This window comes from Mesorhizobium sp. M0159 (assembly GCF_040322295.1).
GTDB lineage: Bacteria > Pseudomonadota > Alphaproteobacteria > Rhizobiales > Rhizobiaceae > Mesorhizobium.
This window is the reverse complement of record NZ_JAMYTF010000030.1, coordinates 1-57,671: the sequence shown is the minus strand read 5'-3', so window position 1 is coordinate 57,671 and position 57,671 is coordinate 1. Positions and strand designations below refer to the sequence as shown.

The following is a 57,671-nucleotide window of genomic DNA, read 5'->3' as shown; positions in this document are numbered from 1 at the left end:
CGCGAACTCGTTTCCCGCGTTCCGGCCGCAATCGGGGCGATTGTTCCTGGCGCCGGACATATGGGACCGCTGACCCACGCAGACGTGGTGGCGGATCGTTTGGTCCGGCAGATATCGTTCCATGACACCGCGGGGTCGCGAGCTGCGTGACCGCGGCTTGCTTGCCCTACAGGCAGCGCAAACCTTCGAAGCAGATCCCTGGATGCGGAGGGATCAAGCCGTAACCGCCATGCGAACGCGATCGGGCAGGACACTTCCGGCCGGCTCTTCCGTGCCGGAGAAATCCTCCCGCATCTGCATTTCTCTGTAGAGCTTGGCCGCTTCCGCGAGAGTGGCATCCACGCCAGCGATTTTGCCGCGCCGCTTCGCGAGCCCGAGAGCTAGCAAGGAGCGGGCAAGCTCTGGCCGTAGCTCAACGCGCCTGGCAAGGCTGCAGGCCTGTTCGAGCCAACTAATGGCCGATCTGGAAGATTTCAGCTCCGCAAGGCCGCGCAGTACGATGATCTCGCTCCACGGGTCGCCGCGTCCCCGCGCAAGCTCGAGCGCATGGCCGAGATTGGCCGCAGCTTCCGGCTCATACAGGCGCGCACGCACGCATGCGAGCACCGCGCGCGCGTGACATTCGAACTGGGCAAGATCGAGCCGCTCAGCCTCGGTCACCGCCATTTCCAAGGTGGCGCCCGCGTCGTGGTTGCGGCCGAGCAGGAATTCCGCATGCCCGAGCACGGTCAACAGCCATGGCCGGAGTAGGATAGATGCGCTGGTAGCGGCTTCGGAGGACCACAATTGCAGCGCCTCGACAAGCGCCGGCTCGGGCCCGCGCAGGACGCCCACCACACCGGTGAAATAGGCGGCCGCGCAGCTATCGATCGGGCGCGCCACTTCGGCGGCGACCTTCTGCAGTTCGGCAAGCGAACGTTCCGCATCATCGAACCGGCCAAGCCGCGCTTCCGCCTGCGCGCGGTGCCCAAGGTACCAAACCGCACGCGCACCGAGCTGTCCGAAACGCTCCAGACGCCAAGCTTTGGTGAACCTCTCCTCATGCGGAACAAGCCGCTCCAGCACCTGCCGCGCCTCGCTGCGGATCAGAAGCGCCTGTGAGGCGGCCAGGTCCGACTCGCTTATGCAGCGCTGCACGCCATTTGCCGTCGCGCCGCGCTTGAGTGTGTTGGCCGGTTCCAGCGCCTCCTCGTAGTGGCCGTGGGAGCTGTTGAGATAGCTCAAGTGGAGCAACACGTCGGAGATGAGTTGCGGATCGCCCAGTTCCATGGCCAGTTCGCGCGCTTCCAATAGCTGCGGCAGCGCCTTCCGATAGGCACCCAGGGCGCCGTAGGCGGGCCGCATCCGCACCCGCAGGTTGATCGCCTGGGCGAGGGTTTTCGGATTTCGGGGCAGCGCGGCGACTGCTTTGCGGGCGTTTTCGAGGAACTGGACCGCGGCGGAATAGGCCGAGCGTTCCTCAGCCCGACCCGCCGCTTGCAGCAGATAATCCGCGGCCGGTTCCCATGCCTCGGCAAGAAGCGCGTGTTCGGCCAGTTCCTCGATGTGGTGGTTCAGCGATCCGGCATAGAGTCTGTCCATCGCAACCAATGCAGCCCGATGCAGCCTTTTTCGGTCCTCCCCCAGCAGGGATTCGTAGGTCACCTTGAGCGTCAACGCGTGCTTGAACGTATACTCCACGTGAGGATAGCTCTGGACCTCGAACAGGAATTCCAAACTCTGCAGTTTGGCCAGGCATACCCCCAGCTCCGCATCCGAGAGCGGCGAGAGTGCCCTCAGCAGGGGATACGGAACATTCTTACCGATAACCGAAGCGAGTTGGAGTGCCTGCCTTTCCGAGTCACCCAGCTGCTGGATACGTGCGGCGATGAGCGATTGAACCGTCGACGGGATGGTGATGGAATCCACTGGCCTCTTGAGCTCGTAGCGGCCGGACTGGCCGGCAAGTGCACCGTCCGCAACCAGTCCGCGCACCATTTCTTCCAGGAATAGCGGCGTGCCCTCGGCCCGCTCGGCAAGCGATTGCCGCAGTTCCCCCAAGCTGGGATCGGATCCCAGCAATTCGGTGAGGAACTGCTCCATTTCGTCCCGCGCGAACCGCTCCAGCCTTATCTGCTGGAAATAGCCGCGGCGGTTCCATTCGTGCCGGTACTGCGGCCTGTAGGTGGCGAGCAGCATGATACGGTTGGCGCCCATGACCTCGACCAGCCTGTTCATTACGGCCTCGCTCTCGGCATCGATCCAGTGCAGATCCTCGATAAGCACGGCTACGGGCGCGGCCCGGCTCAAGGCAACGAGAAATGCGCTCATCGCCTCGGATACCCGTGAGGTCCGCTCCCGCGCATCGAGATGCCACCAGCAAGAATCGTCGACCGGCAGGTCCGCGAGGAAGGAAAGCGGCGCCGTATGACTTGGATCCAGGTCCAGTTCAGCCCGTTTGAAGGCAAACAGACGCTGGGCTTCCGCCAAGCCGTCTTCGCCACGAATGCCACAAGCCGAGAGCAGCAGCTTCTTTACAGCACCCAGAGTAACTGATGAATCAAACTCCAGACCGCCACATTCAAGCACAGTAAAACCGGCCACCTCGTCGAGGGAAAGAAATTCATGGGCAAGCCTCGACTTGCCCATGCCGGCGTCGGCGACGATCCCGGCGACCTGGCCGTGGCCCTCCCTGACCCGGCGCCAGGTTGCAAGAAGGATTTTCAGCTCGAGCTCGCGCGCCACCAGTCCGGTGAGGCCGCGGTTGGCCCTTAGGTGCCAGCGCGACAAAGCGTGATTTTCGCCCAACAGCTCGTAAATGCGTTCCTCGTGGCCAAGTTGCGGATGCTCCGAATGCGCTAAGCGGTGCATCTGCACATAGCCGCCGGCGGCTGCGCGCGCCCGGCCTGTCGCGGCGATCGTCGCACGGTGCAAGGCACGCATCAGCCGGTTGGCCGCACGCGGCGCGGCTCCGGCCAGTTCAACCTTGCTGGCTTTGGTCGTCCATTGCTGCCGTACGATCACCTCGCCGGTGTCTATTCCGGCCCTCAACTGGATCCCGCCCTGGGAAAGCTCCTCCACTGCCAGCTTGGCCGCAAGCGCGGCGCGGCATGCAAGATAAGCGTGATCCTCGGTGGCGCGAGCGAGGCCGAATGCTGCGGTGATTGTCCCGTCAGCAGCCGACGTGACGACGCCGCCATGGCTCTCCACGACGTCTATCACCCGATCCTCGACGGGCTGGAATTCGCGGATCGCCACTTCCGGATCCTCCGTTTCGAGGAGATGCATGGGACTGACCACTTCCGCGGCCAGCACTGTTATGTATTGCCGAGAGCGGTTGATTCCCAAGGACGCCGGAGGGCCTGCCAGTTGCTGCGTCTGTTCGGGGTCGGCAAGGAAACGACGCGTTTCGTCGACGAAGGTCGCGAATGCCGGTTCGTGGCCAAGCAGCACGTGGTTGACGCTGTCTAGCGCAACGAAACGCGCGCCGGGGATTTTCCCAGCCATCGCCTGGCCATGATCGAACGGAATGACCGCGTCCCCCGTAGCATGCATCACCAGGGTCGGGACGCGGACCCGCGGTAACAGCTCGTCAACGTCAATGACGGCGCCTTCCTCGAAGATGCGATGGGCAATCTCCGGCGAGACGGTATTGCGTTGCAACTCGTTATACCAATTCCTCTGTTCCGGCGTTGCTTCCGGAATGAAGAGGGAGGTGAACATTTGCCGGAACACCGGGTCGTCTTGGCCCCAGCCTTCCTGAATCAGCGCTCCCATCGCTTCGCGGCGCGCTATTTCGCGCTGATTGCCCCGTTTGCGCCAACCTTTGGTGAATCCGCCATACAGCACCATCCCCGCCACACGCTCTGGATGCCGGACGGCATAGGCTATCGAAACGGCGCACCCCTGGGAAATGCCAAGCAGGGAAACGCGGCGCAGACCAGCCGCATCGATGATGCTCTCCAGGTCGGCAACCATGGCCTCGAAGGACAGGTCGGCGGGATACCGGTCCGACAGGCCGTTGCCGCGCTGGTCGTAACGTATCAGCTGGTAGTGCGCGGAGAGGCCCTCGATCCAATGCTTCCACACCGGACTGTCCCATTCGAGCTCGAGATGGGACATCCAGTGGGCGGCCCTTACCAAAGGGGGGCCTTGACCACTCAAGGAATAGGCCAAGCGCGCGCCGTCGGGCGTCGTGCACCGGCGAATCTCCTGCGCAAGGATTCGCTCCGGCGGAGAGGCAAGCTGTATCTCCGACGCAGGCAAAACACGCGTCGGAGGGACGTTCTCATCGGCGGGAGCGACCCCGATGTCGCTACTCGAAGCGCGGCTCTGGACCATGGCGGATTGCCGTGCTGCCTCGCTCAGCCGGCGGATGTCCGCTCGAAGAGCCTCGTCCCCAGGCTCCAACCCGTCCAGGACATGCGCGTACGGAAGTGCCCGCGCCGGCTCAAGCCGGTCGACGAGCACCCGAAGGATGCGCAGATGCGTCACGTGCAGTTCGTCGGCGGTCGCAATGCGCCAGGCTTCGAATTCCGGACAGCGCGGCAGTGAAAGATCATCCAGGAAACGGCCGCGGAACGCTCCGGCGAGGGCCTCCAGTTTCTCCGGTCCGAGAGCCTCTATGTCACGACCGCCGAGGCCCCGGAGCGGCGCGATGTCCAGCACGACTTCGCTGGTGTTCAGGCGAACTGCGTTGCGGTCGGCTTGCAGGATCTCGCCGTTCCCGATGTCGACGACCTGTCGGATCTTCGAGAGACTCCAGCGCAGGGCGCCGCGAGGATCGTCCGGTACCTCCCAGAACATCTCGCAAAGGCGCTCGCGCCGCTGCGGGCGCTCTACGAGCGCAAGATAGGCCAGTAGCGCCCGCGTCTTTTTCGAAGGCGGCAAGGAAACGACCTCGCCAAGGCGAAGGACGGTCAGATCTCCGAGAACGCGAATTTCGAGCGACACTTTGCCAATCCCAGTCGCTGCTAAATTAGCCATGGATTGTATCAAGTCCGTGCCGCTGCCGAAAGCGTTCGTTTCCGGAAGCGTGAGGTTTCCGCCTGCGCTCTGATTTGCCTTCGCTTTGTGGGAAGGCCGACACGGACAAGTCCACATGAATGCCGAGCCGGAACGGGATCACGCCCGTTCCGGCTCGCTTTGATGGTGGCGACGGCACTCTGAAAGGCCCGGAGGCGGGGTCTCACGCTGCCGCGCGCACCCATCGGGGCAGCAGGCTCTCGGGATTTGCGCATGCGCCGGGCGTGTAGTTTGCGCCAACGAACTCCAGCCGGGCGGCGAGCGTGCCGTCCCGCCAGGCCGCAAGCGTATCCATGCAGCCACCGATATACTTGCCGCCGACAAAGACCTGCGGAATTGTAGGCGAACCGATCCGGGCCCTCAGAGCCTTGCGGATTTCCCCGTCCCGGCCGTTCTTCTGGAATTCCGGAGCATCGATTTCGATGGACCTGTAGACGATTCCGGCACGGTCGAAGAGCTTTCTCACCGTCCAGCAGAATTCGCACCATGTCAGGGCGAACATGACCACCGAATGCTCCGGATCATAGATCGCCTCATCGACAAACGCATGCGCCGACTGATCGATTTGGATTTCGTTCACGGGCGCCGATGAAAGGGCGAAGGACGGCGGCCGGTCGAAGCGGTAGCCGGGTGTGGAGCGAGAGATCGCCTCTTCGGCCGGCGACATTTCCTCGCTGATGTGATCGAACAGGATCGTGCTGAGATACCGCTCGCCCGTGTCAGGCAACATACAGAGCACGTTCCGCTCCGGTCCGACGCGTCCAGCGATTTCCAGTGCCCCGCTCAAGGTAGCCCCGCCGGAGATCCCCGCCAGTATTCCTTCTTCCGTCGCAAGCCGGCGCGCAGCTTCCAAAGCGCTGGCGCCTGAAACCGGCAAGATTTCGTCCACAAGATCGTCAGCCATCGCGTTGCCGACGATCTGCGGAATGAAATCAGGGCTCCAGCCCTGCATCGGGTGTGGCCGGAAGCGAGTGTGCGCACGAGTGGGCAGTCCGTGTTCGTCGAAAGTTTGGGGAATGCCACTCGACAGCAGCGCCGAATTGTCGGGCTCGCAGACGATGATCCGCGTTTCCGGGCGCTCGCGCTTGAGTACTCGCGCCACACCGGCCAGCGTTCCGCCGGTCCCGGTGCCGGTGACCCAGTAATCGAGTGGACGGTCCTGGAACGCCGCGAGGATTTCGAGTGCTGTCGTGCGGGCATGGACATCGGCGTTGACGGGCGTCTCGAATTGCCGGCAGAGGAACCAGCCGTGCGCTCCGGCCAGCTCGACCGCCTTGGCGAGCATGCCGCTGCCGCGCTCGACGGCAGGGCTCAACACGACCTTGGCACCGAAGAAACGCATCAGCTTGCGGCGTTCGAGGCTGGCGTTCTCCGGCATTACGATGACGAGAGGATAGCCTTTCCGCGCGCAAACCATGGCAAGTCCGATGCCCGTGTTGCCGCTCGTCGCCTCGATCACCGTCTGGCCGGGCCGAAGTGCACCGGAACTCTCCGCTTCTTCGATGATCGCGGCGGCAAGACGGTCCTTGATCGAGCCACCAGGATTGAACGCCTCGATCTTGGCATAGAGCGAAGCGGCACCATTGTTGATGCGGGAAAGGCGGACGACCGGCGTGTCGCCGATCGTGTCGAGAATGCTGTCGTAGATACTGCTCATCTCAGCTGTCCTTGCCTGGTGATGACGGTGCTCCGCCCTCTTCGATCTCTGAGATTGGCAGGAAGGCCGTGGTTTGCAGCGTTCGAACCAACGTGGAATTAAGCCGAATTTCAACGTTTGAATCAGCGGCTCATCGCAGGATCCGCAAGGCGGCCGCATAATGGGACCTGCGCTCTTGCGCCGGATGATGCCGCCAACAGGCCCAGAACCACGAGATTGGCCGCGCCTGCGACAGATGCCACCAGGAAAGCGGGTCCATAGCTGCCGAAGGTGTCATAGACGAAACCGCCGAAATAACCGGCCACCCCCATGCCCAGCCAGGCGATCAGCATGACGATGCCGAGTGACTGGCCAAAGCATTCGGCTGGCGCAAACTGGCGCACGCAAAGGATCAGGCACGTCATGTTTCCGGCGAAGCCGAAGCCGAAAACCGCCGACAGCGCCAGCAGGCTCAGCTGCTGGTCCAGCGCGGGAAAAATCGCAACGCATGCCGTCTGAATAAACGACGCCAGGGCATAGGCGGCAAGATTGCTTGCCCGGTCGGCGAGGAGCCCGAACGCGATCCGCCCGACGGCGCCGAACAGCATGGCGGTCAGCAGGCTGAGCGATCCGACATCCGAAGACCCGCACACAGCCGTGACGAAGCTCGTGAGGTGCATCAGCGGGACGCCCATGCAGGCGCAGCAGAGGAAGGCTGCGGCAGATAGCAGCGTCACCGGGGAAAGGCGGCCACCTTGGAAACTTGGTTTCGCTGAAAAATGCACCGGTGCGATAACGGTCCGATCGACGGGCGGCGTCTGAACCGCTGGCATGGAGATCGCCAGCGCAGCCATCGTCGCCACAGCCATAATCGCGTATGCGAGGCGCCAGCCGACGCCGTCGATCAAGGCATTTGCGGCGTAGGGCATTATGCCTTGGCCTAGGGCTCCGCCTGCTGTGACGATCCCTATCGCCAAGCCGCGGCGGCGGTCGAACCAGAGTCCGGTCACTGCAAGTACCGGCGCGTACAGACAGGCAAAGCCTAGCCCGCCCAAAGCGAAGTTGGCCGCATAGATCTGCCGGAGCGAAGTGGCGGAGGAAAGCGCGGCGAGCGCGATCACCATGCCAGCTGAGCCGATGAATAGCAGGCTTTTGACATTCAGGCGGTCCGACAGCCGGCCCCAGAACAGCCCGCCCAACGCCATGCCGACGCTTGATAGCGTGTAGGCAAGGCTGATGTCGGCTCGCGACCAGCCAAACTCCGCCTCAAGCGGTCTGATGAAGACGGATGTGAGCGCCAGGCTGCCAAATCCGAACGCCATAGCGGTTGTGGCACCGGCCGCAGCCAACAGGCCGCGCAGCCGTATCGCGCTGTCCCGAACCTCCCTGCCTCCAGTTGGTGATACCTGACGATTCGACATGTTTCTGCCCTCGAAGGACCTCTTCGAAGCTGTCATCGGCCAGCGGTATGGAAGCAGGCGTGTGCGTCAGCGTGGAAACTCCAACGCGGGCCGTGGAAACGCCCCGCCTAAACTTGCAGCCTCCTCTCGGTGAACGGCGGATCAGGGAGATCTTATGATCATCGCCAGCGCCACCATGACGGACTGGTTGACGCCGAGCATGATCTCGGGACCGGCCAGCGGCAGTTGAACGCGAAAGAAGACAGGGTCTGTATATGGCCAGTCGGCAACTATCCGTCGGAGCAGCTGACCCTTTAGCTAACCTCCCGTGCCGGGTCGGCTGCCAGCGCCAGGGAATCCGCGACGTGCTCGAGGTGCTCCTCGCTCAAGATGCTGGTCGCGACGCGCACGGCGCTGGTCTTTCCGGTCGAAAACTTCGCCCCGGCATGGACCGCGATACCATGTGCAGCCAGCGTGACCATCGCGTAAGGTTCCGAGGCAACGGGAATGAGGACGCTGAGCCCATGTCCGGCGTCGATCGCGACGTTGCGTTTCGCCAGTTCGCCGGCGAGCCGTTCGCGACGGCCGCGGTATACCTCCTTCGCCTGCTCCACCAGGGCGGCCGTGGCCGGGTTTTGCAGCAGCCAGGCGGTGGCCGCCTGCAGGATGCGGCTGGTCCATCCCGAGCTGAAGCTGCGGTAGGACTGGATCTGCTCGACGATCGTCGCCGATCCGGACAGCACGGCGAGCCGCAGGTCCGGGCCATGGGTCTTGGAATAGGATAGGATATGGACGACGCGATCGGGAAAACGCCGGCCAAGCGAAATGCGCGGCGCCGAGGCAATATCGCCGACGCCGTCATCTTCGACAATCAGCACGTCGGTGCCGGCGAGCAGGTCGCCGATGACTTCCAGCCGCGCCGACGACATGCAGGCGCCGGTAACCGAATGGACGCGCGGCTGGAACAGGAACGCGACGGGCCGCTGCCGCAGAGCGTTGGCAAGTGCATCCGGCAAGGGACCGTCGCTGTCGCAGTCTACCGGGATGATCGGCACGTCGAGATCCTCGAGGATGTCGAGCAGGCGAAGCGCCGTTGGGTTCTCGATGGCCACCGGCGCCCCCGGCGGGACCAGCGCATGCAGCAAGGTGTAGATGGCGTTGTAACCGCCATTGGTGGCCAGGAACGCGCCGGGATCGTACGGCCATGACGGGCGCACTGCGGCCTCCAGCTCGGGCAGGATGCGCACCCGCTCGTAGCTGTTGAGCTTTTCGGCGCGCGCACCATGCGCCAGCGCGATGTCGAGCGGCGGCAAGAGCCTCACATCGGGCTCCGCGATCGCCAGGTTCAGAACATCCTGTCCGTAATTGCCGCCGCTCATGTGGCGCTCGGGCCGGGCGGCAAAGCGGTTGCCCATGATCCAGGTGCCGTTGCGTCCGCGGCCGCCGATGATCTTGTAGCGCCGCAACTCGCTCCACGCCTGCGAGACCGTCGCCGGGCTGACGCCAAGCACATAGGCCAGATCGCGCACCGGCGGAAGCTTTGCGCCGACAGGCAGCGCGCCGCTTCTGATCAGCGCACTGGTCTCGCGCGCGATGCCGCGCATCGTGCGGTCGCCAAGGCGATCAGCGAACCATCCTGCATCGAAATCCATCGGCACCCGCGACCATTAAAGCTAATGTTCAATAACATAATAACATTTGATCGGCCAAAAATAAACATTTACCAATCGCCGGTCAAACATAGCGTTGAAGTTCATGCCGATGCCCGTTTCCATCACTGTAGCCACCCGCGATTGGGACTATCTCACCCCTTTGGTGCTGGGTGACGTCACTTCGAGCCGCTTGTCGGTGAAGGTTGATCGCGTCGCCACGCTCATTCCGGACCTCGGTACCGATCCGAACTACGATGCGGCGGAGGTCTCATTCAGCCGTTATGTGTCGGCCATGGCTTCGGGCGTCGATACGGTGGTTGGATTACCGTGCTTCATCATGCGCGGCTTTCGCCATCGCTGCATCATAACGGTCGAGACCAGCCCGCTGGAACGGCTTTCCGACCTTGCCGGCAAACGCATCGGCGTGACCGGCTGGCGCGATTCCGGTAACACATGGACGCGCGCAGCACTTCGCCGGGAAGGCGTCGGCGTCGAGGATGCCTATTGGTTCGCCGGCAGGCTGACATCGGGGCACCCGATCGCCGACCGCCTCGACGGATTCGGCAGGCCGGGGCGCATCGAAGCAGCACCAGGCGAGCGCCCGATGATGGAGCTGCTGTCGCAAGGCGAGCTCGACGCCGTTTTCACGCCCTTCATGCCGGACGGCTTTTTCGGCCCGGCTTCCGGCTTCCGGCAAGTGCTGCGCGATTTTCGCGCGGCCGAACGCGCCTATTTCGCCGACGTCGGTTATGTCCCGGGCATGCATCTGGTCGCCGTCAAGGCCGCCCTGGTCAGGGAGCACCCCTGGCTGCCGCAGGAACTCGCCAGGCTGATCGACGAAAGCCAGCGCGTCTGGACGGGCAAGCGCCGAAAATATGCCGACACCTCGCCCTGGATCCTCGAGGAGCTGCTCCACACGGGACGCGACCTGCCTGCCTCCTGGAACGCTAGCGGCCTGCCCGCCAACCAGCGCATGATCGAGGATTTCGTCACCGAGCTCCATGCCCAGGGCATTCTGGCGGAACCGATTTCCGCCGAAGCCTTGTTTCCTTTCGAGGCCAGATCGCGGGCCACCGCAGCCTGACAACGCACAACGAAGAACACGAAGGAGAATGCCATGAGGACAATCAGCTTCATATTCGCCTCGCTCGTCACCATGCTGGCGCAGGCCAGCTTTGCCCAGGATATCCAGAAGCAATCGGTGAACGAGGATTTGCGGGCCCGGCTGCCGGAAGAGATCCGCGCGGCGGGAAAGATCACAGCCGTCAACAACGGCTCATTCCCGCCCTATGAGATCGTCACCGGCACCGAACTGTCGGGGGCGACCAGGGACATTTCCGACGCCATCGGCCAGCTGCTCGGCGTCGAGATCGATCATGCCTCGGTCGCCGGCCTGCCGGCTTTGCTGAGCGGCATCAATGCCGGCCGTTATCAGTTCGCGATGGGGCCTGTCGGCGACTATCCCGACCGCCAGAAATCCACGACTTCATCGATTGGGTGCGCGAATACGTCGTCTTCGCCGTCGAGAAGGGCAACCCGCAAGGCATCACCTCGCTCGACACCGCGTGCGGCAAGCGCATCGCCGTCATGTCGGGTGGCTCGGCCGAAAAGGTCATCAAGCAGCAGGCGCAGAAATGCACCGAGGGCGACAAGCCGGCCGTCGAGGTGCAATCCTTCACCGACCAGCCGAGCTCGATACTGGCCGTCCGGTCGAAACGCTCCGACGCATTCTTCTCCTCGCAGGCGCCGCTGACCTATTTCGTCGAGCAGGCGAAGGGCCAGCTGGAACTCGCCGGTGTCGGCCAGGCCAACGGCTTTAAGGACATCTACCAAGGCGCCGTCGTAAAGAAGGGTTCGCCGCTGGGCGGCGTGCTGCTCGACGCCTTCAAGATCCTGATGAAGAACGGCACCTACGCCGCGGTCATGAAGAAGTGGGGCCTCGAGAAGAACATGATCGACGCGCCAGGCATCAACCAGGGCCAGTAGAGGCTGCCATGACCGACGCCACCGCTGCCTACGCGGCCGGGCTGCCGCGACGTCCCGACGACGCGCTGCGCGACGTCAAACGAGCCCACAGGCCGTTTCCGCTCGTCCGGCTGGCGCTCTGGGCGTTCACCGTCGCCGTGGCGGCCGGCTTCGCCTATATCGTTGCGGTCAACCCGAATTTCGGCTGGCCGGTGGTCGCCCAGTATTTCTTCGATCCGACGGTCATGCAGGGGCTTTCCGTAACGCTCGGCCTGACGGTCGTGGCGATGATCCTGGGTATCGTGCTCGGCCTGCTGCTCGCCATCGCGCGCATGTCGAACGACAGGCTGGCATCCCTTCTCTCCGGCCTGTTCATCTGGTTCTTCCGGGGAACGCCGCTGCTGGTGCAATTGATCCTGTGGTACAACCTTTCGACGCTGTTTCCGCGCATTTCCATTGGCTTCGCCAGTTGGAACACCAACGACCTGATCACGCCTTTGACGGCCGCCGTTCTTGGTCTGGCGCTGAACGAGGCCGCCTACATGGCCGAGATCATCCGTGGCGGGCTGCTGTCGGTGGACAAGGGACAGGCCGAAACGGCTGAAGCCTTCGGCATGACCCGCGCCCGGTCCTTGCGGCGCATCATCATCCCGCAGGCGATGCGGTCGATCGTGCCGCCGACCGGCAATCAGCTGATCAGCATGATCAAGGCGACGTCGCTTGTCAGCGTCATCGCCATGGCCGACCTGCTCTACTCGGTACAGTCGATCTACAACCGCACCTTCGAAATCGTTCCGCTGCTGATGGTTGCAGTGCTGTGGTACCTGCTGATCACCTCGGTCCTCAATGTCGCGCAAGGCGCGATCGAACGCCACTACAGCCGCGGCGACCGCGGCGCGCGCGACAAGACCGCGACCGCCACCCTGGAGGCCGCCAATGAGCGCGCATGACACGCCCCTGGTCCGGGCGCGCAACGTTCACAAGGCGTTCGGCCCGCTCGAGGTGCTGAAGGGCATTGATCTGGACGTCGCGCCTGGCGAGGTGGTGGTCATTCTCGGACCGTCCGGCTCCGGAAAGTCGACCTTCCTGCGATGCATCAATCATCTCGAGGCGATCGACCAAGGGTCGATCGAGGTGGACGGCGAGCAGATCGGTTACCGGTTGCACGACGGCCGCCTCGACAAGCTTTCCGACCGCGCGATCGCCGCGCAGCGGCGCAAGATCGGCATGGTGTTCCAGCAGTTCAATCTCTATCCGCACATGACGACGCTGCAGAACGTCATCGAGGCTCCGGTCGGCGTTCACCGGGAGAACCGCAAGGAGGCGATCGGCTACGCCCGCGAACTGCTGACCCGTGTCGGTCTTGCCGACAAGATCGACGCTTATCCGCGCCAGCTTTCAGGCGGCCAGCAGCAGCGCGTCGCCATCGCCCGTGCGCTCGCCATCCGCCCGAAATTGATGCTCTTCGACGAGCCGACGTCGGCGCTCGATCCGGAGCTGGTCGGCGAGGTGCTCGCCACCATGCGCGATCTCGCCAGGCAGGGCTTGACCATGATCGTGGTCACGCATGAGATCGGGTTCGCCCGCGAAGCAGCGGATCGGGTGGTGTTCATGGACGACGGTAATGTGATCGAGGCCGGGCCTCCGGACGAGGTTCTCGCTAAACCCAGGCACCCGCGCACGCGGGCTTTCCTGAGTCGTTTCATCTAAAAGCAAAACCGGCGCGGCACCTGCTCGGCCGGCAAAGGACCTCCCATGCCAAAGACCTCCAACCAGTTCGCCGACATTTCCGACTTCGCCGACAAGGCCGCCGAGCTTGCAGCGGCCCGCCAGCACCTGCACGCGCATCCCGAGCTTTCATTCCAGGAGCAAGAAACGGCTGCATACGTTGCCGAACGGCTCGAAAGCTGGGGCTATGAGGTGACGCGCAATGTCGGCGGGCTCGGGGTCGTCGGCCGTCTGCGCCAGGGCAGCGGCCGCAGCATCGCCATCCGTGCCGACATGGACGCCCTGCCGATCACCGAAGCGACCAATCTCCCTTATGCCAGCCAGGCCAGCGGCAAGATGCACGCCTGCGGTCATGACGGCCACACCACGATGCTGCTCGGCGCCGCCGAATACCTGGCGCGCACACGGCATTTCAACGGCACGGTGAACCTTATCTTCCAGCCGGCCGAGGAAGCCGGCAAGGGAAGCGGGGCGCAGGCGATGATCGCCGACGGCCTGTTCGAGCGCTTTCCCTGCGATGCGATATTCGGGCTGCACAACCACCCGGGCGCGCCGACGGGTTCGTTCCTGATGCGCGCCGGGCCGCTGATGGCGGCGAGCGATACCGTCACCATCAGGATCGCCGGGCGTGGCGGCCACGCCTCGCGTCCGCACCTGACGGTCGACCCGATCGTCGCTGCCGCCAACATCGTCATGACCCTGCAGACGGTTGTGTCGCGCAACGTCAACCCGATCGAGACAGCTGTCGTCACCGTCGGCACGATTCACGGAGGCACGGCCTCCAACGTCATCCCGGAACACGCCGAAATCACGCTGAGCGTCCGCTCCTTCTCGGCCGAGATCCGCGACACGCTCGAGCAGCGTATTCGCAATATCGCAGCACTTGTGGCGCAGGCGCATGGCGCAACAGTCGAGATCGATTACGAGCGCGGCTACCCGGTGGTGGTCAATTCCGAGCGCGAGACGTCCTTTGCGACAGACATCGCTGTCGAACTCGTCGGTCAGGACAAGGTGTCCGTCTGCCCGTTGATCCCCGGCAGCGAAGATTTTTCTTATTTCCTCGAACACAAACCCGGTTGCTTCCTGCGCCTCGGAAACGGCGAGGATTCAGCCATCCTGCACAGCTCGAAATATGATTTCAACGACGGCAATCTGACCGTCGGCGCAGCGCTCTGGGCTCGATTGACCGAGAGATTCCTGGCCGCTTGACCCATACCTGCGGCTGGGATTGTCGATCGGCCGGTCGAGCATTATTGGGGCGACCGGCCGCGCGACGATGCTCAACGAATTCTCACGCATTCCCCCTCTTCGAATGCGATAAGAGCTTCGCTTTCAGACAAACAAAAAGTCACTCGTCGTCAGCGGGCTTGTAAAGTTTGCGAGAGTAACTTGATCGACTCCTGCGGTAATGATGGTGTCGGTTCCACTTTGCGCAATTGTGAGATCATCGAACGATTGCACGCCCTCCACGCCACTAAACACGATGGTGTCGCCTTGGGTCTGGCTGAAGTCGTAGATGGTGTTTTGGGTTCCGACCGTCATTGAACCATCGTCCTTGAATATGAATTGATCTCTGCCGCCCTGAGCCAGTTCGCTCAGTTGCCCGTCACCCCACATGTCGTTGATGACGGTGCAGCCGGGTGCCGCGCTCCCGGCGTACAGGGTATCGTTTCCGCCCAGAGCCGAACCGGACATCTGCAGAGCGTCGCCGCACAAGAAGTTACGGACTTGGCCGCTTTCGCTGTTCTGGCCGCCGGTAAGAATATCGTTGCCGCCCGTGGCGGACTCCGACATAGCGAATGCGTCGCCGTACAACTCGTTTAGAACATCAGGAAAGGCGCTTTTGTCCCCGCCGGTCAGGGTGTCATTGCCGCCCACAGCGCTGCCGAGCATCGTGACAGCGTCGCCATACCCCAAATTATGGGTGCCGTGCAGCACGGCCACATCATCGCCCCCAAGCGCATGGTCGAACATACTGCCGCCCGCGTCGCCGTAGAAAGTTATCTCCGAGCCACCCGCGCTCGTGAAGTTGTCGTTGCCGCCCGCGGCAAAACCGGAAAGATCGCCGCCCGCATCGCCATAAAGAGTTTTGCTCGGGATCGCCCCACCCAGGTCTGTGTAACGGTCGTCGCCGCCCTGAGCATGGCCCGACATGTTGCCGCCGGCATCACCGAAGAAAGTGTTGGTGGAAAAGAAGGCGCCCGTGAAGGTGTCGTTGCCACCCTTACTGTAGTCCGACATATCGCCGCCGGCATCACCGTAGAAAGTGTTGTTGGAGTCGGTCCTGCTCGTGAAACTGTCGTCGCCGCCCTGCGCATTGCCGGACATGTTGCTGCCGGCGTCACCGAAGAAAGTGTTGGTGGCCTGCCTGGAGCCCTGGAAGGTGTCGTTGCCGCCCCTGCTGTGATCCGACATTTCGCCGCCCGCATCACCGTAGAAGGTGTGGTCAGCTCCTTGTTTAGTTTGGGTCAGGAAAGTGTCGTCACCGCCTTGAGCAAAGCCGAACATGTTGCCGCCGGCGTCACCGTAGAACGTGTTGTCTACCCGTCGACCCACTTCACTGCTGAAGGTATCGTTGCCGCCCTTGCTGTGGTCAGACATGTCGCCGCCGGCGTCGCCGTAAAAAGTGTTGAAGGAGTCGCCCTCGGCCCTAAAACTGTCGCCGCCGCCCTGGGCGTGACCGAACATGTTGCCGCCGGCATCACCGTAGAAAGTGTAGGTGCCTAGCGAGGCGCCCGTGAAAGTGTCGTTGCCGCCCTTGCTGTGGTCCGACATATCGTCGCCAGCATCACCGTAGGCAGTAGTGGTTGTGGAGATTGGCAGCGCCGTGAAGGTGTCGTTGCCGCCCTTAGAAAAATCGAACATGCTGCCGCCAGCATCGCCGATTAAGATAGCTGTAGCCAGGTCGCTAGTGAGGATGTCATCGGTACCCCATTGATGATCCACCAGATCGCCGGGAGTAAAAGGAACGCGTGTAGACATTATCCGCTCTCCTGTTGAGCCTACCCGTCCCATGACAGCCGTACGATGTGAGGCAAAAACGAGCAATAATCCCGAATGGCTATGTCTTTAGGCGTAGGGATCGGTGCCTCGTTAACGGCGCGCTTGGCGGCAGCTTCCTGAGGCCGTCCTATTCCGGACTATCCCAGCCTTGCCCGAGCCTTCGCCGTCCAGGCGTTGAACAGCCGGTCTGCGACGATGCCGATGAAGGCGATGGCGAGGCCGGCGACGATGCCGCGACCGGAATCGGCCTTGGACAGGGCGATGAACACCTCCTGGCCGAGATCGCGCGTGCCGACCATGGCGCAGATGATGATCATCGCCAGCGCCATCAGGATGGTCTGGTTGACGCCGAGCATAATCTCGGGCAACGCCAGCGGCAGCTGCACGCGAAAGAAGGTCTGGCGCCTGGTGCAGCCCGAAACCTTCGCCGCCTCGATCAGCGCCGGCGGCACCTGTCGAATGCCGTGATTGGTATAGCGGATCGCCGGCACCACGGCGAACGCGACGGTGGCGATCATCGCGGTGACGTCGCCGACCCTGAACAGCATGACCACCGGAATGATGAAGCAGAACGACGGCAGCACCTGCAGCGTGTCGATGACCGGCGTGACGATCTTTTCGAAGCGGTCGCTGCGCGATGCCATCAGCCCGATCGGGATGCCGATCAGGCAGGCGATAAAGGCCGAGATGCCGCACAAATAGACCGTCGCCATGGTCTTTTCCCAAAGTCCGGTGGCGGCGCAGAACGCTGTCAATGCCGCGACCAGGGCGGCGAGGCGCAAGCCGCCGAGCTGGTAGCCGGCAAGGCCGAGGAGACACACCGCGCCCAGCCACGGAAAGCCCTCGCAGAAGGCGCGCACCGGGTTGAGCACATTGAGGATAAGCGCCACGCGGAACGCTTCGATCGTGTCGAAGAAGTTGATGGTGATCCAGTTCACCGCCGCCTTCCACAAAGGCGCGGTGGTGAAGGTGATCGCTTTCGGCACCGCGGCGAACGCCGGCACGAACAGGCCGAGCAGCGTGGCGACGGCGAGGATGGCAACGGCCAGCGTCAGATTGGGATAGCGCCGCCAGAAACTCGTGCTGGCCTGATGGCGGACATTGCCCTTGGCGTGATTGTGCGCGATCGCCTGGCTCAGCCGGTCGAGTGCAATTGCCAGTGCGACGATGGCGAGGCCAGCTTCCATCGCCTCGCCGACCTTGAGCGCGCGCAACGCCAAAAGCACGTCATAGCCGAGCCCACCGGCACCGATCATCGAGGCGATGATCACCATATTGAGCGCCAGCATGATGACCTGGTTGACGCCGACCATCAATGTCGGCCGCGCCGACGGCAACAGCACCCGCCACAGCTTTTGCCGTGCCGTGCAGCCGGCCATCTCGCTGAAATCGTCGATCTCCGACGGCACCCGCGACAGGCCGAGCATCGTCGCCCGCACCATTGGCGGCGTCGCGAAAATTGCCGTCGCGATCATTGCCGAGACCGGGCTGTTGCCGAACAGAAGCAGCATCGGGATCAGATAGGCGAAGGTCGGGATCGTCTGCATCAGATCGAGGGCAGGGGAGATCAACAACCTCTCCGCCCAAGGCTTGCGCCATGCCCAGATGCCGGCGAACAGCCCGGTGACAATGCAAAACGGCACGGCGATCGAGATCAAGCCCAGCGTCAACATGGCGCTGGTCCACTGCCCGAACAGCGCGATGTAGAGAAAACAGCCGCCGGCCAGCGCACCCAGCTTCCAGCCGCCGGCGGCGCGTCCGGCAAGGTAGGCGGCAGCGCAGACGCCGACCCAGGACAGGCGCGGCAAGACGATCATATCCGCGCCATGGCCGATCTTGAAATTCTTGGCCAGAAGACCGAGCGCGAAATCGAGCGGCACGCCGAGCACCGCGGTGATCGAGCGGGTCAGCCAGGAGAAGTTCGACTTCACCCAGTTCATCAGCGCACCGACCCAGTCTGCGACAGGAACGATCGCGCCGGCCGGGTAATTGACCGCCCAGGGCAGGCTTTCCTGCAGCAGGAAGACGATAAGCACGGCGGCGAGCGCGCAGGCCCAGATCGCCAGCCAGGTTTGAACCGGCCGGGGCCTCGCTGCGCTGCCGCTTGCCGTGACCGTCATGCGCCAGCCCCACGACGTTCTATGCCGGCGAGAAGATCGATCACTGCCTGCGGCGTGACTAAGCCGATCGGCTTGCCGGTGCCGTTGACCACCGCGAAGGGCTTGCCGGCAGAGACGATATCAGCCGAAAAACTTGATATCTTGGCATCCGGCGCGACCGTGCCGCCGTACTCGGCGCCGTCGCAGGCGCGCATCAGGCTGCGCGCCGATATCACCTTGGCGCGATCGACATCGCGGGTGAATTCGGCGACATAGTCGGTCGCCGGATTGACCACCAGCTCTTCCGGCGTGCCGATCTGGATGACCTCGCCGTCCTTCATGATGGCGATCCGGTCGGCCAGCCGGATGGCCTCGTCGAAATCATGGGTAATGAAGACGATGGTCTTGTGCAGCATGGTCTGCAGCCGCATCAGCTCGTCCTGCATCTCACGGCGGATCAGCGGATCGAGGGCCGAGAACGGCTCGTCGAGGAACCAGATTTCCGGCTTTGTGGCGAGGCTGCGGGCGATGCCGACGCGCTGCTGCTGGCCGCCGGAAAGCTCGCGCGGATAGAAATGCTCGCGACCGCGCAAGCCGACCAGCTCGATCACTTCCCGCGCGCGCGCCTCGCGCGTCGGCCGGTCCTGCCCCTGGATGCCGAGGGGGAAGGCAATGTTCTCCAGTACGTTGAGATGCGGCAGCAAGGCAAAATTCTGGAACACCATGCCCATGCGGTGGCGTCGCAGCTCGATCAGCGCGGCATCGGAAATCTTGAGCAGGTCCTTGCCTTCAAACTCGACCTTGCCGTGGGTCGGCTCGATCAGCCGCGACATGCAGCGCACCAGCGTCGACTTGCCTGACCCCGAAAGTCCCATGATGATGAAGATCTCGCCCTGGCGGATTTCGAGATCGACGGCGCGCACCGCGCCAACCAGTCCGGCAGCGGCGATGTCCGCCAGGCTGGCCTTGCCGTCGCGCCGGCGGATGAAATCGGCCGCGTCCGCCCCGAACAGCTTCCAGACATTGCGACAGGCAAGCTTTATCGGGCGGGCGTCGTTGCCCGCTTTCGCCGCCTGTTCAATCGTATCGGTCATGCGATCGTCCTTCTGGAACACGGGATCGAGACCCGGCCACGGATGGCCGGGTCGTCGGATTTCCAGTCAGACGGTCACTCGGCCCAGGCTTTCCAGTCGGCTTCGTGGGCGGCGATCCAGGCGGCGGCGACGTCTTCCGGCGTCTTGCCTTCGAGATCGATCTCGCCGCTCATCTTGTTGAGCTCGTCGGTGTCGACCGTGTAGTTTTTCGCGACCTTGTAGGCGACAGGCCATTTGTCCTTCATGCCGGCCCAGGAATATTTCCAGATCTCGCCATGCGGCTTGCCGCAGTCATATTTCGCGTCGGGGTTCACACCCCATTTCGGGTCGGTGTAGCACTCTGTCGTATAGTCAGGGAATTCGACCCATTCGCCCTTGTATTTGGCCGGCGCCCAATGCGGCGAATAGATCCACAGCATGATCGGCGCCTTGCGCTGATAGGCCGAGTCCAGTTCGGCGAACATCGCCGCATCGGTTCCGGCATGGATGACGGTGAAGGGCAGTTTCAGCGCCTCGACGCGTTCGTCGTCAAAACCTTCCCATGTCACCGGGCCGCCGAGATAGCGCCCCTTCGGTGTGGTTTCGGCCGTCGAAAAGGCCTCGGCGCATTTCGGATCTTTCAGCGCTTCCCAGTTCGGCAGGCCGGGGCATTTCTCTTTCATATATTCGGGAAACCACCATTCTTCCTTGGCCTTGGGTCCGAGCTTGCCGAGGCGTTCGGTCTGGCCCGTCGCGTCCGAGGCCTTCATCGCCTCGCCGGCCGTCGTGTCCCAGAATTCCAAGCCGACATCGATGTCGCCATTGGTCAGGCCGGTGGTCAGGCTGGAGAGATAGTCGGCGGTCGGATACTCGACGGTATAGCCGAGCTTTTCGAGGATGCCGCCGAGGATCTTGGCGTTCAGATTGACGCTGGTCCAATCGAACAGTGCGATCTTGATCGGGTCGTTGGATTCCGGCGCTGCCGCATAGGCCGAAGATGTCAGTGCGGCTGCGGCAAGTGTTAAGGCTCCCATTGAGAAATTCGAAATCATGCTCCGAAGTGACATGCTTGTTCTCCTGTCAAGCTCTGGTGGACGTTATCGTTAGTTCCCTTCTTGCGTCTTTTTGATTGTGTTGGAAAAGCTGGTCGTTGCGCAAGGCCGTAGGCGCCACAATGCTGCCGAAGCGGATGCCGGCGCAAAAACGGGGGTGGTGCCCAAATTGGTGAAGATGTGGCGGGACCGGCCGCGTCATGACTGCCGAAGGATTGCTGCCAAGGCAGTCATCCACGGATCGATCGCCGGTCTTGAGGGGCAAACCATCAAAGTCCCATGATCTCGGCTGTTGGCTCAGCAACTCGCCCAGAGCCACTTTCATGGGATGAAATTATATATACCAACGTTCACGTCGCGCAACGATTAACGCCGGTGCCAATTTCACGGCCCGTCTTTTGGATGGACCCGTAGATGAGTTTGAAAAAAGCCAAGGTTGCCGGTCATCCCGTATGCGAGCCGCGAGGACAGGGTACCGATACAATGCAGCAGACCAAAATGCCTTACTTCTTCGCCAACCGCGGGATCGCCGCCGGCTTGTGACCTTTCAACACCAGATCATATCCGAGGCTTTCATGACCTCTTCCTTGAACAGACTGCGAATTGCCGTGCTCTTTGGCGGACGTTCCGCCGAACATGACGTTTCGGTGCTTTCAGCAACCAATGTCATGCGTGCGCTGCTGTCCGCCAAATACGATGCCCTCCCAATCTTCGTCACGAGCGAAGGACAGTGGCTGCTGAGCAGCTTCCAGGATGGTACGCTCGCAAAACCTGCGGCCGGCATGGAAGTTTGCCTGGTTCCGGGCGGGCGCGGACGGATGATGGCGATCCCGGCCGACGGCACGCCCTATGATCTGCCGAAGATCGACATCCTGTTTCCTGTCCTGCACGGCCCTCATGGCGAAGACGGCTCGGTACAGGGGGTGGCCGAGGTGGCTCGGGTGCCGCTCGCCGGCTGCGGCATCCTGGGTTCGGCAACCGCGCTGGACAAGGACATCGCCAAACGGCTCCTGGAAGCGGCGGGGCTGCCAATCGCGCGCTCAGTGACGATCCATGAAGGTGCGGCGCCCGCCCTCGCTGCACTGGAAAGCGAACTCGGCCTGCCGTTCTTCATCAAACCGGCGCGTCAGGGATCGTCTGTCGGCGTCGGAAAAGTCCATGCCAGCCAGGAATTCGATGGAGCGCTTGCTGAAGCCTTCCGGCACGATTGCAAGCTGTTGGCCGAGGAATTCATTCGTGGGCGCGAGATCGAATATAGCGTGTTGGAGGACCCGGCAGGCGACCTGTTCGTCTCGCGGCCAGGCGAGATCGTGCCGGCCGAAAGCCACGATTTCTACAGCTACGATGCCAAATACATCGACGAGAACGGCGCGGCACTTAAAGTGCCGGCCGAACTGCCGCCGGAGGTCGAGGCAGCCATGCGGGACGTGGCCGCAAGGGCTTTCAGAGCCGTCGGCTGTGACGGGATGGCGCGCGTCGACTTTTTCCTGACACCGGACATGCAATTCCTGGTCAATGAAATCAACACCATCCCCGGCTTCACCGATATCAGCATGTATTCCAAGGCAATGGCGGCGAGCGGCGTCAGCTATTCCGAAATCATCGACCGGCTCGTGGAGCATGGATTGGCACGGGCCGGCCGACCAGGCTGAACGCAGCGAAGCGGCTTTCATATCCGGTGGATGGTACGTTGGCCCGCGCCGCCGCTCACGACATGATCAGGCCGCCATCGACATTGATGGTCTGGCCGGTGATGTAGGCTGCATCGTCGCTGGCCAGAAAGCTGACCAGGCCGGAGACATCTTCGCCGCTGCCGGCGCGGCCCATCGGGATGTTCTTCACCCATTCGGCCATCAGCTCGCCGGGCTTGTAGTCGCCCATCAACTTGCCCCATGCGGCGTCGTTATAGGCCCACATATCGGTGTCGATGATGCCGGGGCAGATCGCGTTGACGGTGATCTTCTCCTTGGCCACTTCCTTGGCCAGGCTCTGGGTGACGCCGACGACGCCGAATTTCGAGGCCGCATAATGCGGCGTGTAGATAAAGCCCTGCCGCGCCTGGCCGGATGCGGTGTTGATCAGCCGGCCGCCATCGCCATGCTTGCGGATGCGCGCGATCGCCTCCTGGCAGCACAGGAACACGCCCTTGGTGTTGACCGCCATCACCTTGTCCCATTCGGCCTCGGTTATCGCCTCGATCCTGGCGATGGTGATGACACCGGCATTCTGCACGGAGATGTCGATGCGGCCGAATTGTTGCTCGGCCAGGTCATAAAGGGCGACGACCTCGTCCTTTTTGGTCACGTCCATGCGCAGCGATGCGACCCTGGCGCCCGCAGCCTTGAGATCGGCGGCGACCTCGTCGACGCGCGCGTCGATGGCGCTGACGACGACCGCGGCACCTTCCGCCGCGAAGCGCCTGGCCATTGCCGCACCAATGCCGCCGCTGGCGCCGGTGATGACCGCCGTTTTTCCCTGGAATCGCATCTGCATTTTTTCTCCTACCAGCAGACGAAGCCGCCATCGACGATCAGGTCGATGCCGGTGACGAAACTCGAGGCGCGGCTGGCCAGGAACACGGTCGGGCCGACCATCTCCTCCGGCGCCGCCATGCGGCCCATCGGCGTGTCGCGCTCGAAGATTTTGACCTGGTCGGCGACCTCCGGCCGCTTGTTCATCGGCGTCAGCGTGTAGCCGGGGCTGACGACATTGACGCGCAGGCCGCGATCGGCCCATTCCATGGCGAGGCTCTTCGACATGTGGATCACCGCGGCCTTCGACGAATTGTAATGCGCCTGGGTCAGGCCGCGATTGACGATCGAGCCCGACATCGACGCGATGTTGATGATCGAGCCATTGCGCCGCGTCAGCATGGCGCGGGCCTCGGCCTGGCAGGACAGGAACACGCCGCTGACATTGACGTCATAGAGCTTCTGCCATTTCTCCAGCGACAGCATCTCTGCCGGTTCAGCTCCGGCGACGCCGGCATTATTGACGGCGATGGTCAACGCGCCGAGTTCCATCTCCGTACGCTCGATCGCGGCCGCGAGATCGGCCTCTGAAGTCACCGTGCCGTTCAGCACCAGCGCCTTGCGGCCGAGTGCCGTGATCCGGTGCGCGGTCTCCTCCAGCCCGCCTTTCGAGGCGTGGCCGAAGCAGGCTATGTCGGCGCCGGCCTCGGCCAGCCCAATGGCGATTGCCTGCCCGATGCCGCTGCCGGCGCCTGTCACAAGTGCCACGTCACCATGAAGGTCGAATAATTTCATCGTCGGTCCCTCTGCTCCAACCGCCGTCCTCCGGAAATAAAGGGGCGCCAACTCTGTTGCTGGCGCCCCGCGCGGTCTGGTGCCCGGGAGGATACCACCTGCTGCGCTTTGTTTCGATGGGCTGTTCCTAGCTCGTGGCGAGTTCCATCACGGCGATATTGCTTGCTTCGCTGCGGTCGAGAATGCCGCGTTGCCGGCCGCGGCTCACCACCAGCACGCGATGCGACAGGCCGAGAACTTCCTCGAGGTCGGAGCTCACCACCACCACCGCCATGCCGGAGCGGGCAAGGTCGGCGATGACATCATAGATCGCGGCGCGTGCACCGACGTCGATGCCGCGCGTCGGCTCGTCCAGGATGAATACCTTGGGCGGGCGCGACACCCATTTGGCGATGATCACTTTCTGCTGGTTGCCGCCGGAAAGCTTGCTGACCGCCTGGTTCGGCCGGCCCTTGACGCCGAGCCGGCGAATGCCGGCCTCGGCGAATTTCTGCACCGCCTTCGGGAACACCCAGCCATTCGGCGCGACATGGTCGAAATTGCCGATCGCCAGGTTCTCGCCGATCGTCTGGTCGAGCACCACGCCCTGCGCCTTGCGGTCTTCCGGTACCAGGACGACGCCGGCCTTGATCGCCGCCGCCGGGCCATTGAGATGCACCGGCTTGCCGGCGACGCGCACCGATCCCGATGAGATCGGATCGGCACCGGCGATCGCCCGCACCAGCTCCGTGCGTCCGGCGCCGATCAGCCCGGCAATGCCGAGGATTTCGCCGGCCCGCACTGAAAAGCTGACATTTTGAAAGCTGCGTTCCGGCGAGGACAGGTTCTCGACCTCGAGCAGCGTGTCGTTGCCCGGCGCCGATACCGTAGGGAACATCCGCTCGACACTGCGGCCGACCATTTGCTCGACGACAGTGCGCACCGGAATGTCGGCGCGCTCGTGCCGGGCGACGATGCGCCCGTCGCGCATCACCACCACGCGATCGGCGATCTGGGCGATCTCGTCCAGCCGGTGGCTGATATAGATGAAGGACATGCCTTCCGCCTTGAGCTTGCGGATCTGCTGGAACAGGAGCTCCGTTTCCTCGCCGCCAAGGGCTGCGGTTGGTTCGTCGAAGATCAGCAGCTCGGCATTGAGCGTCAGCGCCTTGGCGATCTCGACCTGCTGCTGGGCGGCGATACGCAGCGTGCGCACCTTGCGCTCGGGCGAGACATCGAGGCCGAGGCGCTTCAACTGGGCCGATGCCCGCGCATTCATTGCCGCGCGGTCGATGCGGCCGCCACGCATCGGCAGGCGCCCGACATAGACGTTTTCGGCGACCGACAGATCGGGCAAGAGCTTCAGCTCCTGGTGGATCATGCCGATGCCGACGTCGATCGCCGCGGCAGGATTGGCGGGGGAATAAGCGTTCCCCCGCCAGGTGATGGTGCCGGCATCGGGTTTCGTCGACCCGGCGATGATGTTCGAGACAGTCGACTTGCCGGCGCCGTTTTCGCCAAGCAGCGCCACGACCTCGCCCGGCCGCACCTCGAAGCTCGCATCGGCCAGGACCTGCACCGGCCCGTAGCTTTTGCAGAGGCCGCTGACGACGAGCCCGTTATGGGGGCTGTGCGTGTGGCGAGGATCGGTGGACATCGTTGCGCTCGTCGATTGCCGGACTGGTCTCAATCAGGGATGCTTGGCGATGAACTGCTCGACATTGTCCTTGGTGGTCAGCGTCGCATCCTGCAGCTGTTCGGCGGGAATGGTCTCGCCGGCCACCAGCTTGATTGCTGCATCGACGGCGAGCCGGCCCATGCCCTGGGTCTGCTGCGTCGCGGTCACGTCGAAGACGCCGTCCTTCAGTGCCTTGAGCGCCGCCACGTCGCCGTCGAAGCCGGCAACCCAGACCTTGTGGCCGGGATTGGCGACCTTGACGGCCTGCGCCGCACCGAGCGCCAGCGCGTCGGCCTGGCCGATGACGATCGACACGTCGGGGTGCGACTGCAACAGATCCTGCGTCAGCTTGAAGCCTTCGTCCTGGTGCCAGCCTTCGCTCCACAATTCGCCGACAACCTTGATGTCGGGATAGCCTTTCAGCGCTTCGCCGCAGCCCTTCGAGCGGTCGACCTCGGGCGTCGTGCCCTTCTGGCCGTGGATGATGATCAACTCGCCCTTGCCGCCGGCCTGCTTGGCGATGTAGTCGCAAACCGCCTTGGCCGATGCCACGCTGTTGGTGGCGATGAAGGTGTCGCCGGGCGCGCCGTCGGCGTTGCGGTCGACATTGATGACTGGGATGCCGGCAGCCTTGGCGGTCTTGGTCGGCACGGTGGCGGCGGTGGCGCCGGCCGGAATGTAGATCAGCGCGTCGATGTTTTGCGTGATCAGGTCCTGTACCTGGCTGACCTGGGTCGCCGAATCGCCCTTGGCATCGACGGTAACGACCTCTATGCCCTTTTCCTTGCCGTAGGCTTCGACGGACTGCTTGATCTGATTGAAGAAGTCGGCCTGCAGATTGGCGACGGCGAGGCCGAGCTTTTTGGCCTCCTTGGCCGAGGCCATGTCGGACAGGCCAAGCAGCGGGATGACGGCCGCGGCGGCAAGCAGCAATGAACGTTTGGTCAGCATGTTTATTCCTCCGTTGATGTTCAATCTGTCCTGCCCGCGCATCGCGGCGCCCCTTGGCCGAACAACTCCCAGTTTCGGATCACCGATCCGTTTTCGCCCGAATATCGGGGCGAATCTCATTGAGCCCAATTCTTCATTGTGCCCCATTCTTCATTGTGCTCGGCGCCGCCACGTGTCGGTGGCCACCGCCAGCGCGATCACCACGCCGATAACCACTTGCTGGATGAAGGGCGAGACACCGAGCAGGTTCAGCCCGTTGCGCAGCACGCCGATGATGAGGACGCCGATGGCTGTGCCGCCGATCGAACCGACGCCGCCCGACAGGCTGGCGCCGCCGATCACCACCGCCGCGATGGTGTCGAGTTCGTAGCCAAGGCCGGAGCTCGGCTGGACGGAATCGAGCCGGGCGGCAAGCACGATGCCGGCGAGACCGGCCAGCACGGCGCAGATCGCATAGACCCAGTTGGTCAGCGACTTGACTGGTATGCCGGACAGCCGGGCGACTTCGGCGCTGCCGCCGATCGCGTACAGGCTACGGCCGGTAGCGCGATAATTCAGGAAGATCGCGAAAATGACGGCAAGCACGATCATCAGCCCGACGGTGACCGAGAGGAATCCGAAATGGCGGATTATCGACAGGCTGGTGAACCAGTCGGGAAATCCGACGATCTGCGAGCCGTCGGTGATCATGTTGGCGAGGCCGCGCGCCACCGACATCATCGCCAACGTGGCGATGAAGGGCGGCAGCTTGGTGACCGTCACCAGCAGGCCCGAAACCAGCCCGCAAAGGCCGGCGACGACGAGGGCTGCGGCGATGCCGGCCGGCAGGCCGAGATTGAGATAGTCCGGATGGGCGACGAAGCCCATCACCATGGAAGCCAGCGCCAGTACCGAGCCGACGGACAGGTCGATGCCGCCGATCAGGATGACCAGCGTCATGCCGATCGCCATGATGCCGAGCACGGTGACCTGGTCGAGAACGTTGAGGATGTTGCGGACAGTCAGGAAGGTGTCGGTGGTTAGCGAGAGCGCCACGCACAGCAGAACCAGCCCGATCAGCGGGCCCATGGTTCCGGCAAAGACAGCCGAAAACCTTGCGCCCGCCGTAGCCTGCGCGCCAGAGCCTGCCTTCAACTCGCCTGCCTTCAAATTGCTTGCGTCGTTGCTCACAGCCACTTTGTCTCCTCCACAGCAATCCGGCGCTGCATCACCGGGCCACTTTGTTCACCAGGCCCCTCCCTGTGAACAATTTATCTTTAACATGCAATTTTGTTCAGCTAAACTGTTCGTCGGAAAATTGTCAAGACCTGCCCGCTTCATTCGAGCACGGTTTGCGCTGTTCGCCGGTTTGCCTTACGCAATGTCTCGGAAATCTTGGGCATTTCGAAGTCGCCGGATTGGAATATCATGAGCAGAGCCGGCGACTGCGGCAAGGCAAACAGATGACGATCATAGAGAACGAAAGAGCCTCGCGCTTCCCCGACGCCGAACTCAAGGCCCGCGCCGCCTGGCACTATTATGTCGAGGGTCTTACGCAGGAGCGGATTTCCGAAATTCTCGGCGTCGGCCGCATCAAGGTGCATCGCATTCTCTCGGCCGCCCGCGAAGAGGGTGTCGTCCAGTTCCGCATCCGCGACAGCGTTGTCGAATGCGTGATCCTGGAGGAAAGCCTCAAGCAGCGCTTCGGGCTCAGCCAGGCTGTTGTGGTACCGTCGGCGGCCGACCGAAGCAACGCGCCGCTGATGATCGGCCACGCCGCCGCCGCCTACCTGGCCGACCATGTGAACGCCGGCGATGTCATCGCGCTGGGCTGGGGGCGGACGCTGAAATTCGCCATCAATGAATTGCCACGGCGGCCGATCGCCAGGACAACGGTGGTTTCGATGCTTGGCGGCCTCACCCATGCACAGCCGCTCAACCCGACCGAAAGCGCCTGGGATTTCGCCGAGAAGATCGGTGCGGAGTGTTTCCTGCTGCCGGTGCCGGTCTATGCCGACAGGCCGGAGCAGCGCGATGCTTTCATGAGCCAGCGCAGCGTTCAGGATGTTGTTTTCCGCGCGCGCCGGGCAAACATCGCCGTGCTCAGCGTCGGCTCGTTTTCCAGCGACAGCCCGATCGCCAATTACGGCTTCATCAAGCCAAGTGAACTCGAGGAACTGCAGGCGGCCGGTGCCGTCGGCGATATTCTGTGTCATTTCATCGACGCCGAGGGCCGCCCGGTCGACCACGAGGTCAACCGCCGCGTCTGTGCCTATCCGCTGCAGGATCTGTCGGATATTCCTAGCATAATCCTGGTTTCGGGAGGGCAGGAAAAGATTGCCATCATGCGGGCGGCGCTGGCCAACACCAAGGTATCGGTTCTGATCACCGACGAGGATGCGGCCAAGGGGCTGCTCAACCGCTAGATTTCGTCGAGAGCGCCGAGGCGGGTGTGGATGTCGCGCGTCGCCTGATAAAGGTCGCGGTAGATTTCCTTGCGGCTGCGATAGGCGGCGACAAGCCCGTCGACCGGATCGACATGCCTGGTGGGAGCGGCAGCCATTACCTCTGCTGCGGCTTCCGGCGAGGCAAACCAGCCGACAGCCGCTGCCGCCAGCATGGCAGCGCCGAGTGCGGCGGCTTCGTTGACCGGCGAAACCGAGAGCGGCCGCTCGAGCACGCTTGCCATGATCTGCATTAGCAGCGCGCAATTGGTGCCGCCGCCGGCGGCAATCATCGCCGCCGGTCCGCCGGCCTGGGCTTCCATGGCCTCGGTGGCGACGGCCTGCTCGAAGGCGATGCCTTCCAGGACAGCGCGGAAGAGATGCTCCGGCCGGTGATCGAGCGACAGGCCGACAATGGCGCCGCGCGCCGCACCGTCCCAATACGGGCTCATGACGCCGGCCCAATAGGGCATGACGAGCAGGCCCTCGCTGCCCGCGGCAACATCCAGCGCCACTTTCTCCAGCGCTGCCGCCGAGGGCGAACCGGTGGTTCGCACGATCCAGTCGACCAGCTGCATGCCCGATCGCAGCACGGTCTCCAGCATGAATCCGGAGCCGGTCGGCGAGACCAGCGTGCGAAAGGCGTCCGAGGTTTTCACCTTGCCGGAATAGCAGCCGCTGACCACGCCGGAGCCGAGCGAGAGATAGCTCTTGCCCTCGCCGTAGACGCCCATGCCGAGGCCCATCGCCTGGCCGTCCCCAGCGCCGGCAACGACCGGCGTGCCGGCCCTCAGGCCGGTCAGCTGCGCTATGCTTGCGGAAAGACTGCCGCAGACCACGCCCGGCGCGACCAGCTCGGGCAATTGCTCCATTTGCAGTCCGGCGGCCGCAACGAGGCGGGGATGCCAGGTACCTTTCTCGACGTCGAGCAGCCCGAGCGGATCCGCACTTGCGGTGCTGGTGACCAATCGCCCGGTCAGCCGCTGGACGAAGAAACCGTGCACGTCGACCAGTGCCGCTGCCTGGCGAAGCACTTGCGGCTGGTGCTCGGCAAGCCAGGCAATGGCGTAGAGCGCCGGCGTCGGGTCCGGGGGCTTGCCGCTCCAGTCGCGGATCGCCTCGCGGCCGAGTTCGGCCGAAAGCCTGATAACCTGCGGCCGGGCGCGTTCGTCGAGCCACAGGATCGCCGGCATGAGTGCTTTGCCGGCGCTGTCCACCAGCGTGAAGGTCTCTCGCTGGTGAGCGATGCAGATCGCCGCCACCCGCGTAGCGCCGACCGCCTCGGTGACCTGCTTCAATGCGCCAAGCAGCGCCGTCCACCACTGTTCGGCGTCCTGCTCGAAATGGCCGGGCTTCGGATTTGAAAGCGGGTACGGCTCGCGCGCCTGGAACAGCTCCTCGCCGTCGCGCGCGAAGGCAATCGCCTTCACGGCCGTGGTCGAGGCGTCGATCCCGATTACGACATCGTCCATCAGGCGGAGATCCAGCGGGGTCAGGCTGCGTTTGTAACGAACCGTCCGTCCGACTGGTCGAGACGGCGGCGGATCTGGGTTATCACCATCGAATCGTCGGGTACACAATTTTCATAGGTCAGGAAGTCGCCGGTCTTGAGCGGCTTGACCACCTTGGCGCGTTCGGCAAGGCCGAGCGGCAGGGCGCCGCGGGCGCGCGCATCCCCCCAGGTCATGGCGAAGCCGCGATAGTCGTTCTCGCCGATCATGCCGAGCGACTGGCCAACGCCAAGATCGCTCTTGGCGACCGCCACCGCCTCGGCCACAGGATGGTCGAGCGGCTCCATGTCGGCCCGCTTGTAGACCACGGCGCGCGCCGCCGACAGCGGCACTTCCAGGCTGGTCAGATGATAGGGCCGGAAGATCGTGAAATAGGGGCCCTTGCCGACCTTGAGGTCGATCATGCGCTCCAGCACACGCGGATGCCGGGTCTCGATGATGCAGAACACGCCGGGCGCCACTCCCTTGCCGATCGAGTAATCGACCACGCCCTTGCGATGCAGCACGCCGCCATCCTCGCGCGGGCAAAGCACGCTGGCCAACTCCTCCAGCGTCGCGGTCGGGCCGTGCATGCCCGGCACGTCGGGCACCAGGCCGGTCGCATTGGCGATCGCCACCATCTCGATCGCCGTCTTCGAGCCGTCGACGAATTCGACCAGCATGCGCGCATTCATGTTGCGCTCGGCCGCCTCCTTCTCGTAGTCGGCCGGCATGGCGTCGATCTTCAGCGGATTGTTCTTGCCCTTGCCGGCGGCGATGATGTTGAAGCCGAGGCTTTTGGCAAAGCCGATGATCTCCAGCGTGCAGGCGGGCTCGTCGCCGGCGGCACCGGTATAGACGACGCCGGCCTTGCGTGCCTCCTCCTTGAGGAAGCGGCCGATGGTGATGTCGGCCTCGACATTGAGCATGACGATATGCTTGCCGTTCTTCATCACTTCGAGCGCAAACAGCGTGCCGATATTGGGATTACCCGTTGCGTCGATGATGACGTCGATCCGGCCGGCCGCCGCCAGCGCATGCAAATCTTCGGTCACCGCGATCTTGCCGGCCTCGATGGCGCGGTCGATCGCGGCCGCATTGCCGGCATGGACGATGTCGGAACGGTCATGGCCAGCGAGCAGCGCCGCGTCGATCGCTGCCTGCGGCCTGACTTCGGAAATGGCGCCGATCCGCATGCCCGGCATCAGCGCGACCTGGACGACGATGTCGGTGCCCATCTGTCCGGCGCCGGCAAGCCCGATGGTGATCGGCCCCTGCTGTTCAGCGCGCTGCAGAAGTTCCGCTGCAAATTGCGGATGGGACATGTCGCTTCCTCCAGTTCCTGACGCGCCGCAGCGTCCAAATCAACGGTTTGAACATTTCTATTTGCAAATGAAAAATATTTCAACCGGCAATTGGGCATTGTCGCTCTGCAATCGGCCGAAGACGATTGGAGGAGCGGTCATCCACACGGCCGTGCCTCCGCAGTCAGAAGGACGCGGCATATTCAGGTTGATTGGGTGCAGCCTTGTTGTAGCTCAGCTGCCGATTTCGAAGAAGGGCGCACCAAGCAGGCCGGGAACGACATCGATGCCGAGGCCCGGCCCATCCGGAATGCCCATACGGCTTCCCGAAACCGGCGGCATGTTGGATGCGGTGCGCACCGTCACCCATTCGTGGAAGGCGATGGCGTGCAGCCGGCGCTCCTCCGGCGTCGACAGCGACAGATGCGCCATGGCCGATGTGTCGATCTCGGCGCCGCCAGTGTCTTCGACCGTGATCATGAAGCCGAGGTCGACGGCAAGGTCGCGGATCTGGCGCGTTTTGGTGACGCCGCCGAGGCGCGAGATCTTCAGCGTCAGCCCGTCGGCCGCGCCCTTGCGGTGGATGTCGAGCATATCGTCCAACGAGGCGACGGATTCGTCGAGCACCATCGGCTTGTCGAGCGAGCGGCGCACCGACAGGCATTCGTCGATCGTCGTGCAGGGCTGCTCGAACGTGTAGTCGATGGTGCGCGTCGCATCCACGAACTGGCGCGCCTCGTAAGGGGTCCAGCCGGCATTGGCGTCGCAGAAGATGACGGTGCCCTTCGGCACCGCGGCGGCAACGGCTGTGACGCGTTCGATGTCGTCATGGACGTTGCCGCCGACCTTGACCTGCAGCCGTTGAAATCCTTTCCCGACGATGTGCTTGGCAAGTGCGGCCATCGCGTCGACCGTGCCGTGGGTGACGACCTTGTAGAGTTCCGCCGTCTCGCTCTCGCGGCCGCCAAGCAACGTGACCAGCGGCACGTCGGCGGCGCGCGCCGCGAGATCCGAGCATGCCATGTCGAGCGCCGACTTGATGTAGGGATGGCCCTTGAACACCGTGTCCATCAACCTGTTGATACTGGCAAGCCCGCGTGGGTCATGGCCAATGAGATGCGGCGCGATCTCGACGACGCCGGCGCGAGTACCCGCAGCGAAGGCAGGCGAATAGAAATTGCCAAGCGGCGCCATCTCGCCCCAGCCGGTGAGCCCGCTATCGGCGGTGACGGCGACGATCACCGCGTCGAACGCATCGGCGACACGCCCCTTGGACATGCGGTAGGGCCCGTCCACGAAGGGCTGCACGACATGGTAGGCCTTGATGGTTTTGATCTGCACGTTTTCTGTCCGTTGTCTGTGTTCCGGGATGTCCGTCAAATTTGTCGGGCTCAGCCGCCTTTAGGTCGGCCGGCACGATCGGCGCCGGCGCCCTTTGAGCCGCGCTGTTCCAGCCCGCGCGCATAGGCGAGCAGTTCTTCGAAATCCAGGTCGATATGGTCCTTGGCGTGGCGCTGTGCGGCGCGCATGTCGCTGCCCTTGAGCAGCCGTACATAGGTCTCGTGAGCATCTACGGCAGGCACCGGCTCGTTGCGCGCCCGCTGGTGCAGCGCGAAATACATCTGCAGCCGGCTGGTCAGCCGCTGCCAGGTTTCCAGCAGCACCGAATTGTCGGCCCATTCGTGGATCAGGCCATGCAGTTGCAGCGCTGTTTCGATCTGCCGCGTCGTGTCCAGGCCGCGCGTCGCCTGCTTCACCGCCGCATGGCGCCGGTCAAGCTCGTCGAAGAAGCGCTGGTCGCGAAGCGGCCAGGTCCGCTCGATGGCGAACTCGTCGAGCACCTTGTTGAGCGAATAGGCGTCGTCGATGTCCTTGGCGGTGACGTTGATGACGAAGGTTCCGGCGTAGGGGATGCTGGTCAGGATGCCTTCCTGCACCAGCTCGCGCATTGCCTCGCGCAGCGGCGCGCGGCTCACCCGCATCTGCTCGGAAATCCTGAGTTCGTTGAGCTTCTGTCCCGGTTCCAGCCGGCCGGTCAGGATCGCCCGCCGGAGCAGCCCCACGATCTCGGCCCTGCGTGTCGTATCCGCGATCGGACTGAAATCCAGCTTTGCCATTCGGCTGCTCCAGGGAACCGAAAGCAAGACAAGCAGATTGTCGACAATCTTACAAGAGCTGGATTCTCGATCCTGGAGACATTGGCGCCCTTCCGGCCTCGGCCAGCCTGACCATGCAAGCCGACCAGGTCCCGGCCGCTGAGCGTCAGCTGGCTTCTCGCAGCGGGAAACAACCTGGTGCGTAGCCTTCGCAATGTCCATTGACGACTGGGAAGGTTTGTGTCACTAGCAGTGACATGAATTCACAAACGATGACTCAGAAATACGAGAGCCCGCTGCGGGCAGAGCAGGCGCAGGCCACGCGCGAGCGCATCCTCGCGTCCATTCGAACGATTCTGGAGCAAAATCCGTACAGCCTCCTTGGCTTCGATGAGGTTGCCGAGGTTTCGGGCGTAAACCGACGGACCATCTTCCGCCATTTCCCGACGAAGGAAGCGCTTTTGGAAGCCTTTTGGGCCAGCACCAATGCCTCTCTGGGAGTGCGGTTCTGGCCTGAGCGGGAGCAGGATCTGATCGATCTTCCTCCCGACCTTTTCGCCTCGTTGGACGCAATCGAAGGCGTAGTCAGAGCCTCGCATGCGAGCGCTACCGGGCGCGAGATGCGCCTGCAAGCCAATGGTGAGCGGCAACGTGCCTTTCAGAGCAGCCTTTCGCAAGTCGCAAACGGAATGGACCCGAAGGCGGCGCGCCAGCTTGAGGCCGTGATCCAGCTCCTGTTCAGCGCCACTGCCTGGCAGACGATGAAAGACTACTGGGGTCTTACCGGCCGTGAGGCCGGAGAGGCAGCCGCCTGGGCAATTCGCGCCTTGCTCAATGCGGCAAAATCGCAGCAAGGCGCTGTTCGAAAGGAAAAAGCAAGTGACTTGGCATAAGACCAAAGCGACGGTCCATCCGGCCGATTCGGTTCAAGGCTTCTGGGTAATGGGCGATCAGGTCGCTGTCCGGGCAAAGCTCGCTGGGACGGCACTCAACGTGATCGACGTCACGGTACCTCCTGGAAGCGGCACGCCGCCCCACACGCATCCTTCCGCGGAAATTTTCCGCATTCTCGAGGGCACCCTCACGATATGGACAATGATCGATGGGGTCGCGCAAGAATATGAGGTGGAACCCGGTGATGTCGTCACCATTCCGGGCAACGCGCCCCATGGCTATCGCAATGCTGGTCCCGTGCCGGTTATTTTCATGGCGATCGTCGACGACGAGATGATCGCATTCTTCGAAGAGGCTGCATCCAAGGACGCGCCCTCCGGCCCGCCGACCGCTGGCATGATTAACCGCGTGATCGAGCTTACCGGACGCCACGGGATCCGGATCCTGCAGGCGGCCTGACCGGCGAAACCGTTGCGCCAGGATTTGACCTGGAAGACGGTGCCTTATGCCGCCTAAATCCAGCAGTCCATCCATCCAGGTCGAAGCGGGCGTTCGCGCGAGTGATACGTGTAGCCGCGACAAGCCGTCGGCTGGATGGATGTCTCGTTTGCTGATCCACAAACTGCCTTCACAGTTGGAGAGCGCCTCTATGCTGCCATCGTCGCCAGAGCCGCCGTTCGCACTACGGCTTGAATCGGCCGTGTCGAAAACATCAGCAAAAACGGCGCCCTTGGCGTGGGAGCCGAGGGCGCCGCGGGACCGGAACCTGATGGGGGTTATCAGGTGGCCGGTTTCTCGGGCAGCGGCGAGATCGGCATTCCCGGGCCGATCTTCTGCAGATTGCCGGTAATCACCCGGTCGCCTTCGGCCACACCGCTCAAGATGGCGACCTGATCGCCATTGGTCGGTCCGAGCGAAACGATACGCTGGTCGACCGTGTTGTCCTTGCCGACGACATAGAGGTATTTGCCGAGCTGGCCTGAGCCGAGTGCCGTCTGCGGTACCATCAGCGCATCGGGCTGCTCTTTGACGTGCAGCCGGACGCGGACATATTGGCCGGGCAGCAGCGTGAACTTGCCGTTGCCGACCGTCGCCCGTGCCGTGATCGTGCCGGTCGATCGATCGATCGTGTTGTCCATGAAGGTAAGATCGCCCTTCTGGCGCGGTTCCGTTTCACCGGGAAGCAGGACGTCGACACTGATCGGTCCCGCGGCGCGGGCCTCCTCGATCTGTGTCAGGTCCGTTTCGCTCGGATTGAAGGTGACGTAGATCGGATCGAGCTGCACCAGCGAATTGAGCACCGTGCCGGCGACGCTGACCAGCGTTCCAACAGATGCTTGGCTGCGTCCGATGCGTCCCGCGAACGGGGCACGGATTTCGGTGTAGCTCAAATTGAGCTCGGCGGTCCGCAAGGCGGCCTGGTTCACGGCGAGCGAGGCCTGAGCCTCACGCAAGGTGCTGGTGCGCTGGTCGAACACGTCCTTGGCGAGATAGCCGCTCTTGGCGAGTTCGCTGCCGCGCCCGAGATTGGAGCGCGCATAGTCGAGCGTCGCCGTGTCGCGCTGGATAAGCGCCTTCGCCTGCTCGAGGGCAGCCTGGAAATCCTCAGGGGCGATCTTGTAGAGAAGGTCGCCCTTCGCAACGTCGCTGCCGTCGGTAGCGACCTGCTCCTGCAGATAACCCGGCACGCGCGCCTGCAGCGTGATGCTGCGGATCGGCTCCACCCGGGCGGCGTAGTCGAGATAGATCGGGATCGTCTTCTTGACGACGCTCACCACCGGCACCGGCATGACAAAAGCTTCCGGCTTGGGTGTCGCCGCCCCGGCTGTGCCGGCGTTGAGGCTGAGGCTGCCCATGTCGAGCAGGTGAACGCTCGCCACCGAAATCGCCCCAAGGGCGACGGCCGTTCCCAGCGCGATTTTCCATTTACGCATGATCAATTCTCCAGTCCTATTCGGCCGCTTCGGCCAATGGCTCGAAGGCGGGTTCGGCAGTTGGTTGTTCGGTCGCTTCGGAAACCGGTTCGCTCTCGCTGCGGCGCTCGCGCAGCTGCTCGATCACCGCATAGAAGACCGGCACGAACACCAGCGACAGGATCGTCGCCGCGACCATGCCGCCAAAGACGGTGGTGCCGATCGACTGCCGGCTTGCGGCACCCGCACCCGTGGCGAACATCAGCGGCAGCACGCCGAGGATGAAGGCGAAGGCGGTCATCAGGATCGGTCGCAGCCGAAGCCGCGCCGCTTCCATCGCGGCGTCGACGATGCTGAGGCCTTCTTCGCGCCGGCGCCGGGCAAACTCGACGATCAGAATCGCGTTCTTGGCCGCCAGTCCGATCAGCATGACGAAGCCTATCTGCGAATAGACGTCGATCTGCATGCCGCGCAGCCACAGCACGACGAATGCACCGAACAGTGCGAGCGGCACCGCCAGCAGCACCATGAACGGCATCGCCCAGCTCTCATATTGCGCGGCGAGGATCAGGAAGACGAAGACGATCGCGAGACCAAAGACGACGGATGCGATCGATCCCGCCTTGAGCTCCTGATAGGTGATGCCGGTCCATTCGTAGCCGAAATCTCTCGGCAATGCCGTGGCAGCGGCACGTTCCATCGCCGCCACCGCCTGGCCGGACGAAAAGCCGGGGGCGGCGCCGCCATTGATCAGGGCCGACGCATTGTTGTTGTAGTGCGGCACGGTCTCGGGGCCGACGACGGGCACAAGCTTGCCCAGCGTGCTCAGCGGCACCATGCCACCCGACGCATTGCGGACATAGAGCCGCGATATGTCGGCCGGACCGGCGCGAGAGTCCTTGTCGGCCTGTATCGTCACCCGGAAGGTGCGGCCGAACAGGTTGAAATCGTTCACATAGAGCGAGCCGAGATAGATCTGCAGCGTATTGAACACGTCCGGCAGGTTGAGCCCGAGCAGCTTCGCCTTGGCGCGATCGAGATCGTAGTTGAACTGCGGCGTCGAGGTCGAGAACGACGAGAACAATTGCTGTGGGTTGAGCTCGGGCTGCTTGCGCGCCTCGGCAATCACGGCTTGCGTCGCATCGTTGAGCGCCACGCTGCCGCGGCCGGTCAGGTCCTCGACCTGGAACTCGAAGCCCCCGGTGGTGCCAATGCCTGGGATCGACGGCGGGTCGAAGCTCAGCGCAAAAGCCTCTGGAATTTGCAGCAGCTTGTTGCGCACGTCGGCGACGAGCTTAGACGCGCTCTGATCGGGGCCGCGTTCGTCCCATGGCTTCAGGATAGCGAATTCGACCGCCGAATTCGACTGCGCGGCACTGGTCAGGAAGTTCAAGCCGCTGATCGAGCCGACGATGTCGACGCCGGGCGTGTTCTGCAGGATGTCGCGTGCCTTTTGCGCCACCGCGTCGGTGCGTTCCAGCGAGGCCCCGTCGGGGAGCTGGATGACGACGAAGAAATAGCCCTGGTCCTCGACCGGAAGGAAGGTCGAGGGCAGGCGCTGCCAGACGAAATAGGTCGCGACAAGTCCGGCCGCGAACACGCCGAGCATGATCCAGCGCAGGCGGATGAGAATACGGACCCCATTCGCATAGGCATGCGCCAGCCGTTCGAAGCCCATGTTGAACCAGCGGAACAGCACGAACTGCGTTTCCGGCCGGTGGCGCAGGAAGGCGGCGCTGAGCGACGGGGTAAGCGTCAGCGAGACGAAGGCCGAGATGCCGAAGGAGATCGCCACCGTCAGGGCGAACTGGTTGTAGAGCCGGCCGGACACGCCCGGAATGAAGGCGACCGGCACGAACACCGCCATCAGCACGGCGGTCGTCGCGATGATCGGGCCGGTGACCTCCGCCATCGCGGTGCGCGTGGCAGCCAGAGGTTTGAGACCGGCCTCAAGTTGGCGTTCGACATTCTCGACGACGACGATGGCGTCGTCGACGACGAGGCCAATCGCCAGCACCATGCCGAGCAGGCTGAGCATGTTCAGTGAGAAGCCAAGCATATGCATGACGGCCAGCGTCGCCACCAGCGACACCGGAATTGCGATCGTCGGGATGATCGTGGTGCGCCAGCTTTGCAGGAAGATGAACACCACGGCGACGACCAGGACCAGCGCTTCGCCGAGCGTGATCAGCACGTCGTGCATTGAGGCCGAAACGAAACGTGTCGTATCGTAATGCATGGCGTAGCTGACGCCCTTCGGGAAACGGGCCGACAGCTCCTGCATCTTGTCCTTGACGCGCTGCTGCAGATCGAGCGCGTTGGAGCCCGGCATCTGGTAGACCGCGAGCACCACCGTCGGGTCCTTGCCGAAGAAGGCCGACGACGAATATTGCAGCGCGCCGAGCTCGATGCGCGCAACGTCGCGCAGCCTGACCAGCGAGCCGTTGGCGGTATTGGCCCGCACGACGATGTCGCCGAACTCCTTGGGATCGCTCAGCCTGCCGACGGCGTTGACCTGCATCTCGAAGGCGGTGCCGGCCGGAGCCGGCGACTGCCCGATCTTGCCGGCCGCCACCTGGACGTTCTGCTCGGCGACGGCGTTCTGCACGTCGACGGCAGTAATGCCGAGATTGGCTAGCTTGTCGGGGTCGAGCCAGATGCGCATCGAATAGCGCCGCTCACCGAAGATCTGCACGTCGCCGACGCCGGGCAGGCGCTTCAGCGGATCGACCACCTGCAAGTAGGCGAGGTTGCTCAGCGCGACCGGGTTGACGGAACCGTCTGGCGAGGTGAGGTCGACGATCAGGACGAAGTTCGGGTTCTGCTTCTTGATCGTCACGCCGCCCTGATTGACGATGGCCGGCAACGAGGAAGCCGCCTGCGAAACGCGGTTCTGGACGTCGACGGCCGCCGTGCTCAGATCGTAGCCGACGTCGAAGGTGATCGTGATCGTCGAGGAGCCGTCATTGGAGCTCGACGACGACATATAGGTCATCCCCTGGACGCCGTTGATCTGCTGTTCGAGCGGCGTCGTCACCGTGTCGGCGACGACCTGCGCGCTGGCGCCCGGGTAATGGGCGCTGACCACGACCTGGGGCGGCGTGATGTCGGGAAACTGCGAGACGGGCAGGAGGAAATAACAGATCCCTCCGGCGAGCACCATGATGATGGCGATCGCCGACGCAAAGATCGGACGATGAATGAAGAAGTTTACCATGATATGCATGCCTCGCCCGATGCTCTGGCCCGGCCAAACGCCCTGGCTACCCTGGAAAGCCGCCGGCTGCGTGTTGAGCCGGAATCTTCGAGAAAGCCGAAATCTTCAAGGCGGCGCGGCGCATTGCGGCGCTCGGCCTGTTCGTCCGCCAGCGCACGCAGCATCGCCTCGAAGGACCGCGGGTCGACGCGGTCGGCTTTCATCAGCATGCGGATCATCGGATCCCTTACGACTTCATCGATCGTCAGATCATTGCGCTGCGACATCGAAGCGGCTCCTGGTTTTTGGTGATCCGCGGCAAGCCGCGCATCTGGTGTTTTCTTGCTCGCCGGCCGAGGCCGTGAGGTGCGGTTCGTCCCCTTGCCGATCGGGGCGGGGCTGATGGCTGGCACTTGCGAGTTTGACATGATGCAATGCGGGTGTTACAGGTAAGTAACATCTCTAACGTTACAGACCGGTAACACCCTAGTCAAGAGGTGCACCGAGGGAATTTCGGGAAACGCAATCACGGAGGTTTTGATGACAGACGTTGTTGTGGAGCGTGTTCGCCCCCGGGACAGGATCCTGGAGACGGCACGGGACATGTTTCACAAGCATGGCATTCGCGGCGTCGGCATCGACGCCATCACCGAGGCCGCCGGCACAAACAAGATGACGCTCTACCGGCATTTCGAGTCCAAGGACGACCTGATCATCGAATGTCTGCGGGCGACTGCCTGCAGCGCCAACGCGATGTGGGAGAAGTTCGAGGCCGAGAATCCGGGCGACAAGCTGGCGCAGCTGCATGCCTGGGTCCGGATGGCGGCCGATTGCCTGATGTCGGATCGCCGCGGTTGCGACATGGCCAACGCCGCCATCGAGCTGAGCGAGGCCGATCATCCGGCAAGGCAAGTGATCAAGGAGCTCAAGGAAGCGCAGCGCGAGCGGCTGGTCTGGCTGTGTCGCGATGCCGGCATCGGCCAGGCCGAGCTTCTTGCGGACACGCTGTCGCTGTTGCTCGAGGGCGCCCGCGTCAGCCTGCAAAGCGTCGGCGCCGAGGGCCCGAGCGCGCAGTTCGTCCGCATGGCGGAAGGCCTGATCACGTCTTTCAGGGCCAGATAGTCTCGCAAGCGGCGAAACGATACGTGGCGTTTCGATTGCGGGCCGCGTCGCCGGGTGATGTCTCGTCCCATCGCGATGTGCCATCTCGCGTCTCCTGTGCCGATCCTCCGCACCATGGCCGGCGCGGCGTTGATCGCTGGTCGTGAGGCAGGATAGGGCCGCCGGCGAACCGGTGAGAGTGACAAGTGTGACAGGATTCTGCCCGACAAGCCGCGGCGGTCGCAGCGAAGCTCATCGATCCGCGGATCAGCAAACGTGTCCGGTGCTGTCCCGACCGCAAGCATTGGCCGCTATCCCGGAGCTGGAACAAAAAAAGCCCGCTGCCGGGAGGAGGTGGCAGCGGGCTCGATTTCGAATACGGCACGGGAGGAGGGGTACCGCACTCAGCGTCGGCATCGCATCTGGGAGAAGTAGATGGCCGACACCTGCAAAACTATCGATTGCCCAATGATTCGGCAACCACAAAAGTTGCATAGGTGATGTGCAGATTTGCGGTATCAACCGAATTTTAACGATCGAGGCCCGAGCGACCATCGCCTCGCGCGACATCACTGCACCGGGACATTTTCCTTGAAGATCAGGCGCGGCTCGATGAATTTCCGCGTCAGATAGGGCGCCGACGAGGCGATCGAGCCGAGCAGGCGAATGACCGACTGTTCGGCGATCAGCCGCGCATTCTGGTCGATGACGACGTCGAGCAGATCGTCGACGAGATAGCCGCGCGTCTCGCGCGTCAGATCATGGCAGATGAACACCGGCTTCGTCTGCGGCCTGACTTCGAGCAATGCTTTTGCCACGCCCGAGCGCCCGGCGCCGATACAATAGATGCCGAGCAGCTCCGGCGCGTTGTGCAGCGCCTTCATGGTCGCGGTATAACTGACCTCCGGCTCATCGTTGATCTCCACGGCGCTAGTGACGGTTAGGTTGGGGAACTCCTCGCCGAGCACGGAGCGAAAGCCCATCTCGCGTTCCTCATGGCCGCGGTAGGAGCGTGAACCGACGACCATCGCCAGATGGCCCTGGCGGCCGCCGAGGAACCGTCCCATCAGCAGCGCCGCCGTACGGCCGGCCACCCGGTTGTCAATGCCGACATAGGCCGAGCGGGGCGCGCCCGGAACATCGGACACAAGTGTGACCAGGCGGATGCCGGCCTCGACGATCTCGCGCAAGATGTTGCGCGTTCTCGGGTGATCGACGGCAATGACGCCGACACCGTTCGCCTTGAGCGAGAGGTTTTCGACGGCCGCCTGCAAGGCACTCGGCGAGATGCCGGCGAGCTTGTGGATGCGGCAGGAGGCGACCAGCGGCAGGCGCGCCGCATAATCCTCGATGTGCCTGGCCAGATCGGCCATGAAGGCATTGCTGCCTATCGGCAGGAAGAATTCGAGATGCGCCGGCCGCGAGGGCAACGCTACCTGGTCGACCACCGGCAGATAGCCGAGCTGCTTGGCCGCCTCCATCACGCGCTGCCGGTTGGCGGCACTGGCTCCCGCCCGGTTGTTGAGCACACGGTCGACCGTCGCGGTCGACAGGCCGCAGCTCCTGGCAATATCCGAAACGGTGGCTTTCATGTCGCAACCATGTGGCGATGCGATCCAGTGCCTCGACGATCAGGCCGACCTCCGGCTGCTCAGCCGGGCCGTTGCGTGCCCTCGACCAGCGCGTCATGGATCTCCTTGTCCGACATGCCGGTGATGACGCGTTCGACTTCGGCGACGCTGGTCTTCTTCGGGTCGATATCGTCGGCGACCACCTTGCCGCGGCGCATGACGACGATGCGGTCGACCACCTGGAAGACATGATGGATGTTGTGGGCGATGAAGATGCAGGAATGGCCGGAATCGCGGGCACTGCGCACGAAGCTCAGCACGCCTTGCGTTTCGGCGACGCCGAGATTGTTGGTCGGCTCGTCGAGGATGATGAGATCGCTGTCGAAATGCATGGCGCGCGCAATCGCCACCGCCTGCCGCTCGCCGCCGGAGAGCGAGCCGATCGGCGTCGTCGGCGGGATGTTCTTCGAGATGCCGACCTGCTTGAGCAGGTCGCGGGCAACCACGTTCATCGCCTCCTGGTCCATGCGGTTGAGGAAACGCGGCGGCTTGATCGGCTCGCGTCCGAGGAACAGGTTGCGGGCGATCGACAGCTGCGTCACCAGCGCGGAGTCCTGGTAGATCGTCTCGATGCCATGGGCGATGGCGTCGCTGGTGCTGCGCAGATTCACCTTCTTGCCGCGGATGAAGATGTCGCCGCTGGTCAGCGGGACCGCGCCCGACAGCACCTTGATCAGCGTCGACTTGCCGGCGCCGTTGTCGCCGAGCAGTCCAACGATCTCCCTTTCGTTGACATGGAAATTGGCATCAACCAGCGCCTGCACGCGGCCATAGGACTTGCGGATATTTTCCATGCGGACAAGCGGTTCGGCCATGGTTCAAGTCCCTGCCTGATGCCGGCGTTCCAGCCATGAATGGAGCGCCATCATGCCGAGGATGATGGCGCCGATGAAAATATTATAGGCAAGGCCGGGCACACCGATCAGCACGATGCCGTTGCGCATCACGCGCAGGATCAGGATACCGAGCACCGTGCCGATGATTGTGCCGCGCCCGCCGGTCAGCGCCGTGCCGCCGATCACCACCATGGCGATGACTTCGAGCTCGTAGCCGGTGCCGCTGTTGGGGTTGGCCGCAGAGGTGCGTAGCGAGGAGATGACGCCGGCAAGCGAGGCCAGGATCGACGACAGGATGAACAGGCCGATCTTGACGCCGCTGACATTGACGCCGCGCGCCCTTGCAGCACTCGGGTTGCCGCCGGCCGCCTGGATCCAGTTGCCTGTCCGGCTCTGCGTCAGAACGTAGCCGAGCACGATTGCGGCGGCGATGAACCAGAACAGCGACATGTAGATACGGAACGGCCCGATGAAGAAATCGCCGACCAGCGCTTCCGCCAGCCAGCTGCCCTCGGCGCTCCAGGTCCGCTGCGGAAACCCGTTGGTGACGAACAAAGCGGTGCCGCGCACCACCAGCAGCATGCCCAGCGTCACCAGGAAGGACGGGATCTTGAGTTGCGTCACGAAGCAGCCATTGACCAGTCCAATGAATGCAGCGACCACCAGCGAGATGACGAAGGCGGCTTCGAGCGAGGCGACGCCGCTGTTGAACAACGTCCACATCAGGACCGGCGAGAAACCGAACACCGAGCCGACCGAGAGGTCGAATTCGCCTGATGTCATCAACAGCGTCATCGCCAGCGCGATCAGCCCGAGCTCGACCGTGAAGGCCAGCGTGTTCGAGATGTTCTGCGGCGACAGGAAGTCGTGGTTGATGCCCCAGAACACGGCGATCTCGACGACGAGCAGCACAAACGGCCCGAACTCGGGCCGCGCGATCGAGCGTTGGATAAGAGAACGATTTTCCACCTTGGACCCGCGATAGGATTGGATTTGGCCGCGACCGCAACCGGCTTCGGCGGAATGATGAGACGGTCACGGCCGCCGAAGCGGCCGTGGCCAACTCGATCGCGGATTTATTTGCCGGACAGGATCTTGTCGTAGACCGCCGCGGTGTCCTTCTCGTAGAGCGCGCCGGTGATCACGTCGAAGCCAGGCGGGATACCGCTCGCCGCCATGTTGGCGAGCGAGAGCGCGACGTAGCTGGTCGCCTGCGGATCCTGCCATTGGCCGGCATTGACGTAGCCGTTCAGCACTTCCTGGGTGGTGTCGAGCGAGTTGCCCCAGCCGACGACCGGGATTTCGCCCGGCTTGACGCCGACCTGGTCGAACACCCGCTTGATCGAGCCGGTGACAAGGTCGCCGAGACCGATGACCGCCTTGACCTTGGCCCGGTTGGCGGTGAGGTAATCGACCATGCGGTTGATCACTTCGGCCTGGTCGAGCGTCGCTTCGGTGATTTCATAGGTGATGCCGAGCGGCTCGAAGACGCTCTTGATGCCTTCCTCTTCCTGGACGCCATAGGTGGCGCCGGGAATTTCGACCGGCATCCAGACGAAGTCGCCCTTCTTCACCAGGCCCTTGTCGACCAAATACTGCGCCCAATGCTTGCCGAAGGTGACGTTGTCGCCGCCGACATAGGCGTTGAAATCCGCCTTCGGGTCGGGCGTGTTGAAGTTGATGATCGGGATGTTCGCCGCCCGCGCTTCCTTGACGATCTCGACAAGGCTGCCCGGATCGGGGCTGGTCGTGGTGATGCCGTCGGCCTTGGCGGCGATTGCGGCGCGGACGGCTTCCTGTTGCGACGCCACGTCGCCATTGTGGAACGACGTGTTGACGGTGTTGCCGGTGTCCGTCGCCCATTGCTTGGCGCCGGCAAGGAAGTAGGTCCAGACCGGATCGGCCGGGCCGCCATGCGAAATCCAGTAGAACGTCTTGGCCTGTGCCGCGGCCGGAATGGCCAGCGCCACCACCAAGCCAAGTACAAGCAGTCTTAGCCTCGTCAGCATTTGATTTCCTCCCATTTGAACCGAACTCCTCCTCCGACGACGATCGCGGCCAAAGCCGTGCGCGGCCAAAAACCGTGGTCGCATTTGCCAGCGTCGACCTGGGCGCATTAGAGCATTCCCTTTTTCGACCGATGGCAAGCCTCCATCGCCAATGGACGTTGGCGCAAGGCACCACGCCATCAGCAATCCCATCAGATTGCATCAGTTTGGCTGATATTTTCCAGGCGGCCGACGATCGGCCTTGTGACCGTCATGCAATCCCGCGCGGCGGCGCGCCGAGCACGTATTGCTCTAGGTCGATAAGCGTCCCGGTCATCAGCCCGGAGGCGTCGCTGAGCAGGAACAGCGTTAGCTGGGCGACTTCGTCCATGGTCAGCAATCGACCAAGCGGCAGGCCGGCGGCGGCAATCTTTGCCCAGTTTTCGCCCTTGCCCAGCGTGCGCGCCTGCATCTCTTGTTCGGCCGGCGTCGCTACCCAGCCCATGTTGATGCCGTTGACGCGGATGCGATCGGAAAGATGTGCGTTGGCAATGTTTCTGGTCAGCGTCGAAAGCGCGCCCTTGGTTGCGGAATAGATGGCAAGGTCCGGCGCACCGCAATGCGCATTCACCGACAGTATGTTGACGATGGCGCCCGCCGCCCGCCGTGTCTTCATGTCGGCTACGGCCCCCTGCATGAGGAAAAACGGCGCGCGCGCATTGACGGAAAACAACCTGTCCCAGTCGTCGATTGTGCCAGTTTCCAGAGAGGCCCGGTCGGTGAGGGCCGCGGCGTTCACCAGACAATCGATGCGGCCGAGTCTTTTGATCGCTTCCGCCATGACAGCTGCAGGCGCGGCCGGATCTCCAAGGTCGGCCTGGATGAAGACGACGGGCCGGCTTGGTCGTGAAAGCTCTTCGGCGATGCGTCTGCCACGCTCGGCATTGCGGCCGACAATGGCGATCCCTTCGCCGCCGTCGGCTGAGGCCAGCCGGACGATGGTCTCACCAAGTCCTTGCGTTCCGCCGGTAACGACAAGGGTCTTGCCCTCAAGAGCGACGATCAATGGACTCTCCCGAATGCCGACGAGCAGGTAATTTCCAATCAGAGAATTCTAGAATATATCGGATGTAGGGTGGGGGACTAGATGAGGTCGGCCCTTGCGAGGTCACGCATCAGATGGCTGGCGCCGTAGGTCCAGTGTGGGCAGTCGGGCGACAGCCGCACGCGGTTGACCAAGGCGCCGAATTTCTCCGACGAGATGGTGACGATGTCGCCGACCTTGTGGGTAAAGCCCTTGCCTGTTTCGCCGCGATCCTTCGACGGCACGAACATGGTGCCGAGATAGAGCGCCAGCCCGTCCGGGTATTGGTGATGTGGCCCCATGGCGGCGGCGACCAACTCTTCCGGCGAGCGGCTGATCTCGGCCATCGAACTGGCGCCCTCCAGCGAGAACCCATCCTCGCCTTCGACTTTCAGGCGTACGATCGCCTGCTTCACGTCGCCAATGGAAAATGTCTCATCGAACAGCCGGATAAAGGGGCCAAGTGCTGCCGAAGCGTTATTGTCCTTGGCTTTGCCGAGCAGCAGCGCCGAGCGCCCCTCGACGTCGCGCAGATTGACGTCGTTGCCGATCGTCGCCCCGACAATCCTGCCGCTGCCGGCGGCAATCATGGCGATCTCCGGCTCCGGATTATTCCATGTCGAAACCGGATGCAGGCCGACATCGGCGCCGAAGCCGACCGAGGCCATCGGCTGGCATTTGGTGAAGATCTCGGCATCGGGGCCGATGCCGACTTCCAGATATTGCGACCAGGCGCCGCGCGCTATCAGCTTGGCCTTGATCTCCATCGCTTCCGGCGAGCCGGGCTTGAGCTTCGACAGATCGTGGCCGATCAGCCCGGCGATGTCGGCGCGAATGGCGTCGGCCTTTTCCGCCGAACCGCGCGCCTGCTCCTCGATCACCCGTTCGAGCAGGCTGACGACAAAGGTGACGCCAGATGCCTTGATCGCCTGCAGGTCGACGGGGGACAGCAGATACGGTTTCCCCGGATCGCGCGCTGTCTCGAAACTGTTAGCGGCAATGGCATCGAGCGGGCCGATCGGCCGCCCCTTGGCCGAGCGGACGTGCCCCGCCGGATCCGGCAATTCGCAAACGTCGCGCACGGTCGGCGCCACATTTGACGTGATGTCGAAGACCGTGCCGTCACGCACCGTGACCACCAGCGGATGGGAAGCATCGCTCGCCCGGGCGCGGCCCACGAAGAGGCCTTCGGCGGGCAAATGTGTGGCGTTCGTCATGGCTTACATTTCCTGTTGTCTTGTCCTTCGGCCGCGGCACTTTCAACAAATTCCCGCCAAAGGTCTATCCCGCTTGCAGGGCGAGCTTTGTCAATTCTTTCAAGCGGTCTTCGCATCGCTGGACCTTGATCGAGCCTGACGTGCGCCAACGGCGACGGAAAACGCTCTTTCAAAATAATGAAACCGTCGCTAGGGTTTTCACCTACTGAAATCTTCAGGTGACGCTTGCACTTACGGTTTTCCGATCCAATCTGGCAGAAGCCGCGGACAGCCACCGCGTTCCAGTCGCTTTTTCCAGCCGGCCAATGCGTCGATGTCGTTATCGTCGGCGGCGGCATTCTGGGTCTGTCAACGGCCTTGCACGCTGCCCGGCTCGGCCTTGCCGTCCAGGTGCTGGAGGCCGGCGAAATTGGCAATGGCGCATCCGGCCTGAACGGCGGTCAGGTCATTCCCGGCCTGAAATACGATCCGGACTGGCTGCTGGAGCATTTTGGTCTCGAACGCGGCGAAGCGCTCGTCAACTTTGCCGCCTCGACCGCTGACACCGTCTTCGAATTGATCCGCGACGAAAGACTGGCGGTGCCGTTCGTCCGCGATGGCTGGATCCAGGCCGCGCATACCGAGACCGCGCTGAAAGCGGCGGCGAACCGGGATCGGCAGTGGCGCGCCCGCGGCGCCGATGTCCGGCTGCTGAGCAGGACGGAGATCGCGACGATGACCGGCGCGCAAGGCTATCTCGGCGGCTGGCTCGATCGCCGCGCCGGTGTCATCGATCCGCTCGCCTACACGTCGGAACTGGCGCGCGTCGCTGCAGCGGCGGGCGTAAAGATCGCCGAGCGCCAGAACGTGATGCAGATCAGCAAGAATGCTGGCTTTTGGCACGTTTCTACGGAAAGCGGCGCCGAACTCCAGGCCAAGGCGGTCGTTCTGGCGACCAACGCCTATACCGGCGGCCTGCTCCCCGGCCTCGCCGAGACGATCGTGCCGCTGCATTCCTTCCAGATCGCGACAGCGCCGCTATCGTCCAATCTCGCGGCGGCGATCCTGCCGGAAGGGCAGGCGGTGTCGGATTCGCGCCGCATCCTCGTCTATTATCGCAAGAGTGCCGACGGCCGGCTGGTGCTCGGCGGGCGCGGCCGCATGGCTTTCCCGAACGGCCCGGCCGACTGGGCGCATCTGGAACGCGCGCTGCTGCGGCTTTATCCGGCGCTGTCAGACATTGCCATTGAAAAGCGGTGGTTCGGCCGGGTGGCAATGACGCCGGACCATCTCCCGCATATCCACGAGCCAGAGAAGGGCCTGCTGGCGGTCGTCGGTTGCCAGGGCCGCGGCATCGGCCTGATGACCGCGCTTGGCGAGCGCATCGCCTCCTACCTGTCGAGCGGCGACACCAGGCAATTGCCGTTCCCGGTCTCGCCGATCCGGCCATTCCCGTTTCATGCGTTTCGGCAGGTCGGCGTTGCCGCGACGATCGCCTGGTACCGGATGCTGGACGCCTTCGAACGCTGACGTTCATGCCCAAGCGTGAAACAGCTTGACAGCTTCACGAATATGAAAAAAGTTTAGTCGATTTCAAATTATGATGGGTAGTCGATGTCGACCATCGCCGCAACGCAGCCGCTGCCGGAAACCCGGTCTTCGCCGGGTTTTCGCTTCGCCATGCTGCTGCCCGGCGGGTTGGTCACCTTCTTGCTGATCCTTTTCGCCCTCGGCCTGGTGTTCTTTCTCGCCTTTCGCGGCAATGACGGCTCGCTGCTGGGGGCTGGTTTCACCCTTGCGAATTTCGTCACTGTGGCCACCGATCCGCTGTACTGGACGGTGACGCTGCGCTCGCTGGGCATCGCCGGCCTGGTGACGCTGGCAACCGTAGTCACCGCCTATCCCGTTGCCTACTATCTGGCTTTCCATGCCGGGCAGCGGCGCGGGCTGCTGCTGTTCCTGCTGACCCTGCCGTTCTGGACCAGCTATCTGCTGCGCGTCTTCGCCTGGAAGATCGTGCTTGCCTATAATGGCGTGCTGAACTCGGCGCTGATCGAAAGCGGCATCTGGTCGGAGCCGACATTGGCGTTCTTGAATACGCCGGCAGCGGTCGTCGTCACGCTCGCCCACGCTTATGCGCCGTTCGCTATCCTGCCCATCTATGTGGCGCTGGACACCATCCCGAAATCGCTGCTCGAGGCCGCTTCCGATCTCGGCGCAAAACCATTCACCAGCTTCCGCCGCATCGTGCTGCCCAATTCGATGCCGGGCGTGCTGGCGGCTGCTCTCGTCGTCTTCGTGCCGACCGTCGGCGATTATGTGACGCCGGCGCTGGTCGGCGGCCCTGCCAGTACAATGATCGGCACGCTGATCCAGGCCGAGTTCGGCAAGGCCAATGACTGGCCGTTCGGCGCCGCACTCGCCGTCGCCGTCATGCTGGTCATTCTCGCCGTGGTGCTGGTGGTGCGCTTCGCCGACCGCCGATACGGCAGCCGCACATGAACACGGCGCGTATCGATGCAAGGCAGGGCGGCGGCTGGCTGGGTGTCTATGTCCTTGCCTATCTGGTGTTCCTGTATCTGCCGATACTGCTGATCCCGCTGTTTTCCTTCAACAATTCGATCCAGGCGGCATTTCCGCTGCAAGGCTTCACGCTGGAATGGTACGGCACGCTGGTCGGCAATTCGGCGCTGTCCGGTGCGCTTGCCACCAGCCTCGTCATCGGCGCCATTGCCGCCACTGGCGCAACACTCTGCGGCATTACCGTGTCCTATATGGACCTTTACGGCCGCTCGCCGCTGGCCGCCACGATCAGTGCCATTGCGCGGCTGCCGATCCTGATCCCCGGCGTCATCGTCGGCATCTCGCTGTTGATCCTGGTCAATCTCGCCGGTTTCGGGCCGTCGCGCATTGCCATTGTGCTCGGCCATGTATTGGTGGCGCTGCCGACGACGGTGGTGGTCATGCGCAGCCGCTTCGCCGCCATCCCGAAGACCATCCGCGAGGCAGCGCTCGACCTCGGCGCCTCTGACTGGACGACCTTCAGACGGGTGATGCTGCCGCTCAGCCTGCCCGCCATTATTTCGGCGTTCATGCTGGCCTTCCTGACCTCGTTCGACGAGTTCATCGTCGCCTTCTTCCTTGCCGGCACCGAGCCGACGCTGCCGCTTTATATCTGGAGCCAGCTGCGCTTCCCGAAATCGCTGCCGACCGTCATGGCGCTCGGCACGGCGATCCTGGCAGTGTCGTTCGTCATCGCCGCACTCGCCGAAATCCTGCGCCATCGCGGGCTTGCCGCCACCCGGCGGCCAGCGCCCGCCAGCCTGTCAAAACCAGAAGAAACCGAAAGAGGAGAACTGCAATGGCATTCGACCTGAAATCGATAACGGCAAAGACAGCGAAAACCGGACTGGCCGCCTTCGCGCTGGCGCTTGCATCGACTGTCGCCTTTGCCGGCGACAAGCTGCAATATTTCACCTGGTCGGGCTATGAACTGCCCGACTTCAACAAGAGCTTCCTCGCCGCGCACCCAGATGGCGTCGAAGCCGCGATGTTCGGCGACGACGATGACGCCTTCACCAAGGTCAAGGCCGGCTTCCGCCCCGATGTCGCGCACCCTTGCTATGACAAGGTGGCGCGCTGGAACAAGGAAGGCCTGCTGCAGCCGATCGACACCAAGCGCATCAAGAACTGGGATTCGATCTTCCCCGTCTTCAAGAACCTGCCCGACCTGCAGGCCGGCGACGGCAAGGTCTGGATGGTGCCGTGGGACTGGGGCAATACCTCGATCCTCTACCGCACCGATCTGGTGAAGAACCCCGAAGCCAGCTGGAACCTGCTCTGGGACAAGCAATATGCCGGGCGCATGGCGACCATCGATGCCGTCCACGACACACCGGTGGTGGCGGCCCTTCTGGCAGGCGTCAATCCGTTCGACATGACACCGGAACAGATGGACAAGGTGGCGGAAAAACTGCGCGAGCAGCGCCCGCTGCTCTCGAACTACACCACCGACATGACCTCGGTCGAACAGGCACTGGCGAGCGGCCAGCTGGTCGCGGCCATGACCTGGAACGCCTCGGCAACCTCGCTGAAGAAGCAGGGCGTGCCTGTAGAGTTCATGAAGCCGAAGGAAGGCATGCTGACCTGGGCTTGCGGTTTCGTCATGCTCAAGGACGCCAAGAACGTCGATCTTGCTTATGACTTCATCAACAGCCGGCTGGAAACGGATTCCGGAAAGTATCTGATCCAGGCCTACGGCTATGGCAGCTCGACCAGCTCGGCTTTCGCCGCCGTGCCAAAGGAGGAGTTGGAGAAACTGCAGCTGCCTTCCGATCCCGAGGTGATGCTGAAGACCACGATCTTCACCGGGCCGATGAAACAGAATGACGAACTCGCCAAGATGTTCGAGAAGGTCAAGGCAGGCGGCTGAGTTCGCTCTTCCTTCTCCCCTTGTGGGAGAAGGTGGATTGGCGCGGAGCGCCAAGACGGTTGAGGGGTGTTGGAAGGAATGAGGCGTTGGTGTTTTCTGGAACACCCCTCATCCGACCGAGCTTCGCTCGGCCACCTTCTCCCACAAGGGGGAGAAGGGAAGACCGCGCGGCGCCGGCCAAAAATACTGTAACAAGGACGAACGAATGGACATGCTGGACGAAGCGGCTGAGAAGCCGAAGGACGACGCCGACGTCAGGGTCGGCCGGCGCGTGCGGGCGCTCAGGCTGGAGCGCAATCTCTCGCTGGCCGAACTTGCCGCCAAAGCCGGTGTCTCGATAGGTGCGCTAAGCCAGATCGAGCGCGGCATGTCGTCATTGCGGGTCCGCGTGATCTGGCCGCTTGCCGCCGCCCTCGATATAGAGCCGTCGGCCCTGATCGCCGACGGCAATGATGTCGGCAACGATCTTTATTGTGTGCGCGCCAACAGCCGGCGTCAGATCCCGGTCAAGTCGGAAGGCACCGCCAAGGCGCTGCTGTCGCCGCCGGCCGCCACGCTGACCGGCATGCTGGTGACCGTGGAAGCCGGCGGCGGCACCGCGGAAGCCTATGCCCATGCCGGCCATGAATTCGGCTTCGTCCTGTCCGGCGAGGTCGAGCTGGTGGTCGATTCGACCAGATACGGGCTGAAGGCCGGTGACAGCTTCGCCTTCAAGAGCACCTTGCTGCACGCCTTCCGCAATCCGGGCAGCGAGCGCTGCCAGATCCTGTGGGTCAACACCACCAAGCCGTCCGAGGTTCGCGATGGCGCCTGATCCTCTCGTCCGGCTGGACAAGGTCTCCAAGATATTCCCCGGCGGCATCGTCGGGCTCGAGTCTGTCGATCTCGACATTGCCCGCGGCGAGTTCCTGACCTTGCTCGGGCCGTCCGGCTGCGGCAAGACCACCAGCCTGCGGGTCATCGCCGGCTTCGAGAGCCCGTCGAGTGGCAGGGTTCTGCTCGAAGGCGGTGACATCACGGCACTCAGGCCCTTCGGCCGTCCCGTCAATACCGTGTTCCAGGACTACGCGCTGTTCCCACACATGAACGTTGCCGAAAATGTCGGCTTCGGCCTGTCGCTGCGCAAGCTCTCCGGTGCCGAACAGGCAAAGCGCGTCGGCGCAGCGCTCGACATGGTCGGCCTTGCCGAGAAGCTCGGCGCCCGCGTGTCCGAATTGTCGGGTGGCCAACGCCAGCGCGTCGCGCTTGCCCGCGCCATCGTCTGCGAGCCGCGTGTGCTGCTGCTCGACGAGCCGCTATCGGCGCTCGACGCGCATCTGCGCGAGCAGATGCAGGTCGAACTGAAGCGGCTGCAGTCGCGGCTTGGCACCACTTTCGTCATGGTCACGCACGACCAGACCGAGGCGCTGTCGATCTCAGACCGCATTGTCGTCATGAACAAGGGCCGCATAGAGCAGATTGCGCCGCCGGCAACTCTTTACGACCGGCCCGCCACCAAATTCGTCGCCAGCTTCATCGGTACCATGAACCTTCTGCAGTCGCGCTTTGTCGGCCGTGACGGCGAGCGCCTGCTGTTCACTGCCGGCGTCCTGCCGCTGGAAGCGATTTCGGATAAAGGCGAGCTGCCTGGCGAGGGCACTGTGCGCACCATCGGCGTGCGTCCGGAGGATATTTTGGCCACGACCGAGGCCGCGGCCGGTACCGCACCGGTGCGGGTGAACAGCATCGTCTTTCACGGCCGCACCTTGCGCCTTCATGCAGAGCTGGGGCAGGGGACACAGGTGGTGATCGACGCGCCACGCCGGGCGGAGGGTTTTCAATTCAGCGTCGGCGACGTGGCGCATATCAGCCTGCGGCGCGGCGCCAACTGCCCTATGCTACCTAGCTAGTCTCACTCATTTTTAGAAAACCGGAGCACGGCCCATGAGCAATCATCTCAATTTTTTCATCGGCGGCAAATGGGTCGGCCCCGTGGTTGCGGCAACGCTGGATGTGATCGATCCGTCCACCGAAGAGGCCTACACCAAAATCTCGGTCGGCTCGAAAGCCGATGTCGACAAGGCCGTGGCGGCAGCCAAGGCGGCATTCCCGGCCTTCTCGCAAACCAGCAAGGCCGAGCGCCTGAAGCTGCTGAAGCGTATCCTCGAAGTCTACAATGAGCGCTACGAGGACATCGCCCAGGCGGTCAGCCAGGAAATGGGCGCGCCGATCAGGTGGGCGCGCGAGGCGCAGGCCTGGGCGGGCAGGGCGCATATGGAAGCCACCATCAAGGCGCTTGAGGATTACGAATTCAGCGAGAAGCGCGGCACCACCATGGTGGTCAAAGAACCGATCGGCGTCTGCGCGCTGATTACGCCGTGGAACTGGCCGCTCAACCAGATCGTCTGCAAGGTGGCGCCGGCGATCGCCGCCGGCTGCACGGTCATTTTAAAGCCTTCCGAAATCGCGCCGATCAGCGGCATCATCTTTTCCGAGGTGATGGACGCCGCCGGCACGCCGAAGGGCGTCTACAATATGGTGAATGGCACTGGTCCGGATGTCGGCCAGGTCATGGCTGGCCATCTCGACGTCGACATGGTCTCGTTCACCGGGTCGACCCGGGCCGGCATCATCGTCGCCAAGACGGCGGCCGAGACCGTCAAGCGCGTCGCGCAGGAGCTGGGCGGCAAATCGGCCAACATCGTGCTGCCCGACGCTGACTTCGAGACGGCGGTGCGCAAGGGTGTCAACGCCTGCTTCGGCAATAGCGGCCAGTCCTGCGATGCGCCGACCCGCTTGCTGGTACCGGCCGCCCGTCACGACGAGGCGCTGACGATCGCCAGGAAGGCCGCCGAATGGCACAAGGTCGGCGACCCGCGCTCGGAGGAGACCAAGCTCGGGCCGGTGGTCAGCAACGTCCAGTTCGACAAGATCCAGCGGTTGATCGAGGCAGGTATCGCCGAGGGTGCGACGCTGGTCACCGGCGGCCCCGGCCGGCCGGAACACCTCAACCGTGGCTATTATGTGCGACCGACCGTTTTCGGCCACGTCAGGCCTGGCATGACCATCGAGAAGGAGGAGATTTTCGGGCCGGTCCTGTCGGTCATCTCCTACGATGACGATGATGATGCGGTGAAGATCGCCAACGACACCGTCTATGGCCTGGCTGCCTATGTGCAGTCCGGGGATATCGACCACGCCCGCAAGATTGCCAGCCGCCTGCGTGCCGGGCAGGTGTCGATCAACTATCCGGAATGGGATACGTTTGCGCCCTTCGGCGGCTACAAGCAGTCCGGCAACGGCCGCGAATATGCCGACTGGGCCATCCACGATTTCCTCGAGATCAAGGGCATCATCGGCTACGGCGCCTGAGCGTTCAACATTGGCATTACGCTAACCGTCAAGTTTGTTGCGAGCGTTGGTGCCTCGGCATCGGCGTTCGGTTGAACGGCCACGACGGCTCCGTGGCCGCAATGTGAGTGCGAAGCAGGTCGCCTCAGATCGTCTTGAGATAGCCGGCCAACTGATCCGCCACCGTGCCCCAGCCGTCGTAGAAGCCCATCTCCTCGTGGCTGTTGCGCGTGGCTTCGTCGCGGTGGATGGCGGTGGCGGTGTAGCGCGTCGTCTCGCCATGCGATTGCAGCGCTATGACGGCTGTGATGAATGGGTCGCCTGACGGCCGGTAGCCTGGCAGCAGCGCATCGGTCCACACCAGCCGCTCGTCCTGGACGATCTCGAGGTAGCAGCAACGCCTATCGTTGACCTCCTTGCCGTCGGGCGACTGCATGCGGGTCCGGAACAGACCGCCGGGCCGCAGATCGATCTCGCAATCGGTGATGATCCACGGCTTCGGCGTGAACCATTGGCGGACATGGTCGGGTCTCGTCAGGGCCATCCACAGCAGTTCTCGCGGCGCCTCGATCGTCCGTTCGAGCACGAGGTCGAGCTTCGGATCGGGTTGGAACAACGGCACCATATTCATCTGTCTGTCTCCTTGAGTTTCAGTACGTAGTCGTCGAACTGGTCGAGACGGCGCTCCCACAGCGCACGCTGCTCGGCCAGCCAGTTTTCCGCGAGCTTCAACGGCTCCGGCGCGAGCCGGTAGGTCCTGACGCGGCCGGCCTTTTCCGAATGCACCAGCCCGTAGCCTTCCAGAACCCTGAGGTGCTCGATGAAGGATGGCAGGGCCATCTCGAACGGCTGGGCAAGCTCGCTGACCGAGGCGGGGCTTCGGTTCAGTCGCTCGACCACGCGTCGCCGGGTCGGATCGGCGAGCGCGCGGAAAATGCCGTCGATCGGCGGGGGGCTTTCGGTCTGCAGGCTCGTCATGGTCGTTTCCTTGCCTCGGCTATTTCGTGAGAAAATTAGCTCGGGAAATGGTTAGGAAAATTCCTTACCATTGGCAAGCGCGGAAATCGCGGAGCCCGGCGAGGCCGCTGGAAAAGTGAGAGGCGCGGTTTTAGGGTGCCGTCAGATTCGACCGGTCCGAGGACGCGTTTTGACGATCACCATGTACGGCATCACCAATTGCGATACGGTCAAGAAGGCGCGTTCCTGGCTGGCGAGCCACGATGTTGCCTATCGCTTTCACGACTACAGGGCAGACGGCCTTGACGCGGATCGGCTGAACGGCTGGTCAGGCAAGGTCGGCTGGGAAATCCTGCTCAACAAGGCGAGCACAACGTACCGTGAACTGTCGGAGGAGGACAGACTGGGCTTGGACGAGAACAAGGCCAAGGCGCTGATGCTGGCCAAACCGACGATGATCAAGCGTCCGGTGCTGGAACTTGGCGATCGCATACTGGTTGGCTTCAAGCCGGACATTTATCAGCAGGCGATGGGTGGTTGAACCCGGTGCAGCGGGACGGCGAGGTTTCGCGGCTTCGTTCCAGCTTGGGTTCCTCGCCCCCACGAAGTGGCTAGGGGATGCACACATCTTTTCGTTGCGTCGATGACTCCTCTGTGAGTTGCGGCGTCGGGTTGGTGTGTGATTCTGTAGGCGACGTACTGAGGGAGGCGTCGCGGTGTCATCTATGGGATTGTTGGGGTCGTTCGGTGACGAACGGCTCGAAAAAAGGGGGTCCAGCTTCTGGAGCGGATGGTGTCGCGCGAGAGCGTGTGCCTGCGCCGCTTGGCTGGAGGAGCCCGTAGCGGGATCGTGGGCTTTTGTCGGTTCCTGGCGAACGCTCGGGTGACGACGGACAGGCTGATTGAAGGTTGGGGCGCTGCGACGGCTGAGGCTAGCGCCGGTCGTCATGTGCTGGCGATCCAGGACACCAGTGAGATCAATTTCGCGACGACGCCGGAGTATCGGCGTGGCCTTGGCGAGATTGGCAAGGGCGGCGGCCGTGGCGTGTTGCTGCACGCGATGCTGGGCATCGATGCCGAGACGGGCGGCGTTCTGGGGCTGGTGGCGGGCCGGGTGTGGACGCGCGAGGGGCGTGTGGAGGTTGCTCATGCCAAGCGGCCTCTGTGCGACAAGGAGTCCGAGCGCTGGTTGAGCACGGCCGCGGCGGCCAAGCCGGTGTTGAAGTCGGCTGCACTGGTGACCGAGGTGAGCGACCGCGAGAGCGACATCTACAGCAAGTGGGCGCTTGTACCCGAACCCGGCTTCCACATTCT

General features: G+C 63.3%; 47 protein-coding genes and 2 pseudogenes (1 of these 49 running past the window's edge). 21 read left to right on the top strand and 28 right to left on the bottom strand.

From position 1 onward, the window contains the following. On the top strand, positions 1-150 hold the end of the coding sequence (locus NKJ32_RS24480) for an alpha/beta fold hydrolase (protein ID WP_352829104.1). The gene continues 681 nt to the left of window position 1, outside the view; the window shows 150 of its 831 coding nt (coding positions 682-831); its start codon lies beyond the left edge, outside the window; it ends in the stop codon at positions 148-150. Positions 151-213: 63 nt separating this feature from the next. On the opposite strand, the gene NKJ32_RS24475 is transcribed toward NKJ32_RS24480, so the two are convergent. From NKJ32_RS24475 to NKJ32_RS24460, 4 genes are all read right to left on the bottom strand, one after another. Further along, positions 214-4,869 (bottom strand): alpha/beta fold hydrolase, encoded by a 4,656-nt coding sequence (locus NKJ32_RS24475; RefSeq protein WP_352829103.1) that lies wholly within the window; start codon positions 4,867-4,869, stop codon positions 214-216. Positions 4,870-5,167: 298 nt separating this feature from the next. After that, entirely contained in the window at positions 5,168-6,661 is a 1,494-nt protein-coding gene (locus NKJ32_RS24470; protein WP_352590173.1) for a pyridoxal-phosphate dependent enzyme, read from the bottom strand. 122 nt (positions 6,662-6,783) lie between these two features. After that, positions 6,784-7,962 (bottom strand): MFS transporter, encoded by a 1,179-nt coding sequence (locus tag NKJ32_RS24465; RefSeq protein WP_352829102.1) that lies wholly within the window; start codon positions 7,960-7,962, stop codon positions 6,784-6,786. 392 nt (positions 7,963-8,354) lie between these two features. After that, on the bottom strand, positions 8,355-9,692 hold the full coding sequence (locus NKJ32_RS24460) for an aminotransferase-like domain-containing protein (protein WP_352829100.1): 1,338 nt from the start codon (positions 9,690-9,692) through the stop codon (positions 8,355-8,357). Between the two features lie 109 nt (positions 9,693-9,801). Between NKJ32_RS24460 and NKJ32_RS24455 the strand changes: the two genes are divergently transcribed. From NKJ32_RS24455 to NKJ32_RS24435, 5 genes and pseudogenes are all read left to right on the top strand, one after another. Next, positions 9,802-10,776, top strand: coding sequence for a substrate-binding domain-containing protein (locus NKJ32_RS24455; protein WP_352634372.1), 975 nt, complete (start codon positions 9,802-9,804; stop codon positions 10,774-10,776). Positions 10,777-10,848: 72 nt separating this feature from the next. Then, a pseudogene (locus NKJ32_RS24450) lies at positions 10,849-11,678 on the top strand (ABC transporter substrate-binding protein). Between the two features lie 8 nt (positions 11,679-11,686). Beyond that, the gene (locus NKJ32_RS24445) at positions 11,687-12,607 is read left to right on the top strand and encodes an amino acid ABC transporter permease (protein ID WP_352829099.1); all 921 of its coding nucleotides are present in this window, start codon (positions 11,687-11,689) and stop codon (positions 12,605-12,607) included. Then, on the top strand, positions 12,594-13,367 hold the full coding sequence (locus NKJ32_RS24440; protein WP_023674014.1) for an amino acid ABC transporter ATP-binding protein: 774 nt from the start codon (positions 12,594-12,596) through the stop codon (positions 13,365-13,367). Before NKJ32_RS24445 ends, NKJ32_RS24440 begins: the two co-directional genes overlap by 14 nt. 45 nt (positions 13,368-13,412) lie before the next feature. Continuing rightward, positions 13,413-14,594 (top strand): M20 aminoacylase family protein, encoded by a 1,182-nt coding sequence (locus tag NKJ32_RS24435; RefSeq protein ID WP_023674015.1) that lies wholly within the window; start codon positions 13,413-13,415, stop codon positions 14,592-14,594. A 123-nt stretch (positions 14,595-14,717) separates the two neighbouring features. Here the strand turns inward: NKJ32_RS24435 and NKJ32_RS24430 are convergent, their stop codons facing one another. The 4 genes from NKJ32_RS24430 to NKJ32_RS24415 form a co-directional block, all read right to left on the bottom strand. Then, positions 14,718-16,367, bottom strand: coding sequence for a hypothetical protein (locus NKJ32_RS24430; RefSeq protein WP_352829098.1), 1,650 nt, complete (start codon positions 16,365-16,367; stop codon positions 14,718-14,720). 158 nt (positions 16,368-16,525) lie between these two features. After that, on the bottom strand, positions 16,526-18,508 hold the full coding sequence (locus tag NKJ32_RS24425) for an ABC transporter permease (protein ID WP_023674018.1): 1,983 nt from the start codon (positions 18,506-18,508) through the stop codon (positions 16,526-16,528). Then, a complete protein-coding gene (locus tag NKJ32_RS24420) occupies positions 18,505-19,581 on the bottom strand; it encodes a quaternary amine ABC transporter ATP-binding protein (protein WP_031211022.1) in 1,077 nt (358 codons plus the stop codon). Before NKJ32_RS24420 ends, NKJ32_RS24425 begins: the two co-directional genes overlap by 4 nt. Before the next feature lie 74 nt (positions 19,582-19,655). Continuing rightward, positions 19,656-20,627 (bottom strand): ABC transporter substrate-binding protein, encoded by a 972-nt coding sequence (locus NKJ32_RS24415; protein WP_031211023.1) that lies wholly within the window; start codon positions 20,625-20,627, stop codon positions 19,656-19,658. Positions 20,628-21,026: 399 nt separating this feature from the next. Here NKJ32_RS24415 and NKJ32_RS24410 point away from each other — a divergent pair, with 399 nt between their 5' ends. Together NKJ32_RS24410 and NKJ32_RS24405 are read left to right on the top strand one after the other, a co-directional pair. Continuing rightward, positions 21,027-21,155 (top strand): hypothetical protein, encoded by a 129-nt coding sequence (locus NKJ32_RS24410; protein ID WP_352782026.1) that lies wholly within the window; start codon positions 21,027-21,029, stop codon positions 21,153-21,155. Positions 21,156-21,187: 32 nt separating this feature from the next. Then, positions 21,188-22,264 carry a D-alanine--D-alanine ligase family protein gene (locus tag NKJ32_RS24405; protein WP_352590425.1) on the top strand — a complete coding sequence of 359 codons (1,077 nt, stop codon included), beginning with the start codon at positions 21,188-21,190 and terminating at the stop codon, positions 22,262-22,264. 55 nt (positions 22,265-22,319) lie between these two features. Here NKJ32_RS24405 and NKJ32_RS24400 read toward each other — a convergent pair whose 3' ends face one another. From NKJ32_RS24400 to NKJ32_RS24380, 5 genes are all read right to left on the bottom strand, one after another. Then, positions 22,320-23,105, bottom strand: a complete 786-nt coding sequence (locus NKJ32_RS24400) for an SDR family oxidoreductase (protein ID WP_352704699.1) — start codon at positions 23,103-23,105, stop codon at positions 22,320-22,322. Between the two features lie 8 nt (positions 23,106-23,113). Then, positions 23,114-23,878 carry an SDR family oxidoreductase gene (locus NKJ32_RS24395; protein ID WP_352590138.1) on the bottom strand — a complete coding sequence of 255 codons (765 nt, stop codon included), beginning with the start codon at positions 23,876-23,878 and terminating at the stop codon, positions 23,114-23,116. Positions 23,879-24,005: 127 nt separating this feature from the next. Next, positions 24,006-25,514, bottom strand: coding sequence for a sugar ABC transporter ATP-binding protein (locus NKJ32_RS24390; RefSeq protein WP_352621184.1), 1,509 nt, complete (start codon positions 25,512-25,514; stop codon positions 24,006-24,008). Positions 25,515-25,547: 33 nt separating this feature from the next. After that, entirely contained in the window at positions 25,548-26,486 is a 939-nt protein-coding gene (locus NKJ32_RS24385; protein WP_254820381.1) for a sugar ABC transporter substrate-binding protein, read from the bottom strand. Between the two features lie 150 nt (positions 26,487-26,636). Continuing rightward, the gene (locus tag NKJ32_RS24380) at positions 26,637-27,620 is read right to left on the bottom strand and encodes an ABC transporter permease (protein ID WP_502897030.1); all 984 of its coding nucleotides are present in this window, start codon (positions 27,618-27,620) and stop codon (positions 26,637-26,639) included. Between the two features lie 308 nt (positions 27,621-27,928). On the opposite strand from NKJ32_RS24380, the gene NKJ32_RS24375 reads away from it, so the two are divergent. Then, positions 27,929-28,891: a sugar-binding transcriptional regulator gene (locus NKJ32_RS24375; RefSeq protein WP_352621190.1), complete on the top strand. Its 963-nt coding sequence runs from the start codon at positions 27,929-27,931 to the stop codon at positions 28,889-28,891. Here the strand turns inward: NKJ32_RS24375 and NKJ32_RS24370 are convergent. From NKJ32_RS24370 to NKJ32_RS24355, 4 genes are all read right to left on the bottom strand, one after another. After that, entirely contained in the window at positions 28,888-30,381 is a 1,494-nt protein-coding gene (locus NKJ32_RS24370; RefSeq protein WP_352829096.1) for a xylulokinase, read from the bottom strand. The two genes, NKJ32_RS24375 and NKJ32_RS24370, sit on opposite strands and share 4 nt — an antisense overlap. A 20-nt stretch (positions 30,382-30,401) precedes the next feature. Then, positions 30,402-31,724 carry an NAD(P)H-dependent oxidoreductase gene (locus NKJ32_RS24365; protein ID WP_352590126.1) on the bottom strand — a complete coding sequence of 441 codons (1,323 nt, stop codon included), beginning with the start codon at positions 31,722-31,724 and terminating at the stop codon, positions 30,402-30,404. 213 nt (positions 31,725-31,937) lie between these two features. After that, positions 31,938-33,044 carry a mandelate racemase/muconate lactonizing enzyme family protein gene (locus tag NKJ32_RS24360; protein WP_352590123.1) on the bottom strand — a complete coding sequence of 369 codons (1,107 nt, stop codon included), beginning with the start codon at positions 33,042-33,044 and terminating at the stop codon, positions 31,938-31,940. Positions 33,045-33,094: 50 nt separating this feature from the next. Beyond that, positions 33,095-33,820 carry a GntR family transcriptional regulator gene (locus NKJ32_RS24355; protein ID WP_352590120.1) on the bottom strand — a complete coding sequence of 242 codons (726 nt, stop codon included), beginning with the start codon at positions 33,818-33,820 and terminating at the stop codon, positions 33,095-33,097. A 251-nt stretch (positions 33,821-34,071) separates the two neighbouring features. Between NKJ32_RS24355 and NKJ32_RS24350 the strand changes: the two genes are divergently transcribed. Beyond that, on the top strand, positions 34,072-34,692 hold the full coding sequence (locus tag NKJ32_RS24350) for a TetR/AcrR family transcriptional regulator (protein ID WP_352455172.1): 621 nt from the start codon (positions 34,072-34,074) through the stop codon (positions 34,690-34,692). After that, complete coding sequence (locus NKJ32_RS24345; protein WP_352590118.1) at positions 34,679-35,152, top strand: cupin domain-containing protein; 474 nt, start codon at positions 34,679-34,681, stop codon at positions 35,150-35,152. Before NKJ32_RS24350 ends, NKJ32_RS24345 begins: the two co-directional genes overlap by 14 nt. A 320-nt stretch (positions 35,153-35,472) precedes the next feature. Here NKJ32_RS24345 and NKJ32_RS24340 read toward each other — a convergent pair whose 3' ends face one another. From NKJ32_RS24340 to NKJ32_RS24330, 3 genes are read right to left on the bottom strand one after another with little or no spacing between them, the layout of a single operon-like run. Beyond that, a complete protein-coding gene (locus NKJ32_RS24340; protein WP_352590115.1) occupies positions 35,473-36,627 on the bottom strand; it encodes an efflux RND transporter periplasmic adaptor subunit in 1,155 nt (384 codons plus the stop codon). 16 nt (positions 36,628-36,643) lie between these two features. Then, entirely contained in the window at positions 36,644-39,823 is a 3,180-nt protein-coding gene (locus NKJ32_RS24335) for an efflux RND transporter permease subunit (protein ID WP_352452553.1), read from the bottom strand. Continuing rightward, on the bottom strand, positions 39,817-40,089 hold the full coding sequence (locus NKJ32_RS24330; protein WP_031211028.1) for a hypothetical protein: 273 nt from the start codon (positions 40,087-40,089) through the stop codon (positions 39,817-39,819). Before NKJ32_RS24330 ends, NKJ32_RS24335 begins: the two co-directional genes overlap by 7 nt. 253 nt (positions 40,090-40,342) lie before the next feature. On the opposite strand from NKJ32_RS24330, the gene NKJ32_RS24325 reads away from it, so the two are divergent. Beyond that, positions 40,343-40,924 carry a TetR/AcrR family transcriptional regulator gene (locus tag NKJ32_RS24325; RefSeq protein ID WP_352829094.1) on the top strand — a complete coding sequence of 194 codons (582 nt, stop codon included), beginning with the start codon at positions 40,343-40,345 and terminating at the stop codon, positions 40,922-40,924. Positions 40,925-41,472: 548 nt separating this feature from the next. Here the strand turns inward: NKJ32_RS24325 and NKJ32_RS24320 are convergent. The 6 genes from NKJ32_RS24320 to NKJ32_RS24295 all read right to left on the bottom strand — a co-directional run bounded on the left by NKJ32_RS24320 (position 41,473) and on the right by NKJ32_RS24295 (position 47,659). Beyond that, on the bottom strand, positions 41,473-42,495 hold the full coding sequence (locus NKJ32_RS24320; RefSeq protein WP_352590109.1) for a LacI family DNA-binding transcriptional regulator: 1,023 nt from the start codon (positions 42,493-42,495) through the stop codon (positions 41,473-41,475). A gap of 59 nt (positions 42,496-42,554) precedes the next feature. Then, positions 42,555-43,349, bottom strand: coding sequence for an ATP-binding cassette domain-containing protein (locus NKJ32_RS24315; RefSeq protein WP_023674040.1), 795 nt, complete (start codon positions 43,347-43,349; stop codon positions 42,555-42,557). A gap of 3 nt (positions 43,350-43,352) precedes the next feature. After that, complete coding sequence (locus tag NKJ32_RS24310) at positions 43,353-44,339, bottom strand: ABC transporter permease (RefSeq protein WP_352590106.1); 987 nt, start codon at positions 44,337-44,339, stop codon at positions 43,353-43,355. Between the two features lie 107 nt (positions 44,340-44,446). Continuing rightward, the gene (locus NKJ32_RS24305) at positions 44,447-45,379 is read right to left on the bottom strand and encodes a substrate-binding domain-containing protein (protein ID WP_023716807.1); all 933 of its coding nucleotides are present in this window, start codon (positions 45,377-45,379) and stop codon (positions 44,447-44,449) included. Positions 45,380-45,629: 250 nt separating this feature from the next. Then, positions 45,630-46,424: an SDR family oxidoreductase gene (locus NKJ32_RS24300; protein ID WP_352621194.1), complete on the bottom strand. Its 795-nt coding sequence runs from the start codon at positions 46,422-46,424 to the stop codon at positions 45,630-45,632. 77 nt (positions 46,425-46,501) lie between these two features. Then, positions 46,502-47,659, bottom strand: a complete 1,158-nt coding sequence (locus tag NKJ32_RS24295; protein ID WP_352621196.1) for a fumarylacetoacetate hydrolase family protein — start codon at positions 47,657-47,659, stop codon at positions 46,502-46,504. A gap of 225 nt (positions 47,660-47,884) precedes the next feature. Between NKJ32_RS24295 and NKJ32_RS24290 the strand changes: the two genes are divergently transcribed. From NKJ32_RS24290 to NKJ32_RS24260, 7 genes are all read left to right on the top strand, one after another. Beyond that, entirely contained in the window at positions 47,885-49,168 is a 1,284-nt protein-coding gene (locus tag NKJ32_RS24290) for an NAD(P)/FAD-dependent oxidoreductase (protein ID WP_352829092.1), read from the top strand. 84 nt (positions 49,169-49,252) lie between these two features. Then, on the top strand, positions 49,253-50,140 hold the full coding sequence (locus NKJ32_RS24285) for an ABC transporter permease (RefSeq protein ID WP_352590094.1): 888 nt from the start codon (positions 49,253-49,255) through the stop codon (positions 50,138-50,140). Continuing rightward, positions 50,137-51,015: an ABC transporter permease gene (locus NKJ32_RS24280; RefSeq protein ID WP_352590091.1), complete on the top strand. Its 879-nt coding sequence runs from the start codon at positions 50,137-50,139 to the stop codon at positions 51,013-51,015. Before NKJ32_RS24285 ends, NKJ32_RS24280 begins: the two co-directional genes overlap by 4 nt. Beyond that, positions 51,000-52,070, top strand: a complete 1,071-nt coding sequence (locus tag NKJ32_RS24275; protein ID WP_352590088.1) for an ABC transporter substrate-binding protein — start codon at positions 51,000-51,002, stop codon at positions 52,068-52,070. The genes NKJ32_RS24280 and NKJ32_RS24275 overlap by 16 nt, the downstream gene beginning before the upstream one ends. Before the next feature lie 205 nt (positions 52,071-52,275). Next, complete coding sequence (locus NKJ32_RS24270; RefSeq protein ID WP_352590085.1) at positions 52,276-52,884, top strand: cupin domain-containing protein; 609 nt, start codon at positions 52,276-52,278, stop codon at positions 52,882-52,884. Continuing rightward, positions 52,874-53,959 carry an ABC transporter ATP-binding protein gene (locus NKJ32_RS24265; protein WP_352590082.1) on the top strand — a complete coding sequence of 362 codons (1,086 nt, stop codon included), beginning with the start codon at positions 52,874-52,876 and terminating at the stop codon, positions 53,957-53,959. The genes NKJ32_RS24270 and NKJ32_RS24265 overlap by 11 nt, the downstream gene beginning before the upstream one ends. A 34-nt stretch (positions 53,960-53,993) precedes the next feature. Next, the gene (locus NKJ32_RS24260) at positions 53,994-55,421 is read left to right on the top strand and encodes an aldehyde dehydrogenase family protein (RefSeq protein WP_352590079.1); all 1,428 of its coding nucleotides are present in this window, start codon (positions 53,994-53,996) and stop codon (positions 55,419-55,421) included. A 124-nt stretch (positions 55,422-55,545) separates the two neighbouring features. On the opposite strand, the gene NKJ32_RS24255 is transcribed toward NKJ32_RS24260, so the two are convergent. Continuing rightward, on the bottom strand, positions 55,546-56,031 hold the full coding sequence (locus NKJ32_RS24255) for an SRPBCC family protein (protein WP_502897426.1): 486 nt from the start codon (positions 56,029-56,031) through the stop codon (positions 55,546-55,548). Continuing rightward, positions 56,028-56,378, bottom strand: coding sequence for an ArsR/SmtB family transcription factor (locus NKJ32_RS24250; RefSeq protein ID WP_352590076.1), 351 nt, complete (start codon positions 56,376-56,378; stop codon positions 56,028-56,030). The genes NKJ32_RS24255 and NKJ32_RS24250 overlap by 4 nt, the downstream gene beginning before the upstream one ends. Positions 56,379-56,547: 169 nt before the next feature. Here NKJ32_RS24250 and NKJ32_RS24245 point away from each other — a divergent pair, with 169 nt between their 5' ends. Together NKJ32_RS24245 and NKJ32_RS24240 are read left to right on the top strand one after the other, a co-directional pair. Beyond that, positions 56,548-56,898, top strand: coding sequence for an ArsC family reductase (locus tag NKJ32_RS24245; protein ID WP_352590073.1), 351 nt, complete (start codon positions 56,548-56,550; stop codon positions 56,896-56,898). 249 nt (positions 56,899-57,147) lie between these two features. Next, a pseudogene (locus tag NKJ32_RS24240) lies at positions 57,148-57,671 on the top strand (IS4 family transposase); the annotation flags it as partial.

Coding starts and splice junctions, on each gene's coding strand:
- NKJ32_RS24465 (WP_352829102.1), bottom strand. CDS start 7,962: ATGGCGTTCGGATTTGGCAGCCTGGCGCTCACATCCGTCTTCATCAGA.
- NKJ32_RS24460 (WP_352829100.1), bottom strand. CDS start 9,692: ATGGATTTCGATGCAGGATGGTTCGCTGATCGCCTTGGCGACCGCACG.
- NKJ32_RS24395 (WP_352590138.1), bottom strand. CDS start 23,878: ATGAAATTATTCGACCTTCATGGTGACGTGGCACTTGTGACAGGCGCC.
- NKJ32_RS24350 (WP_352455172.1), top strand. CDS start 34,072: ATGACTCAGAAATACGAGAGCCCGCTGCGGGCAGAGCAGGCGCAGGCC.
- NKJ32_RS24455 (WP_352634372.1), top strand. CDS start 9,802: ATGCCCGTTTCCATCACTGTAGCCACCCGCGATTGGGACTATCTCACC.
- NKJ32_RS24330 (WP_031211028.1), bottom strand. CDS start 40,089: ATGTCGCAGCGCAATGATCTGACGATCGATGAAGTCGTAAGGGATCCG.
- NKJ32_RS24255 (WP_502897426.1), bottom strand. CDS start 56,031: ATGAATATGGTGCCGTTGTTCCAACCCGATCCGAAGCTCGACCTCGTG.
- NKJ32_RS24445 (WP_352829099.1), top strand. CDS start 11,687: ATGACCGACGCCACCGCTGCCTACGCGGCCGGGCTGCCGCGACGTCCC.
- NKJ32_RS24470 (WP_352590173.1), bottom strand. CDS start 6,661: ATGAGCAGTATCTACGACAGCATTCTCGACACGATCGGCGACACGCCG.
- NKJ32_RS24265 (WP_352590082.1), top strand. CDS start 52,874: ATGGCGCCTGATCCTCTCGTCCGGCTGGACAAGGTCTCCAAGATATTC.
- NKJ32_RS24270 (WP_352590085.1), top strand. CDS start 52,276: ATGGACATGCTGGACGAAGCGGCTGAGAAGCCGAAGGACGACGCCGAC.
- NKJ32_RS24440 (WP_023674014.1), top strand. CDS start 12,594: ATGAGCGCGCATGACACGCCCCTGGTCCGGGCGCGCAACGTTCACAAG.
- NKJ32_RS24305 (WP_023716807.1), bottom strand. CDS start 45,379: ATGCTGACGAGGCTAAGACTGCTTGTACTTGGCTTGGTGGTGGCGCTG.
- NKJ32_RS24410 (WP_352782026.1), top strand. CDS start 21,027: ATGAGTTTGAAAAAAGCCAAGGTTGCCGGTCATCCCGTATGCGAGCCG.
- NKJ32_RS24390 (WP_352621184.1), bottom strand. CDS start 25,514: ATGTCCACCGATCCTCGCCACACGCACAGCCCCCATAACGGGCTCGTC.
- NKJ32_RS24400 (WP_352704699.1), bottom strand. CDS start 23,105: ATGCAGATGCGATTCCAGGGAAAAACGGCGGTCATCACCGGCGCCAGC.
- NKJ32_RS24355 (WP_352590120.1), bottom strand. CDS start 33,820: ATGGCAAAGCTGGATTTCAGTCCGATCGCGGATACGACACGCAGGGCC.
- NKJ32_RS24430 (WP_352829098.1), bottom strand. CDS start 16,367: ATGTCTACACGCGTTCCTTTTACTCCCGGCGATCTGGTGGATCATCAA.
- NKJ32_RS24405 (WP_352590425.1), top strand. CDS start 21,188: ATGACCTCTTCCTTGAACAGACTGCGAATTGCCGTGCTCTTTGGCGGA.
- NKJ32_RS24260 (WP_352590079.1), top strand. CDS start 53,994: ATGAGCAATCATCTCAATTTTTTCATCGGCGGCAAATGGGTCGGCCCC.
- NKJ32_RS24275 (WP_352590088.1), top strand. CDS start 51,000: ATGGCATTCGACCTGAAATCGATAACGGCAAAGACAGCGAAAACCGGA.
- NKJ32_RS24375 (WP_352621190.1), top strand. CDS start 27,929: ATGACGATCATAGAGAACGAAAGAGCCTCGCGCTTCCCCGACGCCGAA.
- NKJ32_RS24320 (WP_352590109.1), bottom strand. CDS start 42,495: ATGAAAGCCACCGTTTCGGATATTGCCAGGAGCTGCGGCCTGTCGACC.
- NKJ32_RS24435 (WP_023674015.1), top strand. CDS start 13,413: ATGCCAAAGACCTCCAACCAGTTCGCCGACATTTCCGACTTCGCCGAC.
- NKJ32_RS24280 (WP_352590091.1), top strand. CDS start 50,137: ATGAACACGGCGCGTATCGATGCAAGGCAGGGCGGCGGCTGGCTGGGT.
- NKJ32_RS24285 (WP_352590094.1), top strand. CDS start 49,253: ATGTCGACCATCGCCGCAACGCAGCCGCTGCCGGAAACCCGGTCTTCG.
- NKJ32_RS24295 (WP_352621196.1), bottom strand. CDS start 47,659: ATGACGAACGCCACACATTTGCCCGCCGAAGGCCTCTTCGTGGGCCGC.
- NKJ32_RS24365 (WP_352590126.1), bottom strand. CDS start 31,724: ATGTCCCATCCGCAATTTGCAGCGGAACTTCTGCAGCGCGCTGAACAG.
- NKJ32_RS24325 (WP_352829094.1), top strand. CDS start 40,343: ATGACAGACGTTGTTGTGGAGCGTGTTCGCCCCCGGGACAGGATCCTG.
- NKJ32_RS24415 (WP_031211023.1), bottom strand. CDS start 20,627: ATGTCACTTCGGAGCATGATTTCGAATTTCTCAATGGGAGCCTTAACA.
- NKJ32_RS24425 (WP_023674018.1), bottom strand. CDS start 18,508: ATGACGGTCACGGCAAGCGGCAGCGCAGCGAGGCCCCGGCCGGTTCAA.
- NKJ32_RS24370 (WP_352829096.1), bottom strand. CDS start 30,381: ATGGACGATGTCGTAATCGGGATCGACGCCTCGACCACGGCCGTGAAG.
- NKJ32_RS24335 (WP_352452553.1), bottom strand. CDS start 39,823: ATGGTAAACTTCTTCATTCATCGTCCGATCTTTGCGTCGGCGATCGCC.
- NKJ32_RS24250 (WP_352590076.1), bottom strand. CDS start 56,378: ATGACGAGCCTGCAGACCGAAAGCCCCCCGCCGATCGACGGCATTTTC.
- NKJ32_RS24315 (WP_023674040.1), bottom strand. CDS start 43,349: ATGGCCGAACCGCTTGTCCGCATGGAAAATATCCGCAAGTCCTATGGC.
- NKJ32_RS24340 (WP_352590115.1), bottom strand. CDS start 36,627: ATGCGTAAATGGAAAATCGCGCTGGGAACGGCCGTCGCCCTTGGGGCG.
- NKJ32_RS24385 (WP_254820381.1), bottom strand. CDS start 26,486: ATGCTGACCAAACGTTCATTGCTGCTTGCCGCCGCGGCCGTCATCCCG.
- NKJ32_RS24420 (WP_031211022.1), bottom strand. CDS start 19,581: ATGACCGATACGATTGAACAGGCGGCGAAAGCGGGCAACGACGCCCGC.